The 57,671-nt window shown below is 53.4% G+C and carries 50 protein-coding genes, 3 tRNA genes and 3 rRNA genes (1 of these 56 only partly in view); 28 read left to right on the top strand and 28 right to left on the bottom strand.

Annotated features, from left to right (window positions below):
- The 4 genes from rep to CKO_RS00530 all read right to left on the bottom strand — a co-directional run.
- A protein-coding gene (rep, locus tag CKO_RS00545; protein ID WP_012131130.1) for a DNA helicase Rep crosses the window boundary here: on the bottom strand, window positions 1–959 show its 5' end (the start). The gene continues 1,063 nt to the left of window position 1, outside the view; the window shows 959 of its 2,022 coding nt (coding positions 1–959); it begins with the start codon at window positions 957–959; its stop codon lies beyond the left edge, outside the window.
- 99 nt (window positions 960–1,058) lie between these two features.
- Window positions 1,059–1,787: a nicotinamide riboside transporter PnuC gene (gene pnuC / locus CKO_RS00540; RefSeq protein WP_048902374.1), complete on the bottom strand. Its 729-nt coding sequence runs from the start codon at window positions 1,785–1,787 to the stop codon at window positions 1,059–1,061.
- Window positions 1,787–2,530 carry a nucleoside phosphorylase gene (locus CKO_RS00535; protein WP_024130095.1) on the bottom strand — a complete coding sequence of 248 codons (744 nt, stop codon included), beginning with the start codon at window positions 2,528–2,530 and terminating at the stop codon, window positions 1,787–1,789. Before CKO_RS00535 ends, pnuC begins: the two co-directional genes overlap by 1 nt.
- Before the next feature lie 28 nt (window positions 2,531–2,558).
- The gene (locus tag CKO_RS00530; protein WP_024130094.1) at window positions 2,559–3,260 is read right to left on the bottom strand and encodes a Crp/Fnr family transcriptional regulator; all 702 of its coding nucleotides are present in this window, start codon (window positions 3,258–3,260) and stop codon (window positions 2,559–2,561) included.
- A 194-nt stretch (window positions 3,261–3,454) separates the two neighbouring features.
- On the opposite strand from CKO_RS00530, the gene ppiC reads away from it, so the two are divergent.
- Window positions 3,455–3,736 (top strand): peptidylprolyl isomerase PpiC, encoded by a 282-nt coding sequence (gene ppiC, locus CKO_RS00525; RefSeq protein ID WP_001140251.1) that lies wholly within the window; start codon window positions 3,455–3,457, stop codon window positions 3,734–3,736.
- Between the two features lie 119 nt (window positions 3,737–3,855).
- On the opposite strand, the gene ilvC is transcribed toward ppiC, so the two are convergent.
- Window positions 3,856–5,331, bottom strand: a complete 1,476-nt coding sequence (gene ilvC / locus CKO_RS00520; RefSeq protein WP_012131124.1) for a ketol-acid reductoisomerase — start codon at window positions 5,329–5,331, stop codon at window positions 3,856–3,858.
- 165 nt (window positions 5,332–5,496) lie between these two features.
- Between ilvC and ilvY the strand changes: the two genes are divergently transcribed.
- Complete coding sequence (gene ilvY, locus CKO_RS00515) at window positions 5,497–6,387, top strand: HTH-type transcriptional activator IlvY (protein ID WP_024130093.1); 891 nt, start codon at window positions 5,497–5,499, stop codon at window positions 6,385–6,387.
- A 92-nt stretch (window positions 6,388–6,479) separates the two neighbouring features.
- Here the strand turns inward: ilvY and ilvA are convergent, their stop codons facing one another.
- The 7 genes from ilvA to ilvL form a co-directional block, all read right to left on the bottom strand.
- Complete coding sequence (gene ilvA / locus CKO_RS00510) at window positions 6,480–8,024, bottom strand: threonine ammonia-lyase, biosynthetic (protein ID WP_024130092.1); 1,545 nt, start codon at window positions 8,022–8,024, stop codon at window positions 6,480–6,482.
- 2 nt (window positions 8,025–8,026) lie between these two features.
- Complete coding sequence (gene ilvD, locus CKO_RS00505) at window positions 8,027–9,877, bottom strand: dihydroxy-acid dehydratase (protein ID WP_024130091.1); 1,851 nt, start codon at window positions 9,875–9,877, stop codon at window positions 8,027–8,029.
- A 66-nt stretch (window positions 9,878–9,943) separates the two neighbouring features.
- Window positions 9,944–10,873, bottom strand: a complete 930-nt coding sequence (gene ilvE / locus CKO_RS00500; RefSeq protein WP_012131120.1) for a branched-chain-amino-acid transaminase — start codon at window positions 10,871–10,873, stop codon at window positions 9,944–9,946.
- A gap of 17 nt (window positions 10,874–10,890) precedes the next feature.
- Window positions 10,891–11,154 (bottom strand): acetolactate synthase 2 small subunit, encoded by a 264-nt coding sequence (gene ilvM, locus CKO_RS00495; protein WP_012131119.1) that lies wholly within the window; start codon window positions 11,152–11,154, stop codon window positions 10,891–10,893.
- Window positions 11,151–12,797, bottom strand: coding sequence for an acetolactate synthase 2 catalytic subunit (ilvG, locus tag CKO_RS00490; protein ID WP_012131118.1), 1,647 nt, complete (start codon window positions 12,795–12,797; stop codon window positions 11,151–11,153). Before ilvG ends, ilvM begins: the two co-directional genes overlap by 4 nt.
- 2 nt (window positions 12,798–12,799) lie before the next feature.
- The gene (ilvX, locus tag CKO_RS23745) at window positions 12,800–12,850 is read right to left on the bottom strand and encodes a peptide IlvX (RefSeq protein WP_202401504.1); all 51 of its coding nucleotides are present in this window, start codon (window positions 12,848–12,850) and stop codon (window positions 12,800–12,802) included.
- 87 nt (window positions 12,851–12,937) lie between these two features.
- Window positions 12,938–13,036: an ilv operon leader peptide gene (ilvL, locus tag CKO_RS00485; RefSeq protein WP_001311244.1), complete on the bottom strand. Its 99-nt coding sequence runs from the start codon at window positions 13,034–13,036 to the stop codon at window positions 12,938–12,940.
- 351 nt (window positions 13,037–13,387) lie between these two features.
- On the opposite strand from ilvL, the gene CKO_RS00480 reads away from it, so the two are divergent.
- Window positions 13,388–14,908: a YifB family Mg chelatase-like AAA ATPase gene (locus CKO_RS00480; protein ID WP_012131116.1), complete on the top strand. Its 1,521-nt coding sequence runs from the start codon at window positions 13,388–13,390 to the stop codon at window positions 14,906–14,908.
- Window positions 14,909–14,934: 26 nt separating this feature from the next.
- Here CKO_RS00480 and maoP read toward each other — a convergent pair whose 3' ends face one another.
- Entirely contained in the window at window positions 14,935–15,273 is a 339-nt protein-coding gene (maoP, locus tag CKO_RS00475) for a macrodomain Ori organization protein MaoP (protein ID WP_012131115.1), read from the bottom strand.
- Between the two features lie 106 nt (window positions 15,274–15,379).
- Here maoP and hdfR point away from each other — a divergent pair, with 106 nt between their 5' ends.
- Window positions 15,380–16,225: an HTH-type transcriptional regulator HdfR gene (gene hdfR, locus CKO_RS00470; RefSeq protein WP_012131114.1), complete on the top strand. Its 846-nt coding sequence runs from the start codon at window positions 15,380–15,382 to the stop codon at window positions 16,223–16,225.
- Window positions 16,226–16,328: 103 nt separating this feature from the next.
- Here the strand turns inward: hdfR and CKO_RS00465 are convergent.
- The 6 genes from CKO_RS00465 to CKO_RS00440 form a co-directional block, all read right to left on the bottom strand.
- Window positions 16,329–16,404: transfer RNA gene (locus CKO_RS00465), tRNA-Trp, on the bottom strand.
- Between the two features lie 8 nt (window positions 16,405–16,412).
- Window positions 16,413–16,489: transfer RNA gene (locus CKO_RS00460), tRNA-Asp, on the bottom strand.
- 53 nt (window positions 16,490–16,542) lie between these two features.
- A 5S ribosomal RNA gene (gene rrf, locus CKO_RS00455) occupies window positions 16,543–16,658 on the bottom strand.
- A gap of 95 nt (window positions 16,659–16,753) precedes the next feature.
- Window positions 16,754–19,658 (bottom strand): 23S ribosomal RNA (locus CKO_RS00450).
- A gap of 187 nt (window positions 19,659–19,845) precedes the next feature.
- Window positions 19,846–19,921 (bottom strand) — tRNA-Glu (locus CKO_RS00445).
- Between the two features lie 85 nt (window positions 19,922–20,006).
- Window positions 20,007–21,548, bottom strand: a 16S ribosomal RNA gene (locus CKO_RS00440).
- Together the 16S, 23S and 5S rRNA genes with 3 tRNA genes alongside form the textbook arrangement of a ribosomal RNA operon.
- Window positions 21,549–22,026: 478 nt before the next feature.
- Between CKO_RS00440 and CKO_RS00430 the strand changes: the two genes are divergently transcribed.
- Together CKO_RS00430 and mdtD are read left to right on the top strand one after the other, a co-directional pair.
- Window positions 22,027–22,731, top strand: coding sequence for a FadR/GntR family transcriptional regulator (locus CKO_RS00430; RefSeq protein ID WP_012131112.1), 705 nt, complete (start codon window positions 22,027–22,029; stop codon window positions 22,729–22,731).
- 11 nt (window positions 22,732–22,742) lie between these two features.
- Window positions 22,743–24,170, top strand: coding sequence for a multidrug transporter subunit MdtD (gene mdtD, locus CKO_RS00425; protein ID WP_012131111.1), 1,428 nt, complete (start codon window positions 22,743–22,745; stop codon window positions 24,168–24,170).
- Here mdtD and rbsR read toward each other — a convergent pair.
- The 7 genes from rbsR to kup all read right to left on the bottom strand — a co-directional run bounded on the left by rbsR (window position 24,136) and on the right by kup (window position 32,066).
- Window positions 24,136–25,134 (bottom strand): ribose operon transcriptional repressor RbsR, encoded by a 999-nt coding sequence (gene rbsR, locus CKO_RS00420; protein WP_024130089.1) that lies wholly within the window; start codon window positions 25,132–25,134, stop codon window positions 24,136–24,138. The two genes, mdtD and rbsR, sit on opposite strands and share 35 nt — an antisense overlap.
- Window positions 25,135–25,137: 3 nt before the next feature.
- Window positions 25,138–26,067, bottom strand: coding sequence for a ribokinase (gene rbsK / locus CKO_RS00415; protein ID WP_012131109.1), 930 nt, complete (start codon window positions 26,065–26,067; stop codon window positions 25,138–25,140).
- A 140-nt stretch (window positions 26,068–26,207) separates the two neighbouring features.
- Window positions 26,208–27,098 (bottom strand): ribose ABC transporter substrate-binding protein RbsB, encoded by an 891-nt coding sequence (rbsB, locus tag CKO_RS00410; protein WP_012131108.1) that lies wholly within the window; start codon window positions 27,096–27,098, stop codon window positions 26,208–26,210.
- Between the two features lie 24 nt (window positions 27,099–27,122).
- Window positions 27,123–28,088, bottom strand: a complete 966-nt coding sequence (gene rbsC, locus CKO_RS00405; RefSeq protein WP_012131107.1) for a ribose ABC transporter permease — start codon at window positions 28,086–28,088, stop codon at window positions 27,123–27,125.
- Between the two features lie 5 nt (window positions 28,089–28,093).
- Entirely contained in the window at window positions 28,094–29,599 is a 1,506-nt protein-coding gene (gene rbsA, locus CKO_RS00400) for a ribose ABC transporter ATP-binding protein RbsA (protein WP_012131106.1), read from the bottom strand.
- A 7-nt stretch (window positions 29,600–29,606) separates the two neighbouring features.
- A complete protein-coding gene (rbsD, locus tag CKO_RS00395; protein WP_024130088.1) occupies window positions 29,607–30,026 on the bottom strand; it encodes a D-ribose pyranase in 420 nt (139 codons plus the stop codon).
- A gap of 171 nt (window positions 30,027–30,197) precedes the next feature.
- A complete protein-coding gene (gene kup, locus CKO_RS00390; RefSeq protein ID WP_012131104.1) occupies window positions 30,198–32,066 on the bottom strand; it encodes a low affinity potassium transporter Kup in 1,869 nt (622 codons plus the stop codon).
- A 304-nt stretch (window positions 32,067–32,370) separates the two neighbouring features.
- On the opposite strand from kup, the gene ravA reads away from it, so the two are divergent.
- A complete protein-coding gene (gene ravA, locus CKO_RS00385; protein WP_024130087.1) occupies window positions 32,371–33,867 on the top strand; it encodes an ATPase RavA in 1,497 nt (498 codons plus the stop codon).
- Complete coding sequence (gene viaA, locus CKO_RS00380) at window positions 33,861–35,312, top strand: ATPase RavA stimulator ViaA (RefSeq protein ID WP_012131102.1); 1,452 nt, start codon at window positions 33,861–33,863, stop codon at window positions 35,310–35,312. Before ravA ends, viaA begins: the two co-directional genes overlap by 7 nt.
- 4 nt (window positions 35,313–35,316) lie before the next feature.
- On the opposite strand, the gene asnA is transcribed toward viaA, so the two are convergent.
- Window positions 35,317–36,309, bottom strand: coding sequence for an aspartate--ammonia ligase (gene asnA / locus CKO_RS00375; RefSeq protein ID WP_024130086.1), 993 nt, complete (start codon window positions 36,307–36,309; stop codon window positions 35,317–35,319).
- Between the two features lie 151 nt (window positions 36,310–36,460).
- On the opposite strand from asnA, the gene asnC reads away from it, so the two are divergent.
- The 20 genes from asnC to phoU all read left to right on the top strand — a co-directional run bounded on the left by asnC (window position 36,461) and on the right by phoU (window position 56,801).
- The gene (asnC, locus tag CKO_RS00370; protein WP_012131100.1) at window positions 36,461–36,919 is read left to right on the top strand and encodes a transcriptional regulator AsnC; all 459 of its coding nucleotides are present in this window, start codon (window positions 36,461–36,463) and stop codon (window positions 36,917–36,919) included.
- An 88-nt stretch (window positions 36,920–37,007) separates the two neighbouring features.
- Entirely contained in the window at window positions 37,008–37,457 is a 450-nt protein-coding gene (gene mioC / locus CKO_RS00365; RefSeq protein ID WP_012131099.1) for an FMN-binding protein MioC, read from the top strand.
- A 372-nt stretch (window positions 37,458–37,829) separates the two neighbouring features.
- Window positions 37,830–39,719 (top strand): tRNA uridine-5-carboxymethylaminomethyl(34) synthesis enzyme MnmG, encoded by a 1,890-nt coding sequence (gene mnmG / locus CKO_RS00360; RefSeq protein WP_012131098.1) that lies wholly within the window; start codon window positions 37,830–37,832, stop codon window positions 39,717–39,719.
- 102 nt (window positions 39,720–39,821) lie between these two features.
- Window positions 39,822–40,445, top strand: coding sequence for a 16S rRNA (guanine(527)-N(7))-methyltransferase RsmG (rsmG, locus tag CKO_RS00355; RefSeq protein WP_012131097.1), 624 nt, complete (start codon window positions 39,822–39,824; stop codon window positions 40,443–40,445).
- A 615-nt stretch (window positions 40,446–41,060) separates the two neighbouring features.
- Entirely contained in the window at window positions 41,061–41,441 is a 381-nt protein-coding gene (atpI, locus tag CKO_RS00350) for a F0F1 ATP synthase subunit I (protein WP_012131096.1), read from the top strand.
- Between the two features lie 8 nt (window positions 41,442–41,449).
- Window positions 41,450–42,265 carry a F0F1 ATP synthase subunit A gene (atpB, locus tag CKO_RS00345; RefSeq protein WP_012131095.1) on the top strand — a complete coding sequence of 272 codons (816 nt, stop codon included), beginning with the start codon at window positions 41,450–41,452 and terminating at the stop codon, window positions 42,263–42,265.
- 47 nt (window positions 42,266–42,312) lie between these two features.
- Entirely contained in the window at window positions 42,313–42,552 is a 240-nt protein-coding gene (atpE, locus tag CKO_RS00340; RefSeq protein ID WP_000429386.1) for a F0F1 ATP synthase subunit C, read from the top strand.
- A 59-nt stretch (window positions 42,553–42,611) separates the two neighbouring features.
- Window positions 42,612–43,082, top strand: a complete 471-nt coding sequence (atpF, locus tag CKO_RS00335) for a F0F1 ATP synthase subunit B (RefSeq protein WP_003827022.1) — start codon at window positions 42,612–42,614, stop codon at window positions 43,080–43,082.
- Window positions 43,083–43,096: 14 nt separating this feature from the next.
- Entirely contained in the window at window positions 43,097–43,630 is a 534-nt protein-coding gene (atpH, locus tag CKO_RS00330) for a F0F1 ATP synthase subunit delta (RefSeq protein WP_012000833.1), read from the top strand.
- Window positions 43,631–43,642: 12 nt separating this feature from the next.
- On the top strand, window positions 43,643–45,184 hold the full coding sequence (gene atpA / locus CKO_RS00325; RefSeq protein WP_012000831.1) for a F0F1 ATP synthase subunit alpha: 1,542 nt from the start codon (window positions 43,643–43,645) through the stop codon (window positions 45,182–45,184).
- Between the two features lie 50 nt (window positions 45,185–45,234).
- Window positions 45,235–46,098: a F0F1 ATP synthase subunit gamma gene (atpG, locus tag CKO_RS00320; RefSeq protein WP_012000830.1), complete on the top strand. Its 864-nt coding sequence runs from the start codon at window positions 45,235–45,237 to the stop codon at window positions 46,096–46,098.
- Window positions 46,099–46,124: 26 nt separating this feature from the next.
- Window positions 46,125–47,507, top strand: coding sequence for a F0F1 ATP synthase subunit beta (gene atpD / locus CKO_RS00315; protein WP_012000829.1), 1,383 nt, complete (start codon window positions 46,125–46,127; stop codon window positions 47,505–47,507).
- A 20-nt stretch (window positions 47,508–47,527) separates the two neighbouring features.
- Window positions 47,528–47,947: a F0F1 ATP synthase subunit epsilon gene (locus CKO_RS00310; RefSeq protein ID WP_012000828.1), complete on the top strand. Its 420-nt coding sequence runs from the start codon at window positions 47,528–47,530 to the stop codon at window positions 47,945–47,947.
- 312 nt (window positions 47,948–48,259) lie between these two features.
- Window positions 48,260–49,630 carry a bifunctional UDP-N-acetylglucosamine diphosphorylase/glucosamine-1-phosphate N-acetyltransferase GlmU gene (glmU, locus tag CKO_RS00305; protein ID WP_012000826.1) on the top strand — a complete coding sequence of 457 codons (1,371 nt, stop codon included), beginning with the start codon at window positions 48,260–48,262 and terminating at the stop codon, window positions 49,628–49,630.
- Window positions 49,631–49,994: 364 nt separating this feature from the next.
- Window positions 49,995–51,824 carry a glutamine--fructose-6-phosphate transaminase (isomerizing) gene (gene glmS, locus CKO_RS00300; RefSeq protein WP_012000825.1) on the top strand — a complete coding sequence of 610 codons (1,830 nt, stop codon included), beginning with the start codon at window positions 49,995–49,997 and terminating at the stop codon, window positions 51,822–51,824.
- 319 nt (window positions 51,825–52,143) lie between these two features.
- Window positions 52,144–53,184, top strand: coding sequence for a phosphate ABC transporter substrate-binding protein PstS (pstS, locus tag CKO_RS00295; RefSeq protein WP_024130085.1), 1,041 nt, complete (start codon window positions 52,144–52,146; stop codon window positions 53,182–53,184).
- Between the two features lie 144 nt (window positions 53,185–53,328).
- On the top strand, window positions 53,329–54,288 hold the full coding sequence (gene pstC, locus CKO_RS00290) for a phosphate ABC transporter permease PstC (RefSeq protein WP_012000823.1): 960 nt from the start codon (window positions 53,329–53,331) through the stop codon (window positions 54,286–54,288).
- Entirely contained in the window at window positions 54,288–55,178 is an 891-nt protein-coding gene (gene pstA, locus CKO_RS00285) for a phosphate ABC transporter permease PstA (RefSeq protein WP_012000822.1), read from the top strand. Before pstC ends, pstA begins: the two co-directional genes overlap by 1 nt.
- Window positions 55,179–55,288: 110 nt before the next feature.
- The gene (pstB, locus tag CKO_RS00280; protein WP_012000821.1) at window positions 55,289–56,062 is read left to right on the top strand and encodes a phosphate ABC transporter ATP-binding protein PstB; all 774 of its coding nucleotides are present in this window, start codon (window positions 55,289–55,291) and stop codon (window positions 56,060–56,062) included.
- A 13-nt stretch (window positions 56,063–56,075) separates the two neighbouring features.
- Window positions 56,076–56,801 carry a phosphate signaling complex protein PhoU gene (phoU, locus tag CKO_RS00275; RefSeq protein WP_012000820.1) on the top strand — a complete coding sequence of 242 codons (726 nt, stop codon included), beginning with the start codon at window positions 56,076–56,078 and terminating at the stop codon, window positions 56,799–56,801.
- 121 nt (window positions 56,802–56,922) lie between these two features.
- On the opposite strand, the gene yieH is transcribed toward phoU, so the two are convergent.
- Window positions 56,923–57,588, bottom strand: coding sequence for a 6-phosphogluconate phosphatase (yieH, locus tag CKO_RS00270; protein WP_012000819.1), 666 nt, complete (start codon window positions 57,586–57,588; stop codon window positions 56,923–56,925).
- Window positions 57,589–57,671 lie beyond the last annotated feature (83 nt).

The following is a 57,671-nucleotide window of genomic DNA, read 5'->3' as shown; positions in this document are numbered from 1 at the left end:
TCATTGTTCGCGCTCAGCACCTTGAGTTCCGCGCCATAGCCCAGTTCAGAAAAGAGGCGCTTTTCAAAGACGTGAGGGTTATTGGCAATCAGGATATTCGCCGCTTTCAGAATGCGCCCGGAGGAACGATAGTTCTGCTCCAGCTTGATCACCTGTAGCGCCGGGAAATCCTTACTCAACAACACCAGGTTTTGCGGACGCGCGCCGCGCCAGGAGTAGATCGACTGGTCGTCATCACCCACCACCGTAAAGCGCGCGCGGCTTCCCACCAGCAGCTTCACCAGTTCATACTGACTGGTGTTGGTATCCTGGTATTCATCCACCAGCAGATAGCGAATCCTGTTCTGCCAGCGCTCGCGCACCTCTTCATTACGCTGTAGCAGCAGCGTCGGCAATAGAATCAGGTCGTCAAAATCGAGCACATTGCAGGCCTTCAGATGCGCATCGTACAGACCATAACAGTGAGCGAAGATGCGGTCGCGCTCCCCTTTTGCGCTTGCCGCCGCCTGAGCGGGCGTCATCAGATCGTTTTTCCAGTTAGAGATCGTCGAGATCAGCTGTTGCAAGATAACTTTGTCATCTTCAATCAGACCGTCAGTCAGCTCTTTCAGCAATGCGACCTGATCGGTATCGTCAAACAGCGAAAAGTTCGATTTCATCCCCAACGCCGCATATTCACGTTTGATGATATCCAGCCCCAGCGTATGGAAAGTGGAGATCATCAGCCCGCGCGCCTCTTTACGCCCCAGCGTTTGCCCGACACGCTCTTTCATTTCACGTGCCGCTTTATTGGTAAAGGTCACTGCCGCAATATGGCGCGCCTGATAGCCGCAACCACGAATCAGATGGGCGATTTTATTGGTAATAACGCGAGTCTTACCAGAACCCGCGCCCGCCAGCACCAGGCAGGGGCCGGTGACGAATTCGACAGCGTGTTGTTGGCCGGGGTTTAAACGCATGGGAATATTGCTCAATCTTCGAACGGGGGAAGGATTGTAGCAGAAAGCAGGGCCGAGGGAGTAACAGGCTGCCCTTTCAGACAGCCTGGAAAGCGTTAATCAGGAGGCGCTGGCAGCAAGCGGCGCATAGCCGTTGCGTTTTGCGCTCAGGATCCAGCTGTACGATCCCATAATCGCAATCGCCGTTAGCAGGACATACTCCAGCGACATCGCATAGACGCCCTGTACTGCGTAAATCACCACGCTAATGACGTCGATAAGCACCCACAGCAGCCAGTTTTCCACATATTTGCGAGTCATCAGCACCATCGCCGCGATCGACAGCACCAGCATGGTGGAATCCCAGAACGGGAACGCGTCCGGCTGTAGCTCTGGCATCGCCACCTGAACTCCTACCGTTTGCAGCATCCCGAGCATAATATGGGTCAGCATGGCGAACACCGGGTCGATAAACCGCGTCATCAGCAGGATGGCGACAATACACACACCGCTCAGCACCAGCGTTTGCTGGCGGGAGAGCCAGCGCACCTTCAGCGCCGCCTCTTGCGCCTCATTCTGACGGCTCCACGCATACCAGCCATAGATATTGGCGGCAAAGAAGAACACCTGAAGCAGCAGGCTGGCATATAGCTGAATCTGGAAAAAGATCGCAGCAAACAGGGTGACGTTAATCAGACCAAACAGGTAATTGATGATTTTTTCCCGGCTGGCGCACCAGATGCACAATAAACCAAAGACCGTGCCGATAGCCTCAATCCACGACAGCGCATACCCGCCTTCGCCGAGAGGAATGTTGACCATCACATTGTTAATACTGAAAAAGTCCATCATTGCTCTCCTTGCTGGCTATCGAAATAAATGACCTGTAGCGCCAGGGAAATCTGACGTTCTTCACCCCGCAGACACAGCGTTTCCTGTTGAACATAATCATTAATACTGCTGTCCAGACAGCCGTTGTGGGCAACGACCACGTTCAGCAACGACGCCGTACGCAGCCCACGTAGTGCGCCGACCACCATCAGCGCCGCCGTTTCCATATCCGCCCCGAGAATACCGCGCGCTGACCATTCCGCATCCAGTTCAGCTTCACGATCGGTATAAAAGCTGTCGTGGCTGCGCACCAGCCCGCAAATCGCAGGAATGTTCATCTGCTTCGCCTGCTGGATCAACGTGGCGATAAGCTGCGGGTCTGCGCAGGCCGGATAGCAGGCTGGCGCGTAGGTTTTGCTGGTGCCGTCATCGGCGACCGCACCGTTGGCGATAATCAGATCGCCCAGCGCCAGCGTATCCTGCAATGCCCCACAGCTACCGATGCGAATCAGCGTGTCCACGCCAATCTGCCGTAACTCTTCAATGGCAATGGCCGTTGATGGCCCGCCGATTCCCGTCGACAGCACCAGAATCTCAATCCCTTTATATGTGCCGCGCGCCGCCCGAAATTCCCGGTTTTGCCCCAGTATCTCAGGGTTATCAAGAAAGTGGGCGATCCTGTCCACCCGCTCAGGATCGCCGGGCAATAGCGCATACCGCGCACCGGTCATGCTATTGCTTAATCGAATATGGGGTTGCATCTTCTGTCTCCTTACTGTGCTGAGGGACTCAGATCTCCGCCTCCTGTTTCAGTTTTTCAGGGGCTAATAAGACGATCCGCTCACCGTCGGTATCAATAATTTTCAGCGATTTCAGATCGTGCAAAATACGGTTGATACTGCGCGTCGTCGCCGCAAATTCCTGACTGAGATTTTGTTTATCCAGCAAAATCGTGGTCGATTCATCATGTTGATATCGCTGCCATAATGCCTGGCAAACCCGTTGATACAGCGAGTACAAATTGTCGCTGCTGGCCTTTTTCGACAACTGATAATATTGCTGGCTGAAAAAGCGCAGCATCCGCTGGTTAAAATGGTTATCCAGCGCCAGCCAGCGATGAAAATCCGCCTGCGGCAGGCTTAACAACTGAACGCTACCAACCGCCATCACCGAACAGATGTAATGCCGCGACTCAAAAATCTCCAGCTCGCCCAGCATGTCGCCTTTGCGGTAATGTGCCTGCCGATAACGGCGCCCGTCTTCAGCTTCGTAAAAGACATCCACCTCACCGGAAACAATCAGCGAGAATTGCCGACAAATGTCGCCCTGACGGCAAATCAGCGCTCCGCGAGGTATTTCCTCAACGCGCCAGCGCTGCATGATGTCCAGCGGGCAATATTTGAGCAGCTCATACAGCTGCGGATCGCGTACGATTTGGGTTAGCCCTGTCAGCCAGTCGCCTGAAAATTCTGCGTTTTTCATTGAGCTCATGTTATCTCTCTCCTGAGATGGAAAGACAGGACGGCTGTCCTGTTGCAGAGGGAATATGTCTGATAAAAGTGTCGTTCATCTCCCGGTTCATTAAACCCGGTGGGACATCTGTCCTGCGATGGCGAAGAGTATATGTCCGACGCCCTAAGGAATGATAAAGTGGCGGGCAACCTTTGAGACATGAGAGCGAAATAATGGCGAAAACCGCAGCAGCACTGCATATCCTGGTAAAAGAAGAGAAGCTGGCGCTGGATCTTCTGGAACAAATCAAGAATGGCGCCGACTTTGGCAAACTGGCGAAAAAGCACTCTATCTGCCCGTCAGGCAAAAGAGGCGGTGACTTAGGTGAGTTTCGTCAGGGCCAGATGGTTCCGGCGTTCGACAAAGTGGTCTTCTCCTGCCCGGTGCTGGAACCAACCGGCCCACTGCACACCCAGTTCGGATACCACATCATTAAGGTGCTGTATCGCAACTAATAAAAAGCCCGGAGGTTCATACTCCGGGCTTTTTTGCCTGATGGCGCTTCGCTTATCAGGCCTACGAAATAATGGCTTTTTGTAGGTCGGGTAAGCGCTAGCGCCACCCGACAACCTGTTTAACCAGCGACCGCAATACGCTTCATATCGGTCATATAGCCACGCAGTTTCTGGCCCACTTTCTCAATAGCGTGGCCACGAATCGCTTCGTTCACATCACGCAGCTGTGCGTTGTCAACCGCGCCTTCAGCAATCGCTTTACCCAGATCGCCCGGTTGAATTTCAGTCATGAACGCTTTCAGCAACGGTACGCAAGCGTAAGAGAACAGGTAGTTGCCGTACTCGGCGGTATCAGAGATAACCACGTTCATTTCATACAGACGCTTACGGGCGATAGTGTTGGCGATCAGCGGCAGTTCGTGCAGTGACTCATAGTACGCAGACTCTTCGATGATGCCGGAATCCACCATGGTTTCGAATGCCAGCTCAACGCCCGCTTTCACCATCGCGATCATCAGTACGCCTTTATCGAAGTACTCCTGCTCACCGATTTTACCTTCATACTGCGGCGCAGTTTCGAATGCGGTTTTACCGGTCTCTTCACGCCAGGTCAGCAGTTTCTTATCGTCGTTCGCCCAGTCCGCCATCATACCGGAGGAGAATTCACCGGAGATGATGTCGTCCATGTGTTTCTGGAACAGCGGCGCCATGATGGTTTTCAGCTGTTCAGACAGCGCATAAGCACGCAGTTTTGCCGGATTGGACAGACGATCCATCATCAGCGTAATGCCGCCCTGCTTCAGCGCTTCGGTGATAGTTTCCCAGCCGTACTGAATCAGTTTTTCCGCATATGCCGGGTCGGTACCTTCTTCCACCAGCTTATCGAAGCACAGCAGAGAACCCGCTTGCAGCATACCGCACAGGATGGTCTGCTCGCCCATCAGGTCAGATTTCACTTCCGCCACGAAGGAGGACTCCAGCACACCCGCACGATGACCGCCAGTTGCCGCCGCCCATGCTTTGGCAATAGCCATCCCTTCGCCTTTCGGATCGTTTTCCGGGTGAACGGCGATCAGCGTCGGTACACCGAAACCACGTTTGTACTCTTCACGGACTTCAGTACCCGGGCACTTCGGCGCCACCATCACCACGGTGATGTCTTTGCGGATCTGCTCGCCCACTTCCACGATGTTGAAACCGTGGGAATAACCCAGCGCCGCGCCGTCTTTCATCAGCGGCTGTACGGAACGCACCACGTCGGAGTGCTGTTTGTCCGGCGTCAGGTTAACCACCAGATCAGCCTGCGGGATCAGCTCTTCGTAAGTCCCCACTTTGAAGCCGTTTTCGGTCGCTTTACGCCAGGAAGCACGTTTTTCGGCAATCGCCTCTTTACGCAGGGCGTAGGCGATATCCAGACCGGAGTCACGCATGTTCAGGCCCTGGTTCAGCCCCTGAGCGCCACAGCCGACGATGACCACTTTTTTACCCTGAAGGTAGCTCGCGCCATCGGCAAATTCATCGCGGCCCATAAAGCGACATTTACCCAGTTGCGCCAACTGCTGGCGCAGATTCAGTGTATTAAAGTAGTTAGCCATATCTGTAACTCCATGATGTTGTGTCGTGCTTATTGTTCGGTTCGCTTGCCGTGTCTTTGCAAGAGAGAATGAACTCACTATATGACAGGAAATTTATTGCGGAAATTGATATATTCACAACATCACATTGCAATTTCTGCAACGTAGACATCGGGAGTAAAGCCAGTGGATTTACGCGATCTGAAAACCTTCCTGCATCTGGCGGAAAGTCGCCATTTTGGCCGCAGCGCGCGGGCAATGCACGTTAGCCCTTCCACGCTCTCCCGGCAGATTCAACGCCTCGAAGAGGATCTCGGCCAGCCGCTGTTCATTCGCGATAACCGTACCGTCACGCTCACCGAAGCGGGAGAAGAGCTGCGAACGTTTGCCCAGCAAACGCTGTTGCAGTATCAGCAGTTACGCCACACCATCGACCAACAAGGCCCGTCGCTGTCGGGCGAGCTGCATATCTTCTGCTCGGTCACCGCCGCTTATAGCCATCTGCCGCCCATTCTTGACCGTTTCCGGGCGGAGCATCCCTCTGTGGAAATCAAACTCACCACCGGCGATGCCGCCGATGCGATGGAAAAAGTGGTGACGGGCGAGGCGGATCTGGCGATTGCCGGTAAACCGGAAACCCTGCCCGGCGCGGTCGCGTTTTCAATGCTGGAGAATCTGGCGGTGGTGCTGATAGCTCCCGCATTGCCTTGCCCGGTGCGAAATCAGGTCTCAGTGGATAAACCCGACTGGTCAACAGTGCCGTTTATCATGGCCGATCAAGGCCCAGTGCGTCGCCGTATTGAGCTGTGGTTCCGCCGTCAGAAAATCAGCAATCCGTCGATATACGCGACGGTCGGTGGACATGAAGCGATGGTGTCGATGGTCGCGCTCGGCTGCGGCGTGGCGCTGCTGCCGGAAGTGGTATTGGAAAATAGCCCTGAACCCGTGCGTAACCGCGTGATGATCCTGGAGCGCAGCGACGAGAAAACGCCGTTTGAGCTGGGCGTTTGCGCACAAAAAAAGCGGCTGCATGAGCCGCTTATTGATGCGTTCTGGAACATTCTGCCCAACCACTAGCCGGATGGCGGCGCAAGCGCCTTATCCGGCCTACGGCTCAAAAGAACGTAGACCTGATAAGCGCAGCGCCATCAGGCATTTTCCCGAACACCCTAACCCGCCAGGAAGAACCGGAACGCCGGGTTATCGCTTTCGTTGTGGCACTCATAGCCCAGCTCATTCAGCCGGGTTTCGAAATCAGGCTCGTTTTCGCCCAGTTCAAATGCCGCCAGCACACGACCATAGTCGGTGCCGTGGCTGCGATAGTGGAACAGCGAAATATTCCAGTGCGTTCCCAGCGTGTGCAGAAACTTCAGCAGCGCGCCGGGCGACTCTGGAAATTCGAAACTGTACAGACGTTCCTGCAACGGTTTCGATGGGCGTCCGCCAACCATATAGCGCACATGCAGTTTCGCCATTTCGTCGTCGGAGAGATCCACCACGCTGTAGCCGCCTTCATGCAGCAGCGCGAGAATCTCTTTGCGCTCTTCCAGTCCACGGCTCAGACGGACGCCGACAAAAATGCAGGCATCTTGAGCGTCGGCAAAACGGTAGTTAAATTCGGTAACGGAACGGCCGCCCAGCAGCTGACAAAACTTCAGGAAGCTGCCTTTCTCTTCCGGGATAGTCACCGCCAGCAGCGCTTCGCGCTGTTCACCCAGCTCGCAGCGTTCAGACACATAGCGCAGACCATGAAAGTTCACATTCGCGCCAGAAAGCACATGCGCCAGGCGTTCGCCGCGAATATTGTGTTGGGCGATGTATTTTTTCATCCCCGCCAGCGCCAGCGCACCGGAAGGTTCCGCCACCGCACGCACATCCTCGAACAGATCTTTCATCGCTGCGCAAATCGCATCGCTGTCGACGGTGATAATGTCGTCGAGATATTCCTGGCACAGACGGAAGGTTTCATCGCCGATACGTTTAACCGCCACGCCTTCGGCAAACAGCCCCACACGCGGGAGATCCACCGGATGACCGGCATCCAGCGCCGCTTTCAGGCAGGCCGAATCTTCCGCTTCAACGGCGATCACTTTGATTTGCGGCATCAGTTGTTTGATGAGCACCGCTACGCCTGCCGCCAGTCCACCACCGCCAACCGGCACGAATACGCGGTCGAGATGCGCATCCTGCTGGAGCAGTTCCAGCGCCAGCGTGCCCTGCCCGGCAATCACCATCGGATGATCGAACGGCGGAACCCAGGTGAAGCCCTGCTGTTGCGCCAGCTCGATAGCTTTTGCTTTCGCTTCATCAAAGTTCGCGCCGTGCAGCAGCACTTCCCCGCCAAACCCGCGCACCGCGTCCACTTTGATATCGGCGGTCGCCAGCGGCATCACAATCAATGCTTTCACACCCAAACGCGCGGAGGAGAACGCCACGCCCTGAGCATGGTTACCCGCCGATGCGGTGATAACGCCGTGGGCTTTTTGTTCTTCGGTGAGCCCCGCCATCATCGCGTAGGCTCCGCGCAGCTTGAAGCTGTGTACAGGCTGCCTGTCTTCACGCTTCACGAGAATAACGTTGTCGAGGCGCGAAGAAAGTTTTTCCATTTTTTGCAGCGGCGTCACCTGCGCTGCTTCATATACCGGCGCGCGGAGTACCGCACGCAGGTACTCCGCCCCTTCCGGGGCGGCTGACAGGGGTTGCGACTCGGCCATCATCAACCTCCCAGCTTCGATTTATCGCGTACCGCGCCTTTATCGGCGCTGGTCGCCAGGCTGGCATAAGCACGCAGCGCAAAGGAGACCGGACGCTGACGATCTTTCGGCGTCCAGGCTTTATCACCACGGGCTTCCTGCGCTTCGCGACGCGCGGCGATTTCCGCATCGCTCAGTTGCAGTTGAATACCACGGTTTGGAATATCAATAGCAATCATGTCGCCATCTTCGATGATGGCAATATTACCGCCGCTGGCCGCTTCCGGTGAGACGTGACCGATAGAGAGGCCAGACGTGCCGCCGGAGAAACGGCCATCGGTGATCAGCGCACAGGCTTTACCCAGCCCCATCGATTTCAGGAAGGTGGTCGGATAGAGCATTTCCTGCATACCAGGCCCACCCTTAGGCCCTTCGTAGCGAATAACCACCACATCACCGGCAACCACCTTACCGCCGAGGATCGCCTCAACCGCATCGTCCTGGCTTTCATAGACTTTCGCCGGGCCGGTAAATTTCAGGATGCTGTCATCCACGCCTGCGGTTTTTACGATACAGCCGTTTTCAGCAAAGTTACCGTAGAGCACAGCCAGACCGCCATCTTTGCTGTAGGCATGTTCCAGCGAGCGAATGCAGCCTTCGGCGCGGTCGGTATCCAGCGAATCCCAGCGGCAATCCTGCGAGAACGCCTGCGTCGTGCGGATACCCGCCGGGCCTGCACGGAACATCTGTTTTACCGCTTCATTCTGGCTGACCATAACGTCGTACTGCTCCAGCGTTTGCGGCAGCGTCAGACCCAGCACGTTTTTTACATCGCGATTCATCAGCCCGGCGCGATCCAGCTCGCCCAGAATACCCAGCACGCCGCCTGCGCGGTGGACGTCTTCCATGTGGTATTTCTGCGTACTTGGCGCGACTTTACACAACTGTGGAACCTTGCGGGAAAGCTTGTCGATATCACTCATGGTGAAGTCGATTTCCGCTTCCTGCGCCGCCGCCAGCAGGTGTAAAACGGTGTTGGTCGAACCGCCCATAGCGATATCCAGCGTCATGGCGTTTTCAAACGCCGCTTTACTGGCAATATTACGCGGCAGTGCGGAAGCGTCATCCTGCTCGTAGTAACGTTTAGTCAGCTCAACAATGCGCTTACCGGCATTGAGGAACAGCTGCTTGCGATCGGCGTGGGTTGCCAGCAACGAGCCGTTGCCCGGCTGCGACAGGCCCAGCGCTTCCGTCAGGCAGTTCATTGAGTTAGCGGTGAACATCCCGGAACACGACCCACAGGTCGGGCAGGCGGAGCGTTCGACCTGATTGCTCTGATCGTCAGAAACTTTCGGGTCCGCGCCCTGAATCATCGCATCAACCAGATCGAGCTTGATGATCTGATCGGAAAGTTTGGTTTTCCCGGCTTCCATCGGGCCGCCGGAGACAAAAATTACCGGAATGTTCAGGCGCAGCGAGGCCATCAGCATCCCTGGGGTGATTTTGTCGCAGTTGGAGATACAGACCATCGCATCCGCACAGTGGGCGTTCACCATGTACTCCACCGAGTCGGCGATCAGTTCGCGAGACGGCAGTGAATACAGCATGCCCCCGTGACCCATAGCGATGCCATCATCCACGGCAATGGTGTTGAACTCTTTGGCGACGCCGCCAGCGGCTTCAATCTGTTCGGCGACCAGTTTACCGAGATCGCGCAGGTGAACGTGACCCGGCACAAACTGGGTGAATGAGTTCACGACAGCGATGATCGGTTTGCCAAAATCGGCATCGGTCATCCCGGTGGCGCGCCACAGCGCGCGGGCACCCGCCATATTGCGACCATGTGTGGTTGTGGCGGAACGATACTTAGGCATGCGTAATTTACTCCCAGTGTCTGTCTGTTAAATGGGACGGTGCGTGCCGTCCCATTTATTTTTAATTTATGGATTTACCTGATCCAACCAGCCCCATTTATCTTCGGTTTCACCGGTGAAGAGGCCAAAGAATGCTTGCTGAATACGTTTAGTGACCGGACCGCAGCGGCCTTCGCCTACCTGGATACCGTCCACGCTGCGAACCGGTGTGATCTCTGCCGCAGTACCGGACATAAACACTTCGTCCGCCAGATACAGAGATTCGCGAGACAGCACCTGCTCACGCACTTCGATATCCAGCTCTTTCGCCAGCTTGATGATCGCATCACGGGTAATACCTGGCAGCGCGGAGGAGGTAAACGGCGGGGTAAACAACACGCCATCTTTCACTTCAAACAGGTTTTCGCCTGCGCCTTCGGAAATATAACCATTCACATCCAACGCGATACCTTCCTGGTAGCCATGACGACGCGCTTCACTCCCTACCAGCAGTGAAGAAAGGTAGTTACCGCCCGCTTTTGCCGCTGTCGGAATGGTATTTGGCGCTGCGCGGTTCCAGGAAGAAACCATCGCATCGATCCCCTGATCCAGCGCTTCTGCGCCCAGGTATGCGCCCCACGGGAACGCCGCGATGATGACGTCAGTGCTGTACCCCGGAGGCGGGTTAACGCCCATCCCCACATCGCCCACAAACACCAGCGGACGAATATATGCGCTGGTCAGGTTGTTTTTACGGATAACATCGCGGCAGGCTTCCATCAGCTCATCAACGCTCTGGGAGACGGGAAAACGATAGATTTTGGCTGAATCATGCAAACGCTGCATGTGTTCACGATGGCGGAACACCACTGGACCTTTGTGAGAGTCGTAGCAACGGATCCCTTCAAACACGGAAGTACCGTAGTGCAGTGCGTGGGACATCACATGAACCTTCGCATCTTCCCAACGAATCATCTCACCATTGAACCAGATGTAATCAGCTTTTTTCGTCGTCATTTTTCTTCCTTTTGCGCTCAGGCGCGGATTTGTTGTGATGTGGTTGTGCTCTGGCAGATAGCAACATGTGCAACATCTACCAGTTTACTTAACTGACTAAACAGTAAGTCGACCGACCGGGGGCTGGCAACGGTCAATTCGATATTTATATTTTGCGCATCGGTGGCGGCTTCCATATTCATGGAGCACACCTGAAAACCACGGTGGCGAACCACGCGTAAAACACGTTCTAACGTTTCCGGGTTGAAGCGAGCTGCCACATTGACCTGATGTTGCATCATGATAATTTCTCCAGCATTTCTGAGTTACTGGCGCCAGGCGGCACCAGGGGCCAGACATTCTCAAGTTCGTCGATTGAGACATGAAGCAGGTATGGCCCATCACTGTTCAGCATGGTGTCGAGCGCCGCTTCAACCTGGTCTTTACGGGTGATGTGTTGGCCAGGAATGCCGAAGGCGCTGGCTAACATGAGGAAATCGGGGTTATCGGTAAGGGTGGTTTCGCTATATCGTTCCTGGAAAAACAGTTGTTGCCATTGTCGAACCATGCCTAACCGCTGGTTATCGAGTAAGACAATCTTCAACGGCAACTGCTTGCGTTTTACGGTGCCCAACTCTTGTACATTCATCATGAAAGAGCCGTCACCGGAGATACAGATAACGGTATCATTCGGCCTCGCAACCTGCGCGCCAACCGCCGCAGGCAGGCCAAAACCCATCGTACCTAAGCCGCTGGAGGTGATGAAATTCTCCGGGCGAGTGTACGTCATATGCTGCGCAGACCACATCTGATGCTGGCCCACATCCGTTGTCACCACGCTGTCTGCGGGTTTACGTTCCGACAACTGTTTTAACAGCAGCGGCGCATAGATGGCTTCACCGGGATGATCGTAACGCCAGGCGTGCTCAGTACGCAGTTCAGCATTGTGCTGACGCCAGGCGTCAATATTTAACGGTTGCTGTAACGCGGGCAATAATGCGTTCAGATCGCCCTGCAACGCGACATGCGCCTGACGCAGTTTGTTCATTTCCGCCGGATCGATATCCATGTGTATCACGCTGGCGCTCGGCGCAAAGGTATTCAGCTTGCCCGTCACCCGGTCATCAAAACGTGCCCCTACGGCAATCAGCAGATCGCACTCCTGAACAGCGAAGTTTGCCGCTTTAGTGCCATGCATCCCCAACATACCGAGATAATACGGATAGTCGGCATCCACCGCGCCCAGGCCTTTTAACGTGCAGGTCACCGGCATTTGCGTCGCAGCGATAAATTCGCGCAGCGCGGGTACGGCCTGCGCCATGCCTACGCCGCCGCCCACGTACAGCATCGGTTTTTGCGCCTGCGCCATCATCCGACGCGCCTGCTCAACGTCCGCGTGCGGGAAAGCCGTTTCGTTTTCAACGGTGGTGAAATACGGCTCCAGTGAACCATTGGCTAACTGGATATCTTTGGGGATATCAACCAGAACAGGGCCAGGACGACCCGAGTTCGCAACCCGGAAAGCCTCAGCCATGATGCGCGGCAGCTCTTCCAGCGACTGCACGAGGAAGCTGTGCTTCGTACATGCCAACGACAGCCCCAGCACATCAACCTCCTGAAAAGCGTCCGTTCCGATGAACGGAGCGGAAACCTGACCCGTGATGGCCACAACCGGCACGGAATCTAACAGTGCGTCAGCCAGACCGGTGATCAAATTGGTAGCGCCAGGGCCGGACGTGGCGATACAGACGCCCGTTTTGCCCGTTGAACGCGCATAGCCGATTGCCGCCATCGCCGCACCCTGCTCGTGACGACACAACAGATGTTCCACGCCGCCGTCATACAACGCATCGTAAACCGGCATAATTGCGCCACCGGGATAACCAAAAACGGTTTCAACGCCCTGTGCTCGCAAAGCATGTACCACCCACTGTGCCCCATTCATAGCTACATCCCCGCCGTAAATCTGGAGAAACAGAATTTTATGCTATTAGTCATTATCTGCTCCTCGTTTATGTTTTTAAGGTCAAAAAAAAACCCCCGGACCTTTCGGTGCGGGGGTCTTAGTTCGTTAAGGCTTGATTTCTAAGCCTTTCCTCGTCCAAGTGCAGCCCCGCACGGTGGGATAATAATCACCACCACGCTAATCACGACCAGGCTAATCACTCGTAGAAGGGCTGTCATTTTTGTCTATTCTTGCATCTTGTTCGAAGGAATGCCTAAAGAGTTACCATAGCTTTCGCCAATAGCACAAGATATTTTTATTTTCATTTTTCTGACGCAGCTAACGGTTTAGCAAAAAATCATTGTTTTTTATACAAAAAACAGGAAATGAAAAATTTTCACTTTTTGCCTCATAAACAGCAGCAACCCCCATCTTTTTTTCGCATCTGTGATTTTTTGCGAGCACGCTTCCGAACAGCAAAGCATATTTTGAAAAGGCGATAAAATTACCGGAATACGCGCCGAAAGTTAACGATCGTGCAGGATATTCCTGGTTTTTAATGCAGCATAATTCTCTCAACGGGAGGAATTATGTCACTGTCGATTGTTCACACACGCGCCGCACTTGGCGTTAATGCGCCCCCAATAACCATCGAGGTGCATATCAGTAATGGCCTGCCGGGTTTAACAATGGTTGGGCTACCTGAAACGACGGTAAAGGAGGCCCGGGATCGGGTTCGCAGCGCAATCATCAATAGCGGGTATGAATTTCCGGCGAAGAAAATCACCATTAATCTGGCCCCGGCAGATTTACCCAAAGAGGGCGGAAGATATGATTTACCTATCGCAATTGCGCTTCTGGCGGCGTCAGAGCAACTTACAACAAATAAGCTTAATGAATATGAACTGGTGGGCGAACTGGCCCTTACAGGTGCGTTACGTGGCGTTCCAGGCGCGATATCCAGTGCAACCGAGGCAATTCGGGCAGGCAGACATATCATTGTTGCAAAAGAGAATGCAACAGAAGTTGGGCTAATCAGCGGAGAGGGATGCCTGATTGCAGATCATCTGCAAACGGTATGCGCATTTCTGGAAGGGAAACTGGATCTTGAGAAACCAGTCTCTACCGATTCTGACGCCTGTTTACTGCATGACGATCTCAGTGATGTTATCGGTCAGGAACAGGGGAAACGAGGCCTGGAAATCACGGCCGCAGGAGGGCACAACCTGCTGCTGATAGGCCCGCCAGGTACGGGAAAAACCATGCTGGCCAGCCGCATTAATGGGCTACTGCCATCATTAAGTGACAAAGAAGCGCTGGAAAGCGCGGCGATTCTCAGCCTGGTGAACGCCGATACGGTACAAAGGCAGTGGAAACGGCGTCCTTTCCGCTCACCTCATCACAGCGCATCATTAACGGCAATGGTGGGGGGAGGTTCAATACCCGCGCCAGGAGAAATATCGCTGGCGCACAACGGTATTTTGTTTCTGGATGAACTGCCTGAGTTTGAGCGACGCACGCTGGATGCGCTGCGTGAACCTATTGAGTCTGGTCAGATACACCTTTCGCGCACCCGGGCAAAGATCACCTATCCTGCGCGCTTCCAACTGATTGCAGCAATGAATCCCAGTCCGACCGGTCACTATCAGGGGAACCATAATCGCTGTAGCCCGGAACAGACGTTGCGCTACCTCAGCCGTTTATCCGGCCCCTTTCTCGATCGATTCGATCTCTCGCTCGAAATTCCCCTGCCACCACCCGGTATACTCAGTCAGGCAGCGGTTAAAGGCGAGGACAGCGCTACAGTGAAAGTACGGGTGATATCCGCACGGAAACGCCAGTACGAACGACAGGGGAAGCTAAACGCCCATCTGGACAGCCAGGGTATACGAAAATACTGCTCTCTACACAGTGATGATGCGCACTGGCTGGAGGAGACGCTGATACATCTGGGATTGTCTATACGAGCCTGGCAGCGCTTACTGAAGGTTGCCCGTACCATTGCCGATCTGGAACAAACGGAGAATATTACGCGCCTGCATTTGCAGGAGGCTGTGGGCTATCGGGCAATAGACAGACTACTGATTCATTTACAAAAACTACTGACGTAAAAAAAGGGCATTTCGCCCTTTTTTTATTAATCGTCAGATTCGGTGTAGTCTTCCGCACCTTCCATCTGCGGTTTACCGCCAGACAGAGTGTGGAAACGTTTTGGACGCTTAATACGCGTCATATATTTAGACCAGACGCGTTCTGCTTCTGTCACCGGCTCACGTTCGCCACGGCATACCGCGACAAACAGTCTCTCTTCTTCGGTTACTGGCTCACGTTTCCCCAGATCCAGCTCATTGAAGGCATAACCATGACGTTCAAGCAGTTGTGCCTCTTTGATGGTGAAATCACCATGACGAGAGAATCCGCGTGGATAATATTTGTTGTCGAAATATCGATTAGTCGTCGTAAAGCTTTCCGCCATCCTGCACGCTCCTAATTCTTTGGCCGAGCTATTTATGGCGCGGAGTATTAGTTACGCTTGACAGAGTGTAAAACAAAAGATTTAAATCATTACGACAAATAATTTTGTGGAGAGCGTTGTGGATACGGAATTGTTAAAAACTTTCCTGGAAGTTAGCCGGACACGCCACTTTGGACGAGCGGCAGAAGCGCTCTACCTGACCCAATCGGCGGTCAGTTTTCGGATAAGACAACTGGAAAATCAGCTTGGTGTGAACCTGTTCACCCGGCACAGAAACAATATCCGCTTAACCGCAGCAGGTGAAAAGCTACTACCCTATGCAGAAACGCTGATGAATACGTGGCAGGCGGCACGTAAGGAAGTGGCGCATACATCGCGGCATAATGAGTTTTCTATCGGTGCCAGCGCTTCTCTGTGGGAGTGCATGCTCAATGGCTGGCTGGCACGCTTATATCAGTCTCTGGAGCCGCAAGCCAGTCTGCAATTTGAAGCCAGGATCGCTCAACGCCAGTCGTTAGTAAAGCAACTCCATGAACGTCAGCTTGATCTGCTCATTACCACCGAAGCGCCAAAAATGGATGAGTTTAGCAGCCAATTGCTGGGACATTTCACACTCGCATTGTATTGCAGCAGCCCATCACAGATGAAAGATGAATTAAATTATCTGCGTCTTGAGTGGGGGCCTGATTTTCAACAGCATGAAGTGGGTTTGATTGCGAGCGATGAGGTTCCCGTTCTTACCACCAGTTCAGCTGAACTGGCGAGACAGCAACTGTCTGCTCTTAATGGATGCAGTTGGCTTCCTGTTGGCTGGGCCAAAGAAAAAGGCGGGCTTCATACCGTTGCCGACAGCGCTACGCTTTCACGCCCGTTATATGCAATATGGCTACAAAATAGCGATAAACATACGTTGATCCGCGATCTGTTAAAAACAAACGTCCTGGAAGATTAAAGGGACAGCAATGGCAAGGATGCCAGGAAAGGTGTTGAATGGATATGCCGGGGGCCGTTTTTCAGGCAAAAAAAATCCTTAGCAAATGCTAAGGATAATTTTCTGGCAGGGGCGGAGAGACTCGAACTCCCAACACCCGGTTTTGGAGACCGGTGCTCTACCAATTGAACTACGCCCCTAATTAGGGTGGCGGAACGGACGGGACTCGAACCCGCGACCCCCTGCGTGACAGGCAGGTATTCTAACCAACTGAACTACCGCTCCACCGAATTTTTCTACATCCACTGATTTCACATCAGCTTACTGCTTTATTTGATGCCTGGCAGTTCCCTACTCTCGCATGGGGAGACCCCACACTACCATCGGCGCTACGGCGTTTCACTTCTGAGTTCGGCATGGGGTCAGGTGGGACCACCGCGCTACGGCCGCCAGGCAAATTCTGTTCGTCTAATGCCTCTCGCATTAAACACTAATCTGTAATCAGGCTGAAAATCGTCTCTCAGTCCGCCAAAACACCTTCGGCGTTGTAAGGTTAAGCCTCACGGTTCATTAGTACCGGTTAGCTCAACGCATCGCTGCGCTTACACACCCGGCCTATCAACGTCGTCGTCTTCAACGTTCCTTCAGGACTCTCAAGGAGTCAGGGAGAACTCATCTCGGGGCAAGTTTCGTGCTTAGATGCTTTCAGCACTTATCTCTTCCGCATTTAGCTACCGGGCAGTGCCATTGGCATGACAACCCGAACACCAGTGATGCGTCCACTCCGGTCCTCTCGTACTAGGAGCAGCCCCCCTCAGTTCTCCAGCGCCCACGGCAGATAGGGACCGAACTGTCTCACGACGTTCTAAACCCAGCTCGCGTACCACTTTAAATGGCGAACAGCCATACCCTTGGGACCTACTTCAGCCCCAGGATGTGATGAGCCGACATCGAGGTGCCAAACACCGCCGTCGATATGAACTCTTGGGCGGTATCAGCCTGTTATCCCCGGAGTACCTTTTATCCGTTGAGCGATGGCCCTTCCATTCAGAACCACCGGATCACTATGACCTGCTTTCGCACCTGCTCGCGCCGTCACGCTCGCAGTCAAGCCAGCTTATGCCATTGCACTAACCTCCTGATGTCCGACCAGGATTAGCTGACCTTCGTGCTCCTCCGTTACTCTTTAGGAGGAGACCGCCCCAGTCAAACTACCCACCAGACACTGTCCGCAACCCGGATTACGGGCCCACGTTAGAACACCAGCCATTAAAGGGTGGTATTTCAAGGGCGGCTCCATGCAGACTGGCGTCCACACTTCAAAGCCTCCCACCTATCCTACACATCAAGGACCAGTGTTCAGTGTCAAGCTATAGTAAAGGTTCACGGGGTCTTTCCGTCTTGCCGCGGGTACACTGCATCTTCACAGCGAGTTCAATTTCACTGAGTCTCGGGTGGAGACAGCCTGGCCATCATTACGCCATTCGTGCAGGTCGGAACTTACCCGACAAGGAATTTCGCTACCTTAGGACCGTTATAGTTACGGCCGCCGTTTACCGGGGCTTCGATCAAGAGCTTCTCCGCGAGGATAACCCCATCAATTAACCTTCCGGCACCGGGCAGGCGTCACACCGTATACGTCCACTTTCGTGTTTGCACAGTGCTGTGTTTTTAATAAACAGTTGCAGCCAGCTGGTATCTTCGACTGATTTCAGCTCCATGGGTAAACCACTTCACCTACATATCAGCGTGCCTTCTCCCGAAGTTACGGCACCATTTTGCCTAGTTCCTTCACCCGAGTTCTCTCAAGCGCCTTGGTATTCTCTACCTGACCACCTGTGTCGGTTTGGGGTACGATTTCGTGTTACCTGATGCTTAGAGGCTTTTCCTGGAAGCAGGGCATTTGTCACTTCAGCACCGTAGTGCCTCGTCATCACGCCTCAGTGTTAAAGTGCACCGGATTTGCCTGGAGCACACACCTACACGCTTAAACCGGGACAACCGTCGCCCGGCCGACATAGCCTTCTCCGTCCCCCCTTCGCAGTAACACCAAGTACAGGAATATTAACCTGTTTCCCATCGACTACGCCTTTCGGCCTCGCCTTAGGGGTCGACTCACCCTGCCCCGATTAACGTTGGACAGGAACCCTTGGTCTTCCGGCGAGCGGGCTTTTCACCCGCTTTATCGTTACTTATGTCAGCATTCGCACTTCTGATACCTCCAGCATGCCTCACAGCACACCTTCAACGGCTTACAGAACGCTCCCCTACCCAACAACACATAGTGTCGCTGCCGCAGCTTCGGTGCATGGTTTAGCCCCGTTACATCTTCCGCGCAGGCCGACTCGACCAGTGAGCTATTACGCTTTCTTTAAATGATGGCTGCTTCTAAGCCAACATCCTGGCTGTCTGGGCCTTCCCACATCGTTTCCCACTTAACCATGACTTTGGGACCTTAGCTGGCGGTCTGGGTTGTTTCCCTCTTCACGACGGACGTTAGCACCCGCCGTGTGTCTCCCGTGATAACATTCTCCGGTATTCGCAGTTTGCATCGGGTTGGTAAGCCGGGATGGCCCCCTAGCCGAAACAGTGCTCTACCCCCGGAGATGAGTTCACGAGGCGCTACCTAAATAGCTTTCGGGGAGAACCAGCTATCTCCCGGTTTGATTGGCCTTTCACCCCCAGCCACAGGTCATCCGCTAATTTTTCAACATTAGTCGGTTCGGTCCTCCAGTTAGTGTTACCCAACCTTCAACCTGCCCATGGCTAGATCACCGGGTTTCGGGTCTATACCCTGCAACTTAACGCCCAGTTAAGACTCGGTTTCCCTTCGGCTCCCCTATTCGGTTAACCTTGCTACAGAATATAAGTCGCTGACCCATTATACAAAAGGTACGCAGTCACCCCATAAAGAGGCTCCCACTGCTTGTACGTACACGGTTTCAGGTTCTTTTTCACTCCCCTCGCCGGGGTTCTTTTCGCCTTTCCCTCACGGTACTGGTTCACTATCGGTCAGTCAGGAGTATTTAGCCTTGGAGGATGGTCCCCCCATATTCAGACAGGATACCACGTGTCCCGCCCTACTCATCGAGCTCACAGCCTGTGCGTTTTCGTGTACGGGACTTTCACCCTGTACCGTGCGACTTTCCAGACGCTTCCACTAACACACAAGCTGATTCAGGCTCTGGGCTCCTCCCCGTTCGCTCGCCGCTACTGGGGGAATCTCGGTTGATTTCTTTTCCTCGGGGTACTTAGATGTTTCAGTTCCCCCGGTTCGCCTCGTTAGCCTATGTATTCAGCTAACGATAGTGTGACGAATCACACTGGGTTTCCCCATTCGGACATCGCCGGGTCAAGGGTTCATATCACCTCGCCGGCGCTTTTCGCAGATTAGCACGTCCTTCATCGCCTCTGACTGCCAGGGCATCCACCGTGTACGCTTGGTCGCTTAACCTCACAACCCGAAGATGTTTCGTGAAACACTTCGTGTTGCGAAAATTTGAGAGACTCATACACACTTTACGTGTGTCGTTTCAATTTTCAGCTTGATCCAGATTTTTAAAGAGCAAATATCTCAAACGTCACCCGAAGATGAGTTTTGAGATATTAAGGCAGGTGACTTTCACTCACGAACCAGCAAGTGGCGTCCCCTAGGGGATTCGAACCCCTGTTACCGCCGTGAAAGGGCGGTGTCCTGGGCCTCTAGACGAAGGGGACACTGAAGTCTCAATCGCAAGACGCCTTGCTTCTTTCTTTTCATCAGACAATCTGTGTGGGCACTGCAAAGGCAGGTTCTTTCAGGTAAGGAGGTGATCCAACCGCAGGTTCCCCTACGGTTACCTTGTTACGACTTCACCCCAGTCATGAATCACAAAGTGGTAAGCGCCCTCCCGAAGGTTAAGCTACCTACTTCTTTTGCAACCCACTCCCATGGTGTGACGGGCGGTGTGTACAAGGCCCGGGAACGTATTCACCGTGGCATTCTGATCCACGATTACTAGCGATTCCGACTTCATGGAGTCGAGTTGCAGACTCCAATCCGGACTACGACATACTTTATGAGGTCCGCTTGCTCTCGCGAGGTCGCTTCTCTTTGTATATGCCATTGTAGCACGTGTGTAGCCCTGGTCGTAAGGGCCATGATGACTTGACGTCATCCCCACCTTCCTCCAGTTTATCACTGGCAGTCTCCTTTGAGTTCCCGGCCTAACCGCTGGCAACAAAGGATAAGGGTTGCGCTCGTTGCGGGACTTAACCCAACATTTCACAACACGAGCTGACGACAGCCATGCAGCACCTGTCTCACGGCTCCCGAAGGCACATTCTCATCTCTGAAAACTTCCGTGGATGTCAAGACCAGGTAAGGTTCTTCGCGTTGCATCGAATTAAACCACATGCTCCACCGCTTGTGCGGGCCCCCGTCAATTCATTTGAGTTTTAACCTTGCGGCCGTACTCCCCAGGCGGTCGACTTAACGCGTTAGCTCCGGAAGCCACGCCTCAAGGGCACAACCTCCAAGTCGACATCGTTTACGGCGTGGACTACCAGGGTATCTAATCCTGTTTGCTCCCCACGCTTTCGCACCTGAGCGTCAGTCTTCGTCCAGGGGGCCGCCTTCGCCACCGGTATTCCTCCAGATCTCTACGCATTTCACCGCTACACCTGGAATTCTACCCCCCTCTACGAGACTCAAGCCTGCCAGTATCAGATGCAGTTCCCAGGTTGAGCCCGGGGATTTCACATCTGACTTAACAGACCGCCTGCGTGCGCTTTACGCCCAGTAATTCCGATTAACGCTTGCACCCTCCGTATTACCGCGGCTGCTGGCACGGAGTTAGCCGGTGCTTCTTCTGCGGGTAACGTCAATTGCTGCGGTTATTAACCACAACACCTTCCTCCCCGCTGAAAGTACTTTACAACCCGAAGGCCTTCTTCATACACGCGGCATGGCTGCATCAGGCTTGCGCCCATTGTGCAATATTCCCCACTGCTGCCTCCCGTAGGAGTCTGGACCGTGTCTCAGTTCCAGTGTGGCTGGTCATCCTCTCAGACCAGCTAGGGATCGTCGCCTTGGTGAGCCGTTACCCCACCAACTAGCTAATCCCATCTGGGCACATCTGATGGCAAGAGGCCCGAAGGTCCCCCTCTTTGGTCTTGCGACGTTATGCGGTATTAGCTACCGTTTCCAGTAGTTATCCCCCTCCATCAGGCAGTTTCCCAGACATTACTCACCCGTCCGCCACTCGTCAGCAAAGCAGCAAGCTGCTTCCTGTTACCGTTCGACTTGCATGTGTTAGGCCTGCCGCCAGCGTTCAATCTGAGCCATGATCAAACTCTTCAATTTAAGTTTGATGCTCGTGAATTAAACTTCGTAATGAATTACGTGTTCACTCAGAGACTTGGTATTCATTTATTGTCCGAAGACATTAAGAATCCATGTCACTTTGAGTGCCCACACAGATTGTCTGATAAATTGTTAAAGAGCAGTGCCGCTTCGCTTTTTCTCAGCGGCGCGGGGTGTGCATAATACGCTTTCCCGCTTGAGAGTCAAGCATTTATTTTTGCTTTTCTCTGCCGGCGTTCATCGCTGAACCCCGCTGACCCGGCGGCCTGTGTGCCGTTGTTCCGTGTCAGTGGAGGCGCATTATAGGGAGTTATTCCGGCCTGACAAGGGGAAATTTAAAATTATTTTCCGACTGCTTTTTTTTTAAGCAAAACCACTATTAACATGCCATAAAATAAGCAATTTGCCGTTTTTACAACCTTAATCACACTTCCTGATGGCATACTAATGAATAAGAAAAGAGAAAGGACAAACATTTATGCCTTTAAGCGCACAACAGTTAGCTGCACAGAAAAATCTTTCCTACGTTCTGGCTGAGAAGCTGGCGCAGCGAATCTTAAAGGGTGAATACGCGCCCGGCACCATTCTTCCCGGAGAAATCGAACTGGGCGAGCAATTTGGCGTGAGTCGCACGGCGGTACGTGAGGCAGTGAAGACGCTAACAGCAAAAGGCATGGTGTTGCCCCGTCCTCGTATTGGTACGCGGGTTATGCCGCAGGCAAACTGGAACTTCCTCGATCAGGAACTGCTCACCTGGTGGATGACAGAAGAAAACTTCCATCAGGTTATTAATCATTTTCTGGTGATGCGTATCAGTCTCGAACCGCAGGCATGTTCACTGGCAGCGACGATCGGATCAGCGGAACAGAAAGCGCATCTGAATACCTTAATGGAAGAGATGGTGGCGTTGAAGAAGAACTTCAGACGCGAACGCTGGATTGAAGTCGATATGGCGTGGCATGAGCATATTTATGAAATGAGCGCGAATCCGTTCTTAATCTCTTTTGCCTCGCTGTTCCATTCGGTCTATCACACCTACTTCACCTCTATTACCTATAACGATGTGGTGAAGCTGGATTTACACCAGGCTATTGTAGATGCCATAGCCGACAGTGATGGCGATCGCGCCTTTAAAGCGTGCCAGGCATTGTTGATAGCGCCGAACGAACAACCGGACAAGTAACGGGATACCGAATGTCAGAGAAAAAAGCGCGCAGTATGGCCGGGTTGCCGTGGATAGCGGCTATGGCTTTTTTTATGCAGGCGCTGGATGCTACCATTCTTAATACCGCTCTACCCGCTATCGCGCACAGCCTCAACCGTTCTCCTCTTGCCATGCAGTCCGCTATTATCAGTTATACCCTGACGGTCGCGATGCTGATTCCGGTAAGCGGATGGCTGGCCGATCGCTTTGGCACCCGTCGCGTCTTTATTATTGCCGTCAGTCTGTTTACGCTCGGCTCGCTGGCATGCGCGCTTTCTGGCTCATTAGCTGAATTGGTTGTCTTCCGCGTGGTGCAGGGGATCGGCGGCGCAATGATGATGCCGGTCGCCCGTCTGGCATTATTACGCGCTTACCCCCGAAGTGAACTGCTTCCGGTTCTGAATTTCGTGACGATGCCAGGCCTGGTCGGCCCCATCCTCGGCCCGGTATTGGGGGGCATACTGGTGACATGGGCAAGCTGGCACTGGATCTTCCTGATTAATATTCCCATTGGCATTGTCGGTATCCTGTATGCCCGTAAGTACATGCCAAACTTCACCACGCCGCGACGCCGTTTCGACATGACCGGCTTCTTCCTCTTTGGTTTGAGTCTGGTGCTGTTCTCCAGCGGAATGGAGCTTTTCGGCGAGAAGATCGTCGCAACCTGGATAGCATTAACCATTATTCTGAGCAGTATCGTGCTGCTGCTGGCCTATATTCGCCATGCGCGTCGACACCCAACGCCGTTGATTTCACTTTCGCTGTTCAGAACGCGCACGTTCTCCGTTGGGATAGCAGGAAACCTCGCCACGCGTCTGGGAACGGGATGCGTTCCCTTCCTGATGCCGCTGATGATACAGGTAGGATTTGGATACCCGGCGCTGATAGCCGGCTGCATGATGGCCCCGACTGCGCTGGGTTCTATTCTGGCGAAATCAGCGGTCACTCAGGTGCTGCGCAAACTGGGGTACAAGACGACGCTGGTCGGCATTACGGTATTTATTGGCCTGATGATTGCGCAGTTCTCTTTGCAATCCCCCGCCATGCCGGTATGGATGTTGATTCTGCCGCTGTTTGTTCTGGGTATGGCGATGTCCACGCAGTTTACCGCCATGAACACCATCACCCTTGCGGACCTGACCGATGATAACGCCAGCAGCGGCAACAGTCTGCTGGCCGTCACGCAGCAGCTTTCCATCAGTTTAGGGGTAGCGATCAGCGCTGCCGTATTGCGTCTCTATGAAGGGATTGAGGGAACCAATACGGTTGAACAGTTCCACTATACCTTTATTACGATGGGCGCTATTACGGTGGTATCCGCGCTGATGTTCATGTTGCTGAAAGCCAAAGATGGCCGCAATCTGATCAAAGAACGGCACAAACCTAAACCGCCCCCCGCGCCATCAGAACAGGAGTAAGTTGCAAACGCTGCTGTTGTAGCGTGGGTTGTGCCATACGGTGAATCAACACGTCGATGGCCAACTCACCCAGTTCATCTTTCGGTTGATGAATCGTCGTCAGCGGCGGCGTCATGTAGCGCGCCAGTTCAATATCATCATAGCCAATCACCGCCATATCCTGCGGGATGCGCAACCCTACCTGATAAAGCGCCTGATACGCACCGACGGCCATTGCATCATTGCCGGCAAATACCGCCTGTGGGCGTTGTTTATGGGACAGCAGCATTTGCATGGTTTCAAATCCGCCGCCAAACTCGAAATCTCCTGTGATCTCATACCCTTCAGGAATTTCCAGCCCCGCGCGTTTCATGGCCTCCCGATACCCTTCCAGCCGCAAACGCGCGGGCGTTTTGTCCAGCGGGCCGGTAATGCAGGCTATTCGGGTAAAACCTTTATCAATCAGGTATTGCGTCGCTAAATCGCCGCCCAGAAGGGAGTTGTCCTGGATCAGATCGCAATCCCCTTCGTCATCAAAGGGCGACCAGTCCATCATCACGGTAGGAATAGAGGGATAACGCTGCATGATCTCCCGGGAGGGTTGATGCGTCTCCGTACAGAGCAGCAATAGGCCATCGACCCGCTTTTGCATCAACGTTTCCAGATTGCGGTTCATTCGCTGCTCATCGCCTTCGGTATTACACAATACCAGGCTGTAGCCCCGCTCAAAGCAGCTACGTTCAACGCCGCGCACCAGTTCTGAATAAAAAGGATTGGTACTGGCAGTGATCAGCATGCCGATTGTGCGGGTCTGATTTAATTTCAGGCTACGCGCCAACGCTGAAGGCGCGTAGTTTAACTCTTTAATCGCCGCTTCCACTTTCCCGGTGATAGCTTCACTGACAAAGCGATCTTTATTAATAACGTGCGAAACAGTTGAAGTGGAAACGCCCGCCAGACGGGCAACATCCTTCATTGTAGCCAAACGTTACCTCTGCTGACCTAAAAACGCCTCTATCTCTTCACGCCACGGAACAGAAGGTTGCGCACCTTTGCGTGTCACCGCAATCGCAGCAGCGGCATGGGCAAAGCGAATGGCCTCCGGCAGCGGCGTCTCTTCCAGTAAGGCGGTAACTAACGCACCATTAAAAGTATCCCCGGCGGCTATCGTATCAACGGCGTTCACTTTAAACCCCGGCACACGACGGCCTTCGCCCTTCACGCTGGCCCACACGCCGCGGCTGCCTAACGTAATCAGTACGGTATGAATGCCTTTATCATGCAGCACCTGCGCTGCTTTAGCGGCATCTTCATCACTTTCGACGCGAATTCCCGTGAGCTTTTCCGCTTCGGTTTCATTTGGCGTAATGATGTCCACCAGCGCCAGCAGCTCATCAGACAGTTCACGCGCCGGAGCCGGGTTAAGCGCAACGGTAGTGTTGTTCTGATGCGCAATTTTTGCCGCCGCCAGCACGCTTTCAATCGGCGACTCGAGTTGCATCAATAGCGCAGAAGCCCCGGCGATACGCTCGCGTTGCGCTTCCACCAGCGCTGGCGACAATGCGGCATTGGCGCCAGCATGAATGCCGATGACATTTTCCCCTTCGCCATTAACAAAAATCAGCGCGACTCCGGTAGATTCCCCGTTAATCACGCTGACCGGAACAATATCAATGTTATCGCTGGCTAACTGTTTACGCACGCTCTCGCCAATATCGTCATCGCCAGTACAGGCAATAAACGCGATATTTGCGCCGCTGCGCCCTGCGGCCACCGCCTGATTCGCGCCTTTACCGCCGAATGCCACCTGATATTGGGTGCCCGTTACGGTTTCGCCTGGCGCAGGAAAAGATTCGAGGTTGAGGATGTGATCGGCATTAATACTGCCAAGGACGACAAGGTTGCCTGCGGTTTTCATGTTCGGGATGTCCAGTAAAGTGCGCCACCGGGTTAGGGTGGCGCGTGCCCTGCTTTTCTTTTTACGCTTTCATCTTCAAACAACTCTCTGAGGATGGCGTATTTATGTCGCCATCAGACCGCGAACGGCCTGAGCCGTTATTACTGCTTGATGACAAGTTTCAGGTCAACCGGATATTTGGCCTGAACTTTCTCGCCTTTCAGTACTTTATCAGCGGTTTCAACGCCTTTAGCGCCAATCTGATCCGGCAACTGAGCGATCGTCGCAGCCAGTTTGCCATCATTTACCGCCTTCTCGCCATCCGGCGTACCATCAAATCCAACCACCATCACATCAGATTTACCTGCGGTTTGCAGAGCGCGCAGCGCACCCAGCGCCATTTCGTCGTTCTGTGCGAATACCGCCTGCACATCAGGATGCGCAGTCAGCAGGTTCTGCATGACGTTCAGACCTTTGGTGCGGTCAAAGTCAGCAGGCTGGCTGGCCAGTACATTAAATTTGTGTGCCGCAACGGCCTGCTGGAAGCCTTCGCCACGCTCACGCGCTGCGGATGTTCCGGCGATGCCTTGCAGTTCAATCACTTTCGCGCCTTCACCTGCTTTCTTCGCAATGTAATCACCGGCGATTTTGCCGCCCAGCACGTTATCGGAAGCAATGTGGCTGACAACGTCGCCTTTGGTTGCCTGGCGATCAAGGGTGATAACCGGAATCTTCGCCTGGTTAGCCATCTTAACCGCGTTGCCTACCGCGTCGGAATCGGTTGGGTTGATCAGCAGAATTTTAGTGCCGCGAACGGTTAAATCCTGAACGTTAGCCAGCTCTTTCGCCGGGTTGTTCTGGGAGTCCAGCACGACCAGGTTATAGCCCAGTTTATCCGCTTCTTTCTGCGCCCCCTCTTTCAGGGTGACAAAGAACGGGTTGTTGAGCGTGGAGATCACCAGAGCAATGGTGTCTTTCGCCATCGCATTCGCGCTCACGGTGGCGCTCAGCGCAACAGCAGAAACCAGGGTAGCCAGTTTTTTCATGTTCATATTTAAGATGTCCTGTAGTCGTTGTTACTGCTTTTTGTTGTCTACCAGTACCGCCAGCAAAATCACCACCGCTTTGACGATCATCTGGTAATAGGAGGAAACACCTAACAAATTCAAACCATTATTAAGGAAACCGAGAATCAATGCGCCGATCAATGTCCCAACAATGCGCCCTTTACCGCCCGCCAGGCTGGTGCCGCCTAACACAACCGCTGCGATGGCATCCAGCTCATAACCCGTACCCGCCGTTGGCTGCGCGGAGGAAAGACGAGCCACTTCGATGATGCCCGCCAGCGAGGCCAGCAGACCACAAAGCGAATAGACGATGATTTTGACTTTACTGACGCTGATACCCGACAGACGCGTTGCCGCTTCGTTGCCGCCCAGCGCATAGATATAGCGACCCAGGCGAGTATGATGCAGCATGTACCACGCCGCCAGGAAGACGATGCCCATAATCCAGACCGGCGTCGGAACGCCCAGCGGGCGGCCAATCCCGAACCAGCCGAAGAGATCGGCGTTATCCGTAAAGCCGGTATTCACCGGGCTTCCGTTGGTGTACACCATCGTGACGCCGCGCAGCAGAAGCATCATCACCAGCGTGGCGATAAACGCCTGCACGCGACCTTTTGCCACGATCACGCCGGTCACCGCGCCAATGGCGGCGCCTAACGCCAGCGCCGCCGCAACGGCCACCAGCGCATTCACTTCAATCCCTACAATTGAAGCGGCAACCGCGCCGGTAAGCGCCAGCAGGGAACCAACGGACAGATCGATGCCTGACGTCAGGATAACCAGCGTCATCCCAACGGCCATGATGGCGTTGACGGACGTTTGCTGGAGAATGTTAAACAGGTTATTAACGGTAAAAAAGTTGGGACTCATGGTAGAAACAATCGCGATCAGCACCAGCAGAGCGATGAGCGATTTCTGCTCCATCAGCCACGCTTTAGTGAAATAACGGCGACCAGAAACAGCCTGGATAGTCATCTTTTTTACTCCTGATTCACGCGATTAAGCTTGCCCACAGCGGCAGCCATTAACACTTCCTGGGTGGCCTGCTCGCGAGTGAATTCACCGCCGAGATGCCCTTCATGCATGACGATAATGCGATCGCTCATACCCAATACTTCTGGCATCTCAGATGAGACCAGAATGATGCTCAGACCATCGGCCTTAAACTGGTTGATAAGCTGATAAATTTCTTTTTTCGCGCCAACGTCCACACCGCGGGTTGGCTCATCGAGGATCAGCACTTTGGGGCGGGTCATCAGTCCACGCGCAATGGCGACTTTCTGCTGATTGCCGCCAGAGAGCAACCCGATAGCCTGCTCCATCGACGGCGTTTTCACATTGAACAGACGGATAAAGTCACTCACCGCCTGCTGTTCATCTTTATGTTTCAGGTTGCCGCCAGCGCGGCTGAAATAACGCAGCGCGGTGAGCGACATATTCTCTTTTACCGACATGCCGAGCACTAAGCCGTCGCGTTTACGGTCTTCAGAGATATAAACAATACCGTTAGCCAGGCCATCCTGCGGTGAACGGGTAATCACTTCATGCCCGTCGAGCGTGACGTAACCGCTGGTGCGCGGCAGCGCGCCGTACAGCACTTTCATCAGTTCCGTACGCCCGGCGCCCATCAAACCGGAGATCCCCAGAATTTCCCCTTTGCGCAGAGTAAAGGAGACATTATTAACGCCGGGACCGCACAGGTTATCGACTTTCAGGCGTACCTCGCCTGGCGCTTTATCCAGACGCGGGTACTGATCTTCAAGCTTACGTCCGACCATCATTTCAATCAGCGAATCTTCGGTCAGCGATGCCACTTCACGCTCGGCAATAAACTGCCCGTCGCGGAAAACCGTCACGTCATCGCAAATTTCGAAGATCTCTTTCATGCGGTGGGAGATATAGACAATGCCGCGCCCCTGCGATTTCAACTCGCGGATGACGCGGAACAGCGATTCCGTTTCGGTATCAGTGAGCGCATCCGTGGGTTCATCCATAATGATGACTCGGGATTCGAAGCTCAGTACCTTGGCGATTTCGACCATCTGCTGATCGCCGATAGAGAGTTCGCCCACCAGCCTGTCGCTTTTGAAGCGCAGGTTAAGTCTGGCAAGCAGAACATCCGCTTCGGCATACATCTTTTTCCAGTCGATTTTGCCAAAGCGATTTACAAACTCACGCCCCAGAAAGATATTCTCGGCAATCGTGAGCTGTGGGATCAGGTTCAGTTCCTGGTGAATGATGCCAATCCCGGCTTCCTGCGAGGATTTTGGGCCATTGAAGGTCGTTTCTTTACCCAGCCACAATAACGATCCCGCATCACGGGTATAGATACCGGTCAGGACTTTCATCATGGTGGATTTGCCCGCGCCATTTTCGCCCACCAGCGCCATTACGCGGCCTGGATAGACATTTAACGCGGCGCCAGATAGCGCTTTCACGCCCGGGAACGCTTTATCGATCCCTTTGAGTTGCAGTAATGCGTCCATGATGGCCTCAGAACGTGACGCCGGCACAGAGAATAACATTCGCATACGGGGAGCACTCCCCGCTGCGAATCACCGCCTGACTGTCTGCGGTTAGTTTTTTAAAATGTTCATGCGTGGTGTAACGAATTTCTATGGTGTTTCCCTGGTGTTGTTGCAGTTGCTCAATATGGCTGAGCAACGTTTCGTGGAGTTGCGGATTATGTTCTTTGATTTCCGTCGCGAGAATAGCCGCCTCAACCTGCATTTCACGGGTCACGACATCCAGTACCTGCATAAAAGAAGGTACGCCCTGGGTTAACGCCATATCGATACGCGTTGTACTGGATGGAACAGGTAAACCTGCGTCACACACTACCAGCGTATCAGTATGCCCCAGACGGGAGATGACCGATGAAATATCAGAATTAAGTACCGCGCCTTTCTTCATTTTCTTTCCCCACTAGCGAAACGTTTCGCTGGTAATAAGTTTACTCCCGGAAGTGAGCAGAAAACCATCATGACGTAACGGAATTGTGATCGGGGTCGAAACGTTTCGCTAAGTGAAATGCGACGGGGATAATTGCCCAGCGGCGCTGCGCCGCCCGGCACTTTAAAAGGCTTAAATCTCGACCTGCGTTCCCAGTTCGATAACCCGGTTCGGCGGGATTTCAAACTGATCCGGCGCACGCAGCGCATTACGCTGCAACAGCAGATAGAGCTTGCCGCGCAAACGCAAATACCACGGGCGTTTGCCGAGGATCAGCGATTCATGCGACATAAAGAAAGAGGTTTCCATCATCCGGCAACTCAGCCCTTCCAGCCCGCAGCGGTGGAACACTTCCTCAACGTTCGGCGTTTCGCGCCAACCGTAGCTGGCCACCACGCGCCAGAAGGTTGGCGACAGTTGCTCAATCTGCACCCGGCGAACATTGTGTACGTATGGCGCGTCTTCCGTGCGTAGCGTCAGCAGAATCACGCGTTCATGCAGCACCTTGTTATGCTTGAGGTTATGCAGCAACGCAAACGGAATGACGTTCAGCGCGCGGGACATATACACCGCCGTACCGGGGACGCGTACCGGAGGCGATTTCTCCAGCGAGGCGATCAGGGCTTCCAGGGAGTTACCGTGCTCATGCATACGACGCAGCAGACGGAAACGCTCGCTCTTCCAGGTCGTCATAATGATGAACATCACGATCCCCAGCGTCAGCGGCAACCAGCCGCCCGACAGCAGCTTGTCGAGGTTTGCCGAGAACAGCGGAACATCAACGCACAGGAACGCCACCAGGATCAGCGCGACAAAATACTTATTCCAGTGCCAGTTTTTACGCGCCACGGTGGTAGAAAGAATCGAGGTCAGCACCATCGTACCGGTAACGGCAATACCGTATGCCGCCGCCAGGTTGCTGGAACGCTCAAAGCTGACAATAACAATAACCACCGCAAAATAGAGCATCCAGTTCACGAACGGAATATAGATCTGCCCGGACTCCATTTCGGAGGTGTGGATAATGCGCATGGGCGATAAATATCCCAGCCGCACCGCCTGGCGCGTCAGCGAGAAGACACCGGAAATCACCGCCTGAGAGGCGATAACCGTCGCCAGCGCGGCAAGAATCAGCAGCGGGATCAGCGCCCACTCCGGCGCCAACAGGAAGAACGGGTTCTTAATCGCTTCCGGGTGTTTGAGCAGCAATGCGCCCTGACCAAAGTAGTTTAACGTTAATGAAGGAAGAACAACCGAGAACCAGGCCAGACGAATCGGCAGCTTGCCGAAATGCCCCATATCCGCATACAGCGCCTCAACCCCGGTAATCGAAAGCACCACGGCGCCCAGCGCAATAAACGACACCGTTTTGTACTCAAGGAAGAATTTCGCCGCCCACATGGGATTGAGGGCATGAAGCACATCCGGGTTAGCGATGATACTGCGCAGGCCGAGTCCGGCCAGAATCAAAAACCACGTCAGCATAATCGGCGCAAACAGCTTACCGACCATCCCCGTTCCGTGTTTCTGAATCATAAACAGCAGAGTAAGCACAATAATAGAAAGCGGGACGACCCAGGTATCCAGTTCCGGCGCCACAATTTCCAGACCTTCAATAGCCGACATGACTGAGATCGCGGGTGTAATCACCACTTCGCCGTAGAAGAAACTACCGCCAATTAACCCCATAATGACCAGCGTGGACGTCATTCTCGCCGACGTATTACGCCCGGCTAGCGACATTAAGGTCAGAATCCCGCCCTCGCCGGCGTTATCTGCGCGCATGACAAAAGTCAGATACTTGATGGAAACAACAAAGATCAGCAGCCAGAAAATCAGCGACAGAAAGCCAAATACGGCATCACGTTCAACACCAAAACCAAACTGACCGGACAAGCATTCACGAAGTGTATAAAGTGGGCTGGTACCAATATCACCATAGACAACCCCAATCGCTGCGAGAGTGATCGCAGACAATGATTGTTTATTATCAGTGCTCATAGACTCGTCTTTCGTTTATACATGGCATCTTTCAAACGACAAGGCTCCCGGGGATCCACTCCTTTGCCACCTTGATGCAGTTTGAATGATTTAGTGTATATATATGAAATGTGTGCGTAGTCCCTTGGCCCACAAAAAAGGCGCACAGTATGCACGATTAATCGCAAAATCGTACCCCTAATCGACGTCAGATTAACCTGGCGCAAAGAAAAAGAAACGATGCTTCAGTCTATTATTGCTTCGTGGCGAAACGTCTATACTCGCTGTTAACATGATACATCTGGCGGAAGGACGCCACCTTATTATGGCTCACCCACATTTATTAGCGGAAAGAATTTCCCGTCTGAGCAGCGCCCTGGAAAAGGGACTTTATGAACGTAGCCACGCCATTCGCCTTTGCCTGCTGGCAGCGTTGAGCGGTGAGAGCGTCTTTTTACTTGGCCCGCCAGGCATTGCCAAAAGCCTGATAGCCCGTCGTCTGAAGTTCGCCTTTCAGCACGCCCGCGCCTTTGAGTATCTGATGACGCGTTTCTCCACGCCCGAGGAGGTTTTTGGTCCTCTCTCCATTCAGGCGCTAAAAGATGAAGGTCGCTATGAGCGTCTGACCACGGGTTATCTTCCTGAAGCGGAAATCGTCTTTCTGGATGAGATCTGGAAAGCGGGCCCGGCAATCCTGAACACTCTGCTGACCGCCATTAACGAACGCCATTTCCGTAACGGCGCGCACGAAGAAAAAATTCCGATGCGCCTGCTGGTGGCGGCCTCAAACGAGCTTCCCGAAGCAGACAGCAGTCTGGAGGCGTTATACGACCGTATGCTCATTCGTCTGTGGCTGGATAAAGTACAGGATAAGGCGAATTTCCGCTCCATGCTGGTAAGCCAGCAGGACGAAAGCGACAACCCGGTGCCAGCCTCATTACAGGTGACTGATGAAGAGTATTATCAGTGGCAGAAGGATATTTCCGCCATTACGCTGCCCGATCATGTATTTGAACTGATTTTCACGCTGCGCCAGCAGCTTGATGCGCTGCCGGACGCTCCCTATGTCTCCGACCGTCGCTGGAAAAAAGCCATTCGTCTGTTACAGGCCAGCGCATTCTTTAGCGGACGCGACGCCGTAGCGCCAATCGATCTTATCCTGCTGAAAGATTGCCTGTGGTATGACGCGCAAAGCCTGAATCTGATGCAGCAACAGCTTGAAATATTGATGACCGGGCACGCCTGGCAGCAACAGGCAATGCTGACGCGCCTCGGCGGCATTGTGCAACGTCGCCTTCAGTTGCAACAGCAGCAAAGCGATAAAACAGCCTTTACCGTTGTTCGTCAGGGAGGAATGTTCAGCCGCCGTCCCCATTACGATCTGCCGCCAGAGGCGAGCGCGCCAGTGCTAACCTTGCTTTTGCAACAACCGCTTAAACTGCATGATATGGAAGTCATTCATATCGCTTTTGAACGCAGCGCCCTTGAGCAGTGGCTGGCAAAAGGCGGAGAGATCCGCGGCAAACTCAACGGGATCGGTTTTGCCCAGACGCTGAATATGGAAGTTGATAGCGCTCAGCATCTGGTGGTGCGCGACGTCAGCCTACAGGGCAGCCGTCTGGCGCTACCGGGCAGTTCAGAAGAGGGAATGCCCGGCGAAATCAAACAGCAGCTTGAGGCGCTGGACAGCGAATGGCACCAGCAGCACAGCCGGTTCAGCGAACAGCAAAAATGTCTGTTTATCCATAGCGACTGGTTAGGTCGTATTGAAGCCAGCCTACAGGATGTTGGTGCGCAGATCCGCCAGGCGCAGCAATGCTGACACTGGACACGCTGAATGTCATGCTGGCGGTCAGTGAAGAGGGGATTATCGAAGAGATTATCCTCACTTTGCTGGCCTCCCCGCAGTTGGCTATCTTCTTCGAGAAATTCCCCCGATTAAAGAGGGCCATTTCCGACGATCTTCCCCGCTGGCGCGAAGCGCTGCGCAGCCGTCTTAAAGACGCGCGCGTGCCGCCGGAACTCACGGAAGAGGTGATGTGCTATCAACAAAGCCAGCTTCTCGGAACAACGCAGTTTATTGTGCAATTGCCGCAGATATTAGCGTTGCTGCACCGGCTACATTCGCCCTATGCCGGGCAAGCCCAGCAACTGGTGGACAGTAACGCTACTTTTACGCCAGCGCTGCACACGCTTTTTCTGCAACGCTGGCGTTTAAGCCTGATCGTGCAAACCACGGCCTTAAATCACCAGTTGCTGGAAGAGGAGCGCGAGCAGTTGCTAAGTGAAGTGCAGGAACGCATGACGCTCAGTGGGCAACTGGAGCCGGTCCTGGCGGAAAATGACCATGCAGCCGGCCGCCTGTGGGACATGAGCGCAGGGCAGCTCAAACGCGGCGATTATCAGTTGATCGTAAAATATGGCGACTTCCTGGCAGAACAACCCGAACTGAAACGCCTGGCGGAACAGTTAGGCCGCTCCCGGGAAGCCAAATCGGTGCCGCGCAAAGATGCGCCGATGGAGACATTTCGTACGCTGGTGCGCGAACCGGCGACCGTTCCAGAACAGGTTGACGGTATTCAGCAAAGCGACGACATTCTGCGCCTGCTGCCGCCTGAGCTGGCAACGCTCGGCATTACCGAACTGGAATATGAATTCTACCGACGGCTGGTGGAAAAACAGCTACTCACGTACCGTCTGCACGGCGAAGCGTGGCGTGAGAAAGTGACTGAGCGCCCGGTCGTTCATCAGGATTTTGACGAACAGCCGCGCGGGCCATTCATTGTTTGCGTGGACACCTCCGGCTCAATGGGCGGATTTAACGAGCAGTGCGCGAAAGCCTTTTGCCTGGCGCTGATGCGCGTCGCGCTGGCGGATAACCGTCGCTGCTTCATCATGCTGTTTTCCACAGAGGTCGTGCGCTATGAACTGTCTGGTCCAGAAGGCATCGAGCAGGCCATCCGCTTTTTGAGCCAGCGCTTTCGCGGCGGCACGGATATCGCCAGCTGTTTTCGCGCCATCATTGAGCGGATGCAGGGGCGAGAATGGTTTGATGCGGATGCGGTAGTCATTTCAGATTTTATCGCCCAGCGCTTACCTGACGATGTTGTGAATAAAGTAGGGGAGTTACAGCGAGTACACCAGCACCGTTTTCATGCGGTGGCGATGTCGGCACATGGCAAACCCGGCATCATGCGCATTTTCGACCATATCTGGCGCTTTGATACCGGGATGCGAAGCCGCCTGCTACGACGCTGGCGGCGTTAAAGAATTACAGCAGGGAAGCGACGCTTTCACGAACCTGCGCAGGCCACACGCCACACTGAACCTGACCAATGTGCGGCAGTTGCAGTAGCAGCATCGTCAGGCGAGACTGACCAATACCGCCGCCGATCGTTTGCGGCATCTCGCCGCGCAGCAGCGCCTGGTGCCACTCCAGACTCAGGCGATCTTCATCTCCGGTCAGAGCAAGCTGGCGTTTCAGCGCATCGGCGTCGACACGGATCCCCATTGAGGAAAGCTCAAACGCATCTTCCAGTACCGGGTTCCAGACCAGGATATCGCCGTTCAGACCAGCATGACCCAGATCAGAAGCAGAACTCCAGTCATCATAATCCGGCGCACGCACGTCGTGGCGTTTACCGTCACTCAGCTTCCCGCCGATACCGACCAGGAAAACGGCGCCAAGCTCTTTCGCGATCGCGCGTTCGCGCCCTTTCGCATCCAGATCCGGGTAACGCGCCAGCAGCTCCTGGCTGTGAACAAAGTGGATCTGCTCCGGCAGGAACGGTGCCAGACCAAATTCTTTGCTTACCGCGGCTTCGGTTGCCTTAATGCCTTCCCAGATAGCCTCTACCGTGCTTTTCAGGGTGGCGAATTGACGCTCACCGTCGCCCATAACGCGTTCCCAGTCCCACTGGTCGACATAGACGGAGTGGAGCGGGGAGAGGCGGTCTTCGTCAGGGCGAAGGGCTTTCATGTGCGTGTACAGCCCTTCACCCGCGCTGAAGTCGTGTTGTCCCAGCGTCTGGCGTTTCCACTTTGCCAGTGAATGCACCACTTCAAACTGGGCATCCGGCAACGCTTTCACTTTTACCTGTACCGCTTTTTCACAGCCCGACAAGTTATCCTGCGTGCCATCTCCTACGCGGCTAAGGATCGGCGCCTGAACTTCAATCAGACCCAGACGCTCCTCCAGTTGACGAGAGAAGTGAGATTTCACGAAGCTAATTTGACGTTGTTTGGCGATGTAAGCGGTTTTCATTTTGTATACTCCTGCGTCCTGTTGCCTATGATTAAGCAACAGATTGAGGGTGATATTCAATAATCCACAAACAAAAAGCCGACTTCACTTTTGATTCGATAAAATAAGACGCTAAAATAGAGTGAATCACTAATCTACATAAGAAAAACCTATGGAAAATTATCAGATCGACAATCTGGATCGCGGCATCCTGGAAGCGTTAATGGCAAATGCGCGTACGGCATACGCTGAACTGGCCAAACAATTTAGCGTCAGCCCGGGGACGATTCACGTTCGCGTAGAAAAAATGAAGCAGGCGGGGATCATTACCGGCGCGCGGATTGACGTCAGTCCAAAACAGCTCGGATACGACGTCTGCTGCTTTATCGGCATTATTTTAAAAAGCGCGAAAGACTACCCATCCGCGCTGGCGAAGCTCGAAAGCCTGGACGAAGTGACCGAAGCGTATTATACCACCGGCCACTACAGCATCTTTATTAAGGTTATGTGTCGATCCATCGACGCCCTGCAACAGGTACTTATCAACAAGATCCAAACAATTGATGAAATTCAGTCCACCGAGACATTGATCTCCCTGCAAAACCCGATCATGCGTACTATCCGGCCGTGATCGGCTTTTTTAATCCCACATTTTTCCACAGGTAGATCCCAGCTCGCTCACAGCGTACAATAGCCCCTCTTTATAAGGATGGGCTCGTATGGCAGACATTACTCTTATCAGCGGCAGCACCCTTGGCGGTGCCGAATATGTTGCAGAACATCTGGCTGAAAAGCTGGAAGATGCAGGTTTTTCAACCGAAACCTTGCACGGTCCGCTATTAGAGGATCTGTCAGCGTCAGGAACCTGGCTGGTTATCAGTTCCACGCATGGCGCGGGCGATATCCCGGATAACCTTGCTCCTTTCTATGAAGCGCTTCAGTCGCAGAACCCCGATCTTTCTCAGGTTCGTTTCGGCGCCATCGGCATCGGAAGTCGTGAATATGACACATTCTGCGGCGCCATCGATAAAATAGAGGCCGCGCTCAAGACATCAGGCGCAAAACCGATCGGGGAAACCCTCAAGATCAACATCCTTGAACACGATATTCCTGAAGATCCGGCAGAGGTTTGGCTGGGATCCTGGATTAATTTACTCAAAATAGTGTAAAGATCGTGCGATCGAGTGTGGATAACTCTGGTAAGAAGCTTGGATCAACCAGTAGTTATCCAAAGAACAACCGGTGTTCAGTTTTTGAGTTGTGCATAACCCTTCATTCTGATCCCAGCTTATACGGGCCAGGATCACCGATCATTCACAGCTAATGATCCTCAACAACTTGTTGATCTTATTCAACGGATCCTGGTTATCCACAGACAATCGCGATCCTAATAAGAGATCACAATAAAACAGATCTCTAAATAAAAAGATCTTCTTTTTAATACCCAGGATCCCGGGACTTTCTCCAGCGGCTAAAGTTGAGTAGAATCCACGACCCGGGCTTCAATCCACTTTCACACCGCCGTATGCGAGGCAATTACCATGTTTTATCCGGATCCTTTTGACGTCATCATCATTGGCGGGGGTCATGCAGGCACTGAGGCCGCAATGGCCGCAGCGCGTATGGGGCAACAGACCCTGCTTTTGACACACAATATCGACACGCTGGGGCAAATGAGCTGCAACCCGGCCATTGGCGGTATTGGGAAGGGACACCTGGTAAAAGAAGTGGATGCGCTCGGCGGGCTGATGGCGAAAGCGATCGACCAGGCGGGTATCCAGTTTAGGATACTAAACGCAAGCAAAGGTCCGGCCGTTCGTGCGACTCGCGCACAGGCGGATCGCGTGCTATATCGCCAGGCGGTGCGTACTGCGCTGGAGAATCAGCCGAACCTGATGATCTTCCAGCAGGCGGTTGAAGATCTGATTGTTGAAAACGATCGCGTCGTGGGCGCAGTTACCCAGATGGGCCTGAAATTCCGGGCTAAAGCGGTGGTTCTCACCGTCGGGACTTTCCTTGACGGCAAAATTCATATTGGTCTGGATAACTACAGCAGCGGCCGTGCAGGCGATCCGCCATCCATTCCACTGTCTCGTCGCCTGCGTGAACTTCCGCTGCGCGTCAGCCGTCTGAAAACCGGTACGCCGCCGCGTATTGATGCGCGCACCATTGATTTTAGCGTACTGGCGCAGCAGCACGGCGATAACCCGATGCCTGTGTTCTCTTTCATGGGCAACGCGTCCCAGCATCCGCAGCAGGTGCCGTGCTACATCACGCATACCAACGAAAAAACCCATGATGTGATCCGCAACAACCTCGATCGCAGTCCGATGTATGCCGGTGTGATCGAAGGGATCGGCCCGCGTTACTGCCCGTCGATCGAAGATAAAGTCATGCGCTTTGCCGATCGCAACCAGCATCAGATCTTCCTTGAACCGGAAGGACTGACCTCTAACGAAATTTACCCGAACGGTATCTCCACCAGCCTGCCGTTCGATGTGCAGATGCAGATCGTCCGCTCAATGCAGGGGATGGAAAACGCGAAAATCGTGCGTCCTGGTTATGCCATTGAGTACGATTTCTTCGATCCGCGCGACCTGAAACCAACGCTGGAGAGCAAATTTATCCAGGGATTGTTCTTCGCTGGGCAAATCAACGGGACGACAGGTTACGAAGAAGCGGCCGCGCAAGGTTTGCTCGCCGGTCTGAACGCCGCCCGTCTGTCTGCGGACAAAGAAGGCTGGGCGCCTGCGCGTTCTCAGGCTTACCTCGGCGTGCTGGTGGACGATCTTTGCACGCTGGGCACCAAAGAACCGTACCGCATGTTTACCTCCCGCGCGGAATACCGCCTGATGTTGCGTGAAGATAACGCCGACCTGCGTCTGACCGAAATGGGCCGCGAGCTGGGTCTGGTGGATGATGAGCGCTGGGCGCGCTTCAACGAGAAGCTGGAGAATATCGAACGCGAACGTCAGCGTCTGAAATCCACCTGGGTAACGCCGTCGGCGGAATCGGCCGGCGAAGTGAACGCTCACCTGACTGCGCCGCTGTCGCGTGAAGCCAGCGGCGAAGATCTGCTGCGTCGCCCGGAAATGACCTACGCGCAGCTGACTTCGCTGACGCCGTTCGCTCCGGGTCTTGATGATGCGCAGGCCGCTGAGCAGGTTGAGATTCAGGTAAAATACGAAGGCTATATCGCCCGTCAGCAGGATGAGATCGAAAAACAGCTGCGTAACGAGAACACATTGCTGCCTGCAACGCTGGATTATCGCCAGGTTTCTGGTCTGTCGAATGAAGTTATCGCCAAGCTGAACGATCACAAACCGGTCTCTATCGGTCAGGCGTCGCGCATTTCCGGTGTTACACCCGCGGCGATTTCAATTTTGCTGGTGTGGCTGAAGAAACAGGGAATGCTGCGTCGCAGCGCTTGATAACACTAATTTGGCGGGGGCGCTTCGCTTGCCCGCCCTACAAATTTGTAGGCCCGATAAGCGAAAGCGCATCGGGCATTTGATTATTAACAGGTAACGACCGTGCTTAACAAACTCTCCCGTCTGCTGGATGAAGCAGGCATTTCGCTTACCGATCACCAGAAAAATCAGCTGATTGCGTATGTCGATATGCTGCACAAATGGAACAAAGCCTACAACCTGACGTCGGTGCGGGATCCTAACGAGATGCTGGTACGCCATATTCTGGACAGCATCGTTATGGCGCCGCACCTGCAAGGGGAGCGTTTTATTGACGTCGGTACGGGACCGGGGCTGCCGGGGATCCCGCTCTCCATTGTCCGTCCTGAATCGCATTTCACGCTGCTGGATAGCCTGGGCAAGCGGGTACGCTTTCTGCGCCAGGTTCAGCACGAACTCAAGCTGGAAAATATTACGCCAGTGCAGAGTCGCGTCGAAGAGTTCCCTTCTGAGCCGCCGTTTGATGGCGTGATCAGCCGTGCATTCGCTTCTCTCGATGACATGTTGAGCTGGTGTCGCCACCTGCCGGGGGAAAATGGCCGCTTTTATGCGTTAAAGGGTCAGTTGCCGGAAGAGGAAATCGCCTCGCTGCCTGCGGCGTTCAGTGTCGAGTCCGTGGTTAAACTGCGTGTCCCGCAGCTGGAAGGCGAACGTCATTTGGTGGTCATTAAGCCAAACAAAATTTAATTTTTATCAAAAAAAATAGAAAAAAAACGGGCGCTCGCGTGTTAACAATCGCGAGGTAACGAATAGTTATACCTTGTTACTGTTAACCATGAGTTCACCGTTTTGTATCATTGCTACAACGTAGCTCTTTTTATTAAAAAATGAATTAATCAACATTGAAAATATCAGGTTGCTAAAAATTGAACCTAAGAATCACTCAGGTATGTTGAATTTTTATTATAAATGTCAATGAATGGTTTTTAGGTTGTAACCGGGTGTTTTTTAAATAGTGAGTGATTTTAGGCTTAAATATCAGAAAGATGAAAAGGCATCATTTGCCAAGTAAATAAATACTGCCGGGGCGAATATGCTCAATATGTGATCCGAAGCACGCTTTATCACCAGTATTTACGCGCCATTTGCAGTTTTGCATGATCGTTCACAGTTTGATGAAAAGTGATAAATGTGCACCAGGGAAAAATATTTAAACATTTATTCACCTTTTAGCTACTTATTGTTTGAAATCACGAGGGCGCACCGTATAATTTGACCGCTTTTTGATGCTTGACTCTAAGCCTTAAAGAACGTTTTATACGACACGCGGCATACCTCGAAGGGAGCAGGAGTAAAAACGTGATGTCTGTGTCGCTCTTGAGTCGAAACGTTGCTCGTAAGCTTCTGTTCATTCAGCTTCTGGCGGTAATAGCAAGTGGATTGCTGTTTAGCCTCAAAGACCCCTTCTGGGGCGCTTCCGCCTTATGCGGAGGCCTGGCAGTGTTGCTGCCTAACATGTTGTTTATGATATTTGCCTGGCGTCACCAGGCGCATACACCTGCGAAAGGCCGCGTGGCTTGGTCATTCGCTTTCGGCGAAGCCTTCAAGGTGTTAGCTATGCTGGTTTTACTGGTGGTGGCGTTGGCGGTTTTTAAGGCGGTATTTTTGCCGCTGATCGTTACGTGGGTTTTGGTGCTGGTGGTTCAGATACTGGCGCCGGCTGTAATTAACAACAAAGGGTAAAAGGCATCATGGCTTCAGAAAATATGACGCCGCAGGATTACATAGGACACCATCTGAACAACCTTCAGTTGGACCTGCGTACATTCTCGCTGGTGGATCCGCATAACCCCCCAGCCACCTTCTGGACGCTCAATATTGACTCCATGTTCTTCTCGGTGGTGCTGGGTCTGTTGTTCCTGCTTATGTTCCGCAGCGTAGCCAAAAAGGCGACCAGCGGCGTACCAGGTAAATTTCAGACCGCGATTGAGCTGGTCATCGGCTTTGTGCATGGTAGCGTGAAAGACATGTACCATGGCAAAAGCAAGCTGATTGCGCCGCTGGCCCTGACGATCTTCGTCTGGGTATTCCTGATGAACCTGATGGACTTACTGCCTATCGATCTGCTGCCGTATATCGGCGAGCATATCTTCGGTCTGCCGGCACTGCGTGTCGTTCCGTCCGCTGACGTGAACATCACCCTGTCGATGGCGCTGGGCGTATTTATCCTCATTCTGTTCTACAGCATCAAAATGAAAGGCATCGGCGGCTTCACGAAAGAGTTGACGCTACAGCCGTTCAATCACTGGGCGTTCATCCCTGTCAACTTAATCCTTGAAGGGGTAAGTCTGCTGTCCAAACCGGTATCACTCGGTCTGCGACTGTTCGGCAACATGTATGCCGGTGAGCTGATTTTCATTCTGATTGCTGGTCTGTTGCCGTGGTGGTCACAGTGGATTCTGAATGTGCCGTGGGCCATTTTCCACATCCTGATCATTACGCTGCAAGCCTTCATCTTCATGGGTCTGACGATTGTCTATCTGTCGATGGCGTCTGAAGAGCATTAATTTTACCAACACTACTACGTTTTAACTGAAACAAACTGGAGACTGTCATGGAAAACCTGAATATGGATCTGCTGTACATGGCTGCCGCTGTGATGATGGGTCTGGCGGCAATCGGTGCTGCGATCGGTATCGGCATCCTCGGGGGTAAATTCCTGGAAGGCGCAGCGCGTCAACCTGATCTGATTCCTCTGCTGCGTACTCAGTTCTTTATCGTTATGGGTCTGGTGGATGCTATCCCGATGATCGCTGTAGGTCTGGGTCTGTACGTGATGTTCGCTGTCGCGTAGTAAGCGTTGCTTGAATTAAGAGCAATATCAGAACGTTAACTAGATAGAGGCATTGTGCTGTGAATCTTAACGCAACAATCCTCGGCCAGGCCATCGCGTTTGTCCTGTTCGTTCTGTTCTGCATGAAGTACGTATGGCCGCCGTTAATGGCTGCCATCGAAAAACGTCAAAAAGAAATTGCTGACGGTCTTGCTTCCGCAGAACGAGCACATAAGGACCTTGACCTTGCAAAGGCCAGCGCGACCGACCAGCTGAAAAAAGCGAAGGCGGAAGCTCAGGTAATCATTGAGCAGGCGAACAAACGTCGCGCTCAGATCCTGGATGAAGCCAAAACTGAAGCAGAGCAGGAACGTACTAAAATCGTGGCCCAGGCGCAGGCGGAAATTGACGCCGAGCGTAAACGTGCCCGTGAAGAGCTGCGTAAGCAAGTTGCTATCCTGGCTGTTGCTGGCGCCGAGAAGATCATCGAACGTTCCGTGGATGAAGCTGCTAACAGCGACATCGTGGACAAACTTGTCGCTGAACTGTAAGGAGGGAGGGGCTGATGTCTGAATTTGTTACGGTAGCTCGCCCCTACGCCAAAGCAGCTTTTGACTTTGCCGTCGAACACCAAAGTGTAGAGCGCTGGCAGGACATGCTGGCGTTTGCCGCCGAGGTAACCAAGAACGAACAAATGGCAGAGCTTCTCTCTGGCGCGCTGGCGCCGGAAACGCTCGCTGAGTCGTTTATCGCAGTCTGCGGTGAGCAGCTGGACGAAAACGGTCAGAACCTGATTCGGGTGATGGCTGAAAATAATCGTCTGAACGCGCTCCCGGATGTTCTGGAGCAGTTTATTCACCTGCGCGCCGCGAGTGAGTCCACCTCTGAAGTTGAGGTAACTTCCGCCACCGCATTGAGTGAAGAACAGCTTGCGAAAATTAGCGCTGCGATGGAAAAACGTCTGTCACGCAAAGTTAAGCTGAATTGCAAAATCGATAAGTCTGTAATGGCAGGCGTTATCATCCGAGCGGGTGATATGGTCATTGATGGCAGCGTACGCGGCCGTCTTGAACGCCTTGCAGACGTCTTGCAGTCTTAAGGGGACTGGAGCATGCAACTGAATTCCACCGAAATCAGCGAACTGATCAAGCAGCGCATTGCTCAGTTCAATGTTGTGAGTGAAGCTCACAACGAAGGTACTATTGTTTCTGTAAGTGACGGTGTTATCCGCATTCACGGCCTGGCCGATTGTATGCAGGGTGAAATGATCTCCCTGCCGGGTAACCGTTACGCTATCGCACTGAACCTGGAGCGCGACTCTGTAGGTGCGGTTGTGATGGGGCCGTACGCTGACCTTGCCGAAGGCATGAAGGTTAAATGTACTGGCCGTATCCTGGAAGTTCCGGTTGGCCGTGGCCTGCTGGGCCGTGTGGTTAACACCCTGGGCGCGCCAATCGACGGTAAAGGTCCGGTTGAGCACGACGGCTTCTCTGCTGTTGAAGCTATCGCGCCGGGCGTAATCGAACGTCAGTCCGTTGATCAGCCAGTTCAGACGGGTTATAAAGCCGTTGACTCCATGATCCCAATCGGTCGTGGTCAGCGTGAATTGATCATCGGTGACCGTCAGACCGGTAAAACCGCTCTGGCAATCGACGCCATCATCAACCAGCGTGATTCCGGCATCAAGTGCGTCTACGTGGCTATCGGCCAGAAAGCGTCCACCATCTCTAACGTGGTTCGTAAGCTGGAAGAACACGGCGCGCTGCAAAATACCATCGTTGTGGTTGCCACCGCATCTGAATCTGCCGCACTGCAATACCTGGCGCCGTATGCCGGTTGCGCAATGGGCGAATACTTCCGCGACCGCGGCGAAGATGCGCTGATCATCTACGATGACCTGTCCAAACAGGCTGTTGCTTATCGTCAGATCTCCCTGCTGCTCCGTCGTCCGCCAGGACGTGAAGCATTCCCGGGCGACGTATTCTACCTCCACTCTCGTCTGCTGGAGCGTGCTGCGCGTGTTAACGTTGAATACGTTGAAGCCTTCACTAAAGGTGAAGTGAAAGGGAAAACCGGTTCTCTGACTGCGCTGCCGATTATCGAAACCCAGGCGGGTGACGTTTCTGCGTTCGTTCCGACCAACGTAATTTCTATTACCGATGGTCAGATCTTCCTGGAAACCAACCTGTTTAACTCTGGTATTCGTCCTGCGGTTAACCCGGGTATCTCCGTATCCCGTGTTGGTGGTGCAGCGCAGACCAAGATCATGAAGAAACTGTCCGGTGGTATCCGTACCGCGCTGGCGCAGTATCGTGAACTGGCAGCGTTCTCCCAGTTTGCATCTGACCTTGACGATGCAACCCGTAAACAGCTTGACCACGGTCAGAAAGTGACTGAACTGCTGAAACAGAAACAGTATGCGCCGATGTCCGTTGCGCAGCAGTCTCTGGTTCTGTTCGCGGCAGAACGTGGTTATCTGGCGGATGTAGAACTGGCGAAAATCGGTAGCTTCGAAGCCGCTCTGCTGGCTTACGTCGACCGTGATCACGCTCCGTTGATGCAAGAGATCAACCAGTCCGGTGGCTATAACGACGAAATCGAAGGCAAGCTGAAAGGCATCCTCGATTCCTTCAAAGCAACCCAGTCCTGGTAACGTCTGGTGGCCTGCCTTAAGGCAGGCCGCAAGGCATTGAGGAGAAGCTCATGGCCGGCGCAAAAGAGATACGTAGTAAGATCGCAAGCGTCCAGAACACGCAAAAGATCACTAAAGCGATGGAGATGGTCGCCGCTTCCAAAATGCGTAAATCGCAGGATCGCATGGCGGCCAGCCGTCCTTATGCAGATACCATGCGCAAAGTGATTGGTCACCTTGCGAACGGTAATCTGGAATATAAGCACCCCTATCTGGAAGAACGCGACGTTAAGCGCGTGGGCTACCTGGTGGTGTCGACCGACCGTGGTCTGTGCGGTGGCTTGAACATTAACCTGTTCAAGAAACTGCTGGCGGATATGAAAGCATGGTCCGATAAAGGCGTTCAGTGCGACCTCGCAATGATCGGCTCTAAAGGCGTGTCTTTCTTTAGTTCCGTAGGTGGCAATGTTGTCGCCCAGGTGACGGGTATGGGGGATAACCCATCCCTGTCCGAACTGATCGGCCCGGTAAAAGTGATGTTGCAGGCCTATGATGAAGGCCGTCTGGACAAGCTTTACATTGTCAGCAACAAATTTATTAACACCATGTCTCAGGTTCCGACTATCACTCAGCTGCTGCCGTTACCGGCTTCAGAAGATGATGAACTGAAACGTAAAACCTGGGATTACCTGTACGAACCCGATCCGAAAGCGCTGCTGGATACCCTCCTGCGTCGCTATGTGGAATCTCAGGTTTATCAGGGCGTGGTAGAAAACCTGGCCAGCGAGCAGGCCGCACGTATGGTGTCGATGAAAGCCGCGACCGACAATGGCGGTAGCCTGATTAAAGAGTTGCAGTTGGTATACAACAAAGCTCGTCAGGCCAGCATTACTCAGGAACTCACCGAAATCGTCGGTGGTGCATCCGCGGTATAACCAGGTTAATTCGTAGAGGATTCAAGATGGCTACTGGAAAAATTGTCCAGGTAATCGGCGCCGTAGTTGACGTCGAGTTCCCTCAGGATGCCGTACCGCGCGTGTACGACGCCCTTGAGGTGCAGAATGGTAATGAACATCTGGTGCTGGAAGTTCAGCAGCAGCTCGGTGGCGGTATCGTACGTACCATCGCCATGGGTTCTTCCGACGGCCTGCGTCGTGGTCTGGATGTGAAAGACCTTGAGCACCCGATCGAAGTCCCGGTAGGTAAAGCAACGCTGGGTCGTATCATGAACGTACTGGGCGAACCAGTAGATATGAAAGGCGAGATCGGTGAAGAAGAGCGTTGGGCTATCCACCGTGCGGCACCGTCCTACGAAGAGTTGTCAAACTCTCAGGAACTGCTGGAAACCGGTATCAAAGTTATCGACCTGATGTGTCCGTTCGCGAAGGGCGGTAAAGTGGGTCTGTTCGGTGGTGCGGGTGTAGGTAAAACCGTAAACATGATGGAGCTGATCCGTAACATCGCGATCGAACACTCCGGTTACTCCGTGTTTGCGGGCGTAGGTGAACGTACTCGTGAGGGTAACGACTTCTACCACGAAATGACCGACTCCAACGTTATCGACAAAGTATCCCTAGTTTACGGCCAGATGAACGAGCCGCCGGGAAACCGTCTGCGCGTTGCGCTGACCGGCCTGACCATGGCGGAGAAATTCCGTGACGAAGGTCGTGACGTTCTGCTGTTCGTCGACAACATCTACCGTTACACCCTGGCCGGTACGGAAGTATCCGCACTGCTGGGTCGTATGCCTTCAGCGGTAGGTTACCAGCCGACCCTGGCGGAAGAGATGGGTGTTTTGCAGGAACGTATCACCTCCACCAAAACCGGTTCTATCACATCCGTACAGGCGGTATACGTACCTGCGGATGACTTGACTGACCCGTCTCCAGCCACCACCTTTGCGCACCTTGACGCAACCGTGGTACTGAGCCGTCAGATCGCGTCTCTGGGTATCTACCCGGCCGTTGACCCGCTGGATTCCACCAGCCGTCAGCTGGACCCGCTGGTTGTTGGTCAGGAGCACTACGACACCGCGCGTGGCGTACAGTCTATCCTGCAACGTTACCAGGAACTGAAAGACATCATCGCCATCCTGGGTATGGATGAACTGTCTGAAGAAGACAAACTGGTGGTAGCTCGCGCACGTAAGATTCAGCGCTTCCTGTCCCAGCCGTTCTTCGTGGCAGAAGTATTTACCGGTTCTCCGGGTAAATACGTCTCCCTGAAAGACACCATCCGTGGCTTTAAAGGCATCATGGAAGGCGAATACGATCACCTGCCGGAGCAGGCGTTCTACATGGTCGGTTCCATCGACGAAGCCGTGGAAAAAGCCAAAAAACTTTAACGCCTTAATCGGAGGGTGATATGGCAATGACTTACCACCTGGACGTCGTCAGCGCAGAGCAACAAATGTTCTCTGGTCTGGTCGAAAAAATCCAGGTAACGGGTAGTGAAGGTGAACTGGGTATTTACCCGGGCCACGCGCCGCTGCTCACCGCCATTAAGCCTGGTATGATCCGCATCGTTAAACAGTTCGGTCATGAAGAGTTTATCTACCTGTCTGGCGGCATTCTTGAAGTGCAGCCTGGCAGCGTGACCGTACTGGCTGATACCGCGATTCGCGGCCAGGATCTCGACGAAGCGCGAGCCCTGGAAGCGAAACGTAAGGCTGAAGAGCGCATTAAGAGCTCTCATGGTGACGTGGATTACGCTCAGGCATCTGCGGAACTGGCCAAAGCGATCGCCAAACTGCGCGTTATCGAGTTGACCAAAAAAGCGATGTAACACCGGCTTGAAAGCATCAAAACCAGTCTGAAATCAGGCTGGTTTTTTTTTGCCTGAATGTTATTCCGTGCTGTCTCATCTTTATTCATGGGTCAAAAAAATAGCAAAAACATTAACCTAAGCCTTTAATGAAAGGTAAGTCTGACTTTTCTGAAGACAAAAGGCAGGGCGATGAACGAAAATATCCCATTAACAAGCGGTGAAAACCCCGCGTTGAGCGTTTTCTCTTCTACCCATTTCACGATGAAAAAAATGTAGTATTTTCAATGTGAAACGGTATAAATTCGTTCTCAAATTACAGTCAGGACGCGTATGTTGAATAGTGCTATGAGCGTAGTGATCCTTGCCGCAGGCAAAGGCACGCGTATGTATTCCGATCTTCCTAAAGTGCTGCATACCCTTGCGGGAAAAGCGATGGTTCAGCATGTCATTGATGCCGCTAATGAATTAGGCGCATCTCAGGTGCATCTGGTCTATGGCCACGGCGGCGATCTGCTTAAAAACACCCTTAAAAATGACAACCTGAACTGGGTTTTGCAGGCAGAACAACTGGGGACGGGTCATGCGATGCAGCAGGCGGCGCCGTTCTTTAGCGATGACGAAGACATTTTAATGCTCTATGGCGATGTGCCGCTGATCTCTGTGGAAACCTTACAGCGTCTGCGTGACGCCAAACCGCAGGGCGGCATTGGTTTGTTAACCGTGAAGCTGGACGATCCGAGCGGTTACGGTCGTATTACGCGTGAGAACGGTAAAGTGACCGGCATCGTTGAGCATAAAGATGCCACCGACGAACAGCGTCAGATCCAGGAAATCAATACCGGTATCCTGATCGCTAATGGTGCGGACATGAAGCGCTGGCTGGCGAAACTGACCAACAATAATGCTCAGGGTGAATATTACATTACCGACATCATTGCGCTGGCGTATCAGGAAGGCCGCGAAATCGCTGCTGTACACCCGGATCGTTTAAGCGAAGTGGAAGGCGTAAACAACCGTCTGCAACTCTCTCGTCTGGAACGCGTTTATCAGTCCGAGCAGGCCGAAAAGCTGCTGCTGGCCGGTGTGATGCTGCGCGATCCCGCGCGTTTTGACCTGCGCGGCGCTCTCACCCACGGGCGCGATGTTGAAATTGATACTAACGTTATCATCAAAGGCAACGTCACGCTGGGTCACCGCGTGAAGATTGGCGCGGGTTGCGTTATTAAAAACAGTGTAATTGGCGATGACTGTGACATCAGCCCGTACAGCGTGGTGGAAGATGCGCACCTGGAAGCGGCCTGTACTATTGGTCCGTTTGCCCGTCTGCGCCCTGGCGCGGAACTGCGGGAAGGCGCTCATGTCGGCAACTTCGTTGAAATGAAAAAAGCGCGTCTGGGGAAAGGTTCGAAAGCGGGCCACCTGAGCTATCTGGGTGATGCGGAAATTGGCGACAACGTGAATATCGGCGCGGGCACCATTACCTGCAACTACGATGGCGCAAATAAATTCAAAACGATTATTGGCGATGATGTGTTTGTCGGTTCTGATACTCAGTTGGTGGCGCCGGTCACCGTGGGGAAAGGTGCGACCATCGCCGCCGGCACAACCGTTACCCGCGACGTTGCGGATAACGAACTGGTGTTAAGCCGCGTGCCGCAGGTGCATAAGCAGGGCTGGCAGCGTCCGGCGAAGAAGAAGTAAGTCTTTTTGCCGGATGGCGGCTTTGCCTTATCCGGCCTACGTTCGATGACGTTCTGTAGGCCGGATAAGCGTAAGCGCCATCCGGCAGATGAGGGATGAGGCGATAAAGATATATCGCTCGCCCAAAAGCAGTACCTATAAAAATAACCCCACTCTCTACAAGGCTCGGGGCGCCCGGAATACGGGTATTACCCAAAGTATTTCGCGCTGTGGCAAGGCGGCAAGCTTGGGAATCTACGGGAGCTTACTAAAGTAAGTGACCGTAGTGAGCAAGCGTAGCCAACGTAGCTACGGAGTGAAAGACGAAGGGAAAACAGGTTGACCGACAACGACAGGCATAATGCCAAAATCGGAATTAAATACTATGTGTGGAATTGTTGGCGCTATCGCGCAACGTGATGTAGCTGAAATCCTTCTCGAAGGTTTACGTCGTCTGGAATACCGTGGTTATGACTCTGCCGGTCTGGCCGTGGTTGATGCGGAAGGTCACATGACCCGTCTGCGTCGCCTTGGTAAAGTACAGATGCTGGCCCAGGCAGCGGAAGACCATCCTCTGTCTGGCGGCACCGGGATTGCTCACACCCGCTGGGCGACCCACGGCGAACCTTCGGAAGCAAACGCGCATCCGCATGTTTCTGACCACATTGTGGTGGTGCATAACGGCATCATCGAAAACCATGAACCACTGCGTGAAGAACTGAAAGCGCGTGGTTATACCTTCGTTTCTGAGACCGACACCGAAGTGATTGCTCACTTAGTGCACTGGGAGCTGGAACAGGGCGGGACGCTGCGTGAAGCGGTTATGCGTGCGATTCCGCAACTGCGCGGCGCGTACGGCACGGTAATCATGGATACCCGTCACCCGGATACGCTGCTGGCGGCGCGCTCTGGCAGCCCGCTGGTTATCGGTCTGGGTATGGGCGAAAACTTTATCGCTTCCGACCAGCTGGCACTGCTGCCGGTAACCCGTCGCTTCATCTTCCTGGAAGAAGGCGATATTGCGGAAGTGACCCGTCGTTCGGTCTCCATTTTCGATAAATCCGGCGCGGAAGTGAAACGTCAGGATATCGAATCCAGTCTGCAATATGATGCGGGCGATAAAGGTATTTACCGTCACTACATGCAGAAAGAGATCTACGAACAGCCGAATGCGATTAAAAATACGCTGACCGGGCGTATCAGCCACGGTGAAGTGGATTTAAGCGAGCTGGGGCCAAAAGCGAACGAACTGCTGTCTCAGGTTGAACATATTCAGATTATCGCCTGCGGCACGTCGTATAACTCCGGTATGGTCTCTCGCTACTGGTTTGAATCGCTGGCCGGTATTCCGTGCGACGTCGAAATCGCCTCTGAATTCCGCTATCGCAAATCTGCCGTACGTCGTAACAGCCTGATGATCACCCTGTCTCAGTCTGGCGAAACGGCGGATACCCTTGCCGGTCTGCGCCTGTCGAAAGAGCTGGGCTATCTGGGTTCTCTCGCCATCTGTAACGTTCCGGGTTCTTCCCTGGTGCGTGAATCCGATCTGGCGATGATGACCAACGCCGGGACGGAAATCGGCGTGGCCTCCACCAAAGCGTTTACCACTCAGCTGACCGTTCTGCTGATGCTGGTGGCGAAGCTGGCGCGTCTGAAAGGTCTGGATGCGTCTATCGAGCACGATATTGTTCACGGTTTGCAGGCGCTGCCGAGCCGTATCGAACAGATGCTGTCTCAGGACAAGCGTATCGAAGCGCTGGCGGAAGATTTCTCTGACAAACACCATGCCCTGTTCCTGGGCCGTGGCGATCAGTATCCGATCGCGCTGGAAGGCGCGCTGAAGCTGAAAGAGATCTCTTATATTCACGCAGAAGCGTATGCGGCAGGTGAGCTGAAACACGGCCCGCTGGCGCTGATCGACGCAGATATGCCGGTTATCGTGGTGGCGCCGAACAACGAATTGCTGGAAAAACTGAAATCCAACATCGAAGAAGTCCGCGCCCGTGGCGGCCAGTTGTACGTCTTCGCCGACCAGGATGCCGGTTTTGTCAGCAGCGACAACATGCACATCATTGAGATGCCGCATGTGGAAGAGGTGATTGCACCGATCTTCTACACCGTTCCGCTGCAACTGCTGGCGTATCACGTTGCGCTGATCAAAGGCACCGATGTGGACCAGCCGCGTAACCTGGCGAAATCAGTTACCGTTGAGTAATCGTGACGATGCCCTGCGAAAGCGGGGCATTTTTTTCTGCGCTGTTCTGTTTTTAATCAATTCTCCCGTCGTTTTAATGTGACAAACCGTCATCTTCAGCTACTGTTTTCAGTGTCATAAAAAGAAAATTTTCATGAAATCACATTGTCATGAAGTGAATTAACTGATTGTTTATAAATTGTTTTTTCTGTGATTTATTTCATCAGTTTCCGTTGTCATAAAACTGTCATATTTCGTACATTTAACTGTCACCTGTTTGTCCTATTTTGCTCATCGTAGCCACTTAACAATGATTTACGAAAATCTTGCAGGAGACATTATGAAAGTCATGCGTACCACTGTCGCAACTGTTGTCGCCGCGACCTTATCCATGAGCGCGTTCTCTGCTTTCGCAGCAGCGAGCCTGACAGGTGCAGGTGCAACTTTCCCTGCGCCGGTGTATGCCAAATGGGCTGATACCTATCAGAAAGAGACCGGTAGCAAAGTAAACTACCAGGGTATCGGCTCCTCCGGTGGTGTAAAACAAATTACGGCTAACACCGTTGATTTCGGTGCATCCGACGCTCCGTTGTCTGATGAAAAACTGGAGCAGGAAGGTCTGTTCCAGTTCCCGACCGTCATTGGCGGCGTAGTGCTGGCGGTGAATATCCCGGGTCTGAAGTCTGGCGAACTGGTGCTGGATGGGAAAACCCTGGGTGACATCTACCTGGGTAAAATTAAGAAGTGGGATGATGAAGCCATCACCAAACTGAATCCGGGTCTGAAACTGCCTTCTCAGAACATCGCCGTTGTGCGTCGTGCAGATGGTTCCGGCACTTCTTTCGTTTTCACCAGCTACCTGGCGAAAGTGAACGAAGAGTGGAAATCTAAAGTCGGCGCTGGCTCTACCGTTAACTGGCCGACCGGTCTGGGCGGTAAAGGTAACGACGGTATCGCCGCATTCGTACAGCGTCTGCCAGGCTCTATCGGCTATGTTGAATACGCTTATGCGAAGCAGAACAACCTGGCTTACACCAAATTGATTTCAGCGGATGGTAAACCCGTAAGCCCGACCGAAGAGAGCTTTGCTAACGCCGCGAAAGGCGCTGACTGGAGCACCTCTTTCGCTCAGGATCTGACGAACCAGCAAGGTGACGATGCGTGGCCAATCACTTCCACCACCTTCATCCTGGTCCACAAAGAGCAGAAGAAACCTGAGCAGGGCGCTGAAGTGCTGAAGTTCTTCGACTGGGCGTACAAAAATGGCGGCAAACAGGCGAATGACCTGGATTACGCCAGCCTGCCGGACAGCGTTGTTGAGCAGGTTCGTGCAGCATGGAAGACCAATGTGAAGGACAGCAGCGGTAAAGCGCTGTACTAATAGAATATCTTTAACGAACTGGCGGATGGCGCTACGCTTATCCGCCCTACAGTTCCGACTGTAGGCCCGATTTGTAGGCCGGATAAGCGTAGCGCCATCCGGCATGGGCAACTTCGTAAACGCGTTTAATGGAAAGAGTAATTTATGGCTGCAACCAAGCCTGCTTTTAACCCGCCGGGTAAAAAGGGTGACATGATATTCAGCGCGCTGGTAAAACTGGCTGCGCTGATTGTGCTATTGATGTTGGGTGGCATTATTGTCTCGCTGATTATCTCCTCCTGGCCAAGCATTGAGAAGTTTGGCTTCTCGTTCCTGTGGACTAAAGAGTGGGATGCGCCAAACGATATCTACGGCGCGCTGGTTCCCATTTATGGCACGCTGGTTACCTCGTTTATCGCTCTGCTGATCGCCGTTCCGGTGAGCTTCGGTATTGCCCTGTTTCTGACGGAACTGGCGCCGGGCTGGCTGCGTCGCCCGCTGGGCATCGCCATCGAACTGCTGGCGGCTATCCCCAGTATCGTCTACGGCATGTGGGGCCTGTTTATCTTCGCGCCGCTGTTTGCCACCTGGTTCCAGGAACCAGTCGGGAATATTCTTTCCAACATTCCGTTTGTTGGCGCACTGTTCTCCGGCCCGGCATTTGGTATCGGTATTCTGGCGGCGGGCGTCATTCTCGCCATTATGATCATTCCTTACATCGCGGCCGTTATGCGCGATGTCTTCGAACAAACCCCGGTGATGATGAAAGAGTCGGCCTACGGCATCGGCTGCACCACCTGGGAAGTTATCTGGCGTATCGTCCTTCCGTTCACCAAAAATGGGGTGATTGGCGGCGTTATGCTGGGACTGGGTCGTGCGCTGGGTGAAACCATGGCGGTGACCTTTATCATCGGTAACACCTACCAGCTCGACAGCGTTTCGCTGTACATGCCGGGCAACAGTATCACCTCTGCGCTGGCGAACGAATTTGCCGAAGCGGAGTCTGGTCTGCACGTTGCCGCGTTGATGGAACTGGGTCTGATTCTGTTTGTGATTACCTTCATTGTGCTGGCGATTTCTAAGCTGATGATTATGCGTCTGGCGAAGAATGAGGGGGCACGCTAATGGCTACGCTTGAAATGCAAACGACCGCAGAACTGGCGGAATCCCGCCGTAAAATGCAGGCTAAGCGCCGCACGAGAAACCGCATCGCATTGACGCTCTCAATGGCGACGATGGCGTTTGGGTTGTTCTGGCTCATCTGGATCCTGATGTCCACCATTACGCGTGGTTTCGACGGCATGTCGCTGGCGCTGTTTACTGAAATGACGCCGCCGCCGAATACCGCTGGCGGTGGTCTGGCGAACGCCCTGGCGGGGAGCGGACTGTTAATTTTGTGGGCGACGGTATTTGGTACGCCGCTTGGCATCATGGCGGGGATCTACCTGGCGGAATATGGCCGTAAATCCTGGCTTGCGGAAGTGATCCGTTTCATTAACGACATCCTGCTTTCCGCGCCGTCTATCGTGGTCGGTCTGTTTGTTTACACCATCGTGGTGGCGCAAATGGAGCACTTCTCCGGTTGGGCGGGCGTGATTGCGCTGGCGCTGCTACAGGTGCCTATCGTCATTCGTACCACAGAGAACATGCTGAAACTGGTGCCGGATAGCCTGCGTGAAGCGGCCTATGCGCTGGGGACGCCGAAATGGAAAATGATCTCGGCGATTACCCTGAAAGCCTCGATTTCCGGGATCATCACCGGCGTACTGCTGGCGGTTGCCCGTATTGCGGGTGAAACCGCGCCGCTGCTCTTTACTGCGCTTTCCAACCAGTTCTGGAGCACCGACATGATGCAGCCTATCGCTAACCTGCCGGTCACTATCTTTAAATTTGCGATGAGTCCGTTCGCGGAGTGGCAGCAACTGGCCTGGGCTGGGGTGTTGATCATTACCCTGTGCGTATTGTTGCTGAATATTCTGGCGCGCATCATTTTTGCGAAGAGTAAACACGGTTAATTTCAGGTGCCGGATGGCGGCGTAAACGCCTTATCTGGCCTACAGATGTGAACAGCGGTTAATTTTTTACGGCGCGGCCAACGGCGACGCCGAATGAGGAAGAGATTGAAATGAGTATGGTTGATACTGCTCCGGGTAAGATTCAGGTTCGTGATTTGAACTTCTACTACGGCAAATTCCATGCCCTGAAGGATATCAACCTGGATATCGCGAAGAACCAGGTCACGGCGTTTATTGGACCGTCTGGCTGTGGTAAATCCACACTGCTGCGTACCTTTAACAAAATGTATTCGTTGTATCCAGAGCAGCGCGCGGAAGGCGAGATCTTGTTGGATGGCGATAATATTCTCACCAACACCCAGGATATCGCTCTGCTGCGTGCCAAAGTGGGGATGGTGTTCCAGAAGCCGACGCCGTTCCCGATGTCTATCTATGACAACATCGCTTTTGGCGTGCGCCTGTTTGAGAAACTGTCTCGCGCCGATATGGACGAACGCGTTCAGTGGGCGTTGACCAAAGCCGCATTATGGAACGAAACCAAAGATAAATTGCACCAGAGCGGGTACTCTCTCTCGGGTGGTCAGCAGCAGCGTCTGTGCATTGCGCGTGGTATCGCCATTCGCCCGGAAGTTCTGCTGTTGGATGAGCCGTGTTCAGCGCTGGACCCGATTTCCACCGGGCGTATTGAAGAGCTGATCACTGAGCTGAAGCAGGACTACACCGTGGTGATCGTGACGCACAACATGCAGCAGGCTGCGCGTTGTTCCGACCACACGGCGTTTATGTATCTGGGCGAGTTGATTGAGTTCAGCAACACGGACGATCTGTTCACTAAGCCCGCTAAAAAGCAAACCGAAGATTATATTACTGGCCGCTACGGTTGATTTGGAGCTAACCATGGACAACCTAAACCTTAACAAACACATTTCCGGCCAGTTCAACGCAGAACTGGAAAGCATCCGCACCCAGGTGATGACCATGGGCGGCATGGTGGAGCAACAGCTTTCTGATGCGATCACCGCGATGCATAATCAGGATAGCGAACTGGCGAAGCGCGTTATTGACGGCGATAAGCACGTCAACATGATGGAAGTGGCGATCGATGAAGCGTGTGTGCGCATCATTGCCAAACGCCAGCCGACAGCGAGCGACCTGCGCCTGGTGATGGCGATCATCAAAACCATCGCTGAACTGGAGCGCATTGGCGACGTGGCGGACAAAATTTGTCGCACCGCGCTGGAGAAATTCTCCCACCAGCACCAGCCGCTGCTGGTGAGCCTGGAGTCGCTGGGGCGTCACACCGTACAGATGCTGCATGACGTGCTGGACGCGTTCGCGCGAATGGATATTGACGAAGCGGTGCGTATCTACCGTGAAGACAAGAAAGTTGACCAGGAATACGAAGGTATCGTGCGTCAACTGATGACCTACATGATGGAAGATTCGCGCACCATTCCAAGCGTGCTGACTGCGCTGTTCTGCGCACGCTCCATTGAGCGCATCGGCGACCGTTGCCAGAATATCTGCGAGTACATCTTCTACTTCGTGAAGGGACAGGATTTCCGCCACGTCGGCGGTGACGAGCTGGATAAACTGCTGGCAGGCAAAGATCCGAAGGAATAAGCGGCTTGTTGCGTTCGCCGGGATCCCCCGGCGTCGCTATTGTGGGCCGGATAAGGCGTTACGCCGCATCCGGCATTCTGCGCCATTCGCCTGATGGCGCTTTGCTTATCAGGCCTACAGTTTAATCGACGATATTCCAACCCCGCGCCTTCCACAATCCCGGCAACTGTGCCAGATCGGTAAACGTCGTTACTTTCGGATGATCGATCGGTTTGTTGTGCGGATCGGCGCAGAAGTAGAACACCTCCATTCCCGCATCGATTCCCGACCGGGCGCCGGCACTGGAATCATCCACCAGAATGCAATTCTCCACGTTAACATTCATGGCTTTTGCCGCGTGGAACATCAGAGCCGGATCGGGCTTCCAGCGTTGAATGTCATAGCCGCTGAACAATTTTTCTGGAAAATGATGCAACATGCCCAGCTTGCCCAGTGAATGCTGCATTTTGCTGACCGGGCCGTTAGAGACGACGCACATCGGCACCGTCATGCTGTCCAGCAGCGCATTTGCCCCTGCGATCACCTCCAGTTCTGAGTCGAACAGGCGTGCGACCTCGGCGCGGTAAACGGGTTCTAAATCCGCTTTTGCTAACGACACACCCTGCTCCTCGTTAATGATATCGATGATTTCGTAGAGTTTTACGCCTTTAAAGCGTTTGAACACCTCTTCGAGATCGAGCGTGATGCCGAATTCCTGGAACATCGCGACATACGCGCGGGAGCAAATGACTTCACTGTCGACCAGCGTACCGTCGCAGTCGAAAAATACCGCTTGAATCTGGGACATGCTTTCTTTTCTCGCTAGTTTAACGTTTTCGTAATGCCTTATTGTGCGACGCAATCGTTGCCGTATAAGCAAATTCAATGAAA

The organism is Citrobacter koseri ATCC BAA-895, from assembly GCF_000018045.1.
Classification (GTDB): domain Bacteria; phylum Pseudomonadota; class Gammaproteobacteria; order Enterobacterales; family Enterobacteriaceae; genus Citrobacter_B; species Citrobacter_B koseri.
This window is presented reverse-complemented; position numbering and strand designations above follow the sequence as displayed.

Bases quoted from the DNA above. Each gene is read 5' to 3' on its own strand.
- atpD (WP_012000829.1), top strand. From the start codon at position 46,125: ATGGCTACTGGAAAAATTGTCCAGGTAATCGGCGCCGTAGTTGACGTC.
- atpE (WP_000429386.1), top strand. From the start codon at position 42,313: ATGGAAAACCTGAATATGGATCTGCTGTACATGGCTGCCGCTGTGATG.
- asnC (WP_012131100.1), top strand. From the start codon at position 36,461: ATGGAAAATTATCAGATCGACAATCTGGATCGCGGCATCCTGGAAGCG.
- ravA (WP_024130087.1), top strand. From the start codon at position 32,371: ATGGCTCACCCACATTTATTAGCGGAAAGAATTTCCCGTCTGAGCAGC.
- atpA (WP_012000831.1), top strand. From the start codon at position 43,643: ATGCAACTGAATTCCACCGAAATCAGCGAACTGATCAAGCAGCGCATT.
- glmU (WP_012000826.1), top strand. From the start codon at position 48,260: ATGTTGAATAGTGCTATGAGCGTAGTGATCCTTGCCGCAGGCAAAGGC.
- kup (WP_012131104.1), bottom strand. From the start codon at position 32,066: ATGAGCACTGATAATAAACAATCATTGTCTGCGATCACTCTCGCAGCG.
- mnmG (WP_012131098.1), top strand. From the start codon at position 37,830: ATGTTTTATCCGGATCCTTTTGACGTCATCATCATTGGCGGGGGTCAT.
- CKO_RS00535 (WP_024130095.1), bottom strand. From the start codon at position 2,530: ATGCAACCCCATATTCGATTAAGCAATAGCATGACCGGTGCGCGGTAT.
- atpH (WP_012000833.1), top strand. From the start codon at position 43,097: ATGTCTGAATTTGTTACGGTAGCTCGCCCCTACGCCAAAGCAGCTTTT.
- ilvE (WP_012131120.1), bottom strand. From the start codon at position 10,873: ATGACGACGAAAAAAGCTGATTACATCTGGTTCAATGGTGAGATGATT.
- yieH (WP_012000819.1), bottom strand. From the start codon at position 57,588: ATGTCCCAGATTCAAGCGGTATTTTTCGACTGCGACGGTACGCTGGTC.
- ilvM (WP_012131119.1), bottom strand. From the start codon at position 11,154: ATGATGCAACATCAGGTCAATGTGGCAGCTCGCTTCAACCCGGAAACG.
- CKO_RS00310 (WP_012000828.1), top strand. From the start codon at position 47,528: ATGGCAATGACTTACCACCTGGACGTCGTCAGCGCAGAGCAACAAATG.
- atpB (WP_012131095.1), top strand. From the start codon at position 41,450: ATGGCTTCAGAAAATATGACGCCGCAGGATTACATAGGACACCATCTG.
- CKO_RS00530 (WP_024130094.1), bottom strand. From the start codon at position 3,260: ATGAGCTCAATGAAAAACGCAGAATTTTCAGGCGACTGGCTGACAGGG.
- glmS (WP_012000825.1), top strand. From the start codon at position 49,995: ATGTGTGGAATTGTTGGCGCTATCGCGCAACGTGATGTAGCTGAAATC.
- maoP (WP_012131115.1), bottom strand. From the start codon at position 15,273: ATGGCGGAAAGCTTTACGACGACTAATCGATATTTCGACAACAAATAT.
- phoU (WP_012000820.1), top strand. From the start codon at position 56,076: ATGGACAACCTAAACCTTAACAAACACATTTCCGGCCAGTTCAACGCA.
- pstA (WP_012000822.1), top strand. From the start codon at position 54,288: ATGGCTACGCTTGAAATGCAAACGACCGCAGAACTGGCGGAATCCCGC.
- mioC (WP_012131099.1), top strand. From the start codon at position 37,008: ATGGCAGACATTACTCTTATCAGCGGCAGCACCCTTGGCGGTGCCGAA.
- atpG (WP_012000830.1), top strand. From the start codon at position 45,235: ATGGCCGGCGCAAAAGAGATACGTAGTAAGATCGCAAGCGTCCAGAAC.
- pstS (WP_024130085.1), top strand. From the start codon at position 52,144: ATGAAAGTCATGCGTACCACTGTCGCAACTGTTGTCGCCGCGACCTTA.
- pstC (WP_012000823.1), top strand. From the start codon at position 53,329: ATGGCTGCAACCAAGCCTGCTTTTAACCCGCCGGGTAAAAAGGGTGAC.
- ilvD (WP_024130091.1), bottom strand. From the start codon at position 9,877: ATGCCTAAGTATCGTTCCGCCACAACCACACATGGTCGCAATATGGCG.
- rbsB (WP_012131108.1), bottom strand. From the start codon at position 27,098: ATGAACATGAAAAAACTGGCTACCCTGGTTTCTGCTGTTGCGCTGAGC.
- ilvA (WP_024130092.1), bottom strand. From the start codon at position 8,024: ATGGCCGAGTCGCAACCCCTGTCAGCCGCCCCGGAAGGGGCGGAGTAC.
- rbsC (WP_012131107.1), bottom strand. From the start codon at position 28,088: ATGACTATCCAGGCTGTTTCTGGTCGCCGTTATTTCACTAAAGCGTGG.
- asnA (WP_024130086.1), bottom strand. From the start codon at position 36,309: ATGAAAACCGCTTACATCGCCAAACAACGTCAAATTAGCTTCGTGAAA.
- ppiC (WP_001140251.1), top strand. From the start codon at position 3,455: ATGGCGAAAACCGCAGCAGCACTGCATATCCTGGTAAAAGAAGAGAAG.
- rbsA (WP_012131106.1), bottom strand. From the start codon at position 29,599: ATGGACGCATTACTGCAACTCAAAGGGATCGATAAAGCGTTCCCGGGC.
- ilvG (WP_012131118.1), bottom strand. From the start codon at position 12,797: ATGAATGGGGCACAGTGGGTGGTACATGCTTTGCGAGCACAGGGCGTT.
- mdtD (WP_012131111.1), top strand. From the start codon at position 22,743: ATGTCAGAGAAAAAAGCGCGCAGTATGGCCGGGTTGCCGTGGATAGCG.
- CKO_RS00480 (WP_012131116.1), top strand. From the start codon at position 13,388: ATGTCACTGTCGATTGTTCACACACGCGCCGCACTTGGCGTTAATGCG.
- pnuC (WP_048902374.1), bottom strand. From the start codon at position 1,787: ATGGACTTTTTCAGTATTAACAATGTGATGGTCAACATTCCTCTCGGC.
- rbsD (WP_024130088.1), bottom strand. From the start codon at position 30,026: ATGAAGAAAGGCGCGGTACTTAATTCTGATATTTCATCGGTCATCTCC.
- pstB (WP_012000821.1), top strand. From the start codon at position 55,289: ATGAGTATGGTTGATACTGCTCCGGGTAAGATTCAGGTTCGTGATTTG.
- viaA (WP_012131102.1), top strand. From the start codon at position 33,861: ATGCTGACACTGGACACGCTGAATGTCATGCTGGCGGTCAGTGAAGAG.
- atpI (WP_012131096.1), top strand. From the start codon at position 41,061: ATGTCTGTGTCGCTCTTGAGTCGAAACGTTGCTCGTAAGCTTCTGTTC.
- CKO_RS00430 (WP_012131112.1), top strand. From the start codon at position 22,027: ATGCCTTTAAGCGCACAACAGTTAGCTGCACAGAAAAATCTTTCCTAC.
- rbsK (WP_012131109.1), bottom strand. From the start codon at position 26,067: ATGAAAACCGCAGGCAACCTTGTCGTCCTTGGCAGTATTAATGCCGAT.
- ilvC (WP_012131124.1), bottom strand. From the start codon at position 5,331: ATGGCTAACTACTTTAATACACTGAATCTGCGCCAGCAGTTGGCGCAA.
- ilvL (WP_001311244.1), bottom strand. From the start codon at position 13,036: ATGACAGCCCTTCTACGAGTGATTAGCCTGGTCGTGATTAGCGTGGTG.